Raw genomic sequence first — 57,671 nt, 5'->3', positions numbered from 1 at the left:
ACGGCCCTCGATTCGTAGCGTCTTGGGCATGGAACACGCGTTGGAGATCCAGGGGCTGACCAAGCGCTTCGGCGACAAGGTCGCCGTCGACGGCATCGGGCTCGCCGTGCCTCGCGGCTCGTTCTACGGGCTCGTCGGGCAGAACGGCGCCGGCAAGACCACCACGCTCGCCATGGCGGTCGGGCTGCTGCGCCCCGACGCCGGCAGCGCCCGCATCTTCGGCGCCGACGTGTGGGCCGAGCCCGCGAAGGCCAAGGCGCTCGTCGGGGTGCTGCCCGACGGGCTCGCGATGCCGGAGCGGCTGACCGGGCGTGAGGTGCTCACCTACCTCGGCCTGCTGCGCGGGCTGCCGCGCGACGTCGTGGCCGCACGGGCCGAGGAGCTGCTCGCCGTGCTCGAGCTCGACGACGCCGGAAGGACGCTCGTCATCGAGTACTCCACCGGCATGCGCAAGAAGATCGGGCTGGCCACCGCGCTGCTGCACGGGCCGCGGCTGCTCGTGCTCGACGAGCCGTTCGAGGCCGTCGACCCGGTCTCGGCCGCGGCGATCAAGACGATGCTGCGCGGCTTCGTCGCCGCCGGCGGGTCGATCGTGCTGTCCAGCCACGTGATGGCGCTGGTGGAGCAGCTGTGCGACCACGTGGCCGTGGTCGACCGGGGCAAGGTCGTGGCCGCCGGCCCGCTGGACGAGGTGCGCGGGGTGCGGTCGCTGGAGGAGACGTTCGTCGGACTGGTCGGCGGGGAGCGGACCAACAACCTCAAGGAGCTGTCGTGGCTGTCGCGATGACCATGGTTCGGATGAAGGTCGCGATGCTGCGCCACGCGTACCGCGGGCAGCGCGCGCAGACCACCGGCACCGGCGCGGCGATCGGCGCCGTGCTGGCCGCCGGCACCGTGTACCTGGCCTTCCTGGGGCCGGACCTGCTCGCCGCCGGCTACGCGGTCTGGCTGCTCGGCTGGGTGCTCGGCCCGGTCTTCACCGGCGGCGGCGACGAGACGCTGCGCCCGGAGTACTTCGCGCCCCTCGGCCTGCCGCCTCGGCGCCTGGCCGCCGGGCTGCTCACCGGCGCGTTCGTCGGCGTCGCACCCCTGGTCAGCCTCGGCGCCCTGATCGGGCTCGCGGTCGCCGGCGCGCGGCTCGGCGCCGTCAACGCGCTCGTCGCGGTGCCCGCCATCGGGCTGCAGCTGGCCGCGTTCGTGCTGCTGAGCAAGGTCGTCGTCGCGCTGGTCGGGCTCGCCCTGCGCACCCGGGCCGGCGCGATCGCGGCCGGGCTGCTCAACGGCGCCATCGTCGCCGGGCTCGGGCAGATCTGGGTGTTCATGGTCGCCTTCGGGCAGACCGGCACGCCCGCCGCCGTGTGGTACCTGCCGTCGGGGTGGGGCCTGCTCGCGGTGCGCGGCCAGTGGTGGGCGCTCGCGGCGCTGGCCGCGCTGGACCTGCTGCTCCTGGCCGCGTGGGCAGCGCTGCTGGGCCGCCGGGCCGGCGCGACCCGGGTGTCCGGCGGCGGGCGGCGGCCGATCACCGCCGGCACCGCAGCGGGCGCCGTCGTCGCCAAGGAGCTGCGCACCTGGTCGCGCGATCTGGTCCGCAATCACTACCTGGCCTTCGCGCTGTCGTACGGCGTCTGTTTCGCCGCCAGCCCGCTGCTCATCGGCTGGAACGGCATGCTGCCCTACGCCGGGCCGATCTTCGTGGTCATGGCCGCCGGCATGTCCAGCAACCTGTACGGCTCGGACGGCACCGCGCTGTGGCTCACCATGATGGCCGGCGCGAGCGACGTGCGCGGCCGGCAGCTGGCCTGGCTGTCCACGCAGGGCCTCGTCGCGGTCGCGCTCACGGTCGGGTTCACCGCCATCACGGGCGGGCCGTGGCCGCTGGTCCTCGCGCTGCTGGTGGCTCTGCTGGGCGGTGCTGCCGGTCTGGTACCGCTGGTGTCGGTCCTTGCGCTCGTCCCCGCCACCGACCCGCACCGCCGCGCCGGCAACCCGCTGCGCACCAGCGAGGACGACGGCGGCCTGACCGGGCTCGCGTACCTGATGTTCGTCCTCGTCATCCTCACCGGAGCCCCCGCGGGCCTGGTCGCGGTGTTCTTCGGCTGGGCCGGAGTGGCGGTCGGCGTCGTCACCGGCGTCCTGTGCTGGTGGGGCTTCGGCCTGCTCGCCGAGCGCCGGCTGGCCACGCACGCCCCGGAGCTGCTGGACACGATGCGCACCGGCCGCAAGCCCACGTCGCCGGCCAAGCGCTCCTTCCAGGACCTCAGCCGCACCAGGCGCAACATCGCCGGGTGGTGCTTCGGCTTCGGCGCCGTCCCGCTGATCCCGCAGGGCATCCTGGCGGCGGTGTTCGTCGCGAACGGCATGCTGCGCCACTCCTGGTTCCTGGCCACGTACATGCCGGCGGGCTGGCGCTATCCGGTCGCCGCCGGGTTCATCGCCGTCGGGCTGGCCATGTACGGATCCGCCCTCTGGATCGTCCGATCGGCGTCAAATAAGGCCACTACCTGACCGCATCCCTCCGTACCGTCAATTCTGTCAACGACACCAGGAGGGCTTCCCCAATGACCACGATCACCCGCGAGCGCGCCGACCTGCTCGAGTCGCTCGGCGCCGCCCGGTTCTTTCTGCGCCACACCGCCCAGGGCCTCACCGACGCGCAGGCCGCGCACCGCAGCACGGTGAGCGAGCTCTGCATCGGCGGGCTGATCAAGCACGTCACCGAGGTCGAGCGGCAGTGGGCCCGGTTCATCGTCGAGGGCCCCGCGGCAGTCGCCGTCGCCGACGACCCGGCCGCCTACGAGACCTACGCCAACGGCTTCCGCATGCTGCCCGGCGAGACCCTGGCCGGGCTGCTCGAGGAGCACGAGCGGGTGGCCAAGGAGACCGACGAGCTCGTGCGCACCGTGCCCGACCTCGACGCCGAGCACCCGCTGCCGCCGGCGCCGTGGTTCGCACCCGGCGCGCGCCGCAGCCACCGGCGGACGCTGCAGCACATCGTGGCCGAGACCGCGCAGCACGCCGGCCACGCCGACATCATCCGCGAGGCGATCGACGGCCAGAAGACGATGGGCTGATCCCCCCGGGGCTCAGCGGTGCAGCGTCGCGGTCGCGCTGTAGGTGGCGGCGTCCGGGCGGTAGGCCAGTTCCAGGCCGCCGTCCGGGCCCAGGTGCATGGTGAAGATGCCGGTCGGGGTGCACCGGCCCAGGGTGATGGCCTCCTGCGCGCGGATCACGTCGCCGTTGATCGACAGCACCGTGAGGGTGCCCTGGCAGCCGGGTTCGACGTAGCGCACCTGGCCGACCTTGGAGCCCGCGGTGATGTCGATCCGCATTTGGTACACCTTGTTGTTGTCCTGCACATATGACCCGGTCCACGTGCCGGCCCAGCTCGACGGGTAGGCCAGCTCGGCGACCGGCGGCGCGGCCGCGACCGGGGTGGTCACGGCGGCGGCCGGCGTGGTTGGCTGGGCCCCGCCGACGGTGGTGGGCGCCGTGTTCGCGCCGCTCCCGCCGCCCGCGTTGCTCGAGGTGTTCGCGGCCGGCTGCCAGGGGCGGGTGACGGCCAGGACGGCGCCCGCGGCGACCAGGGCGGCGACGATGGCGACCAGGACGATCGTGCTCGTCGGCGAGCGCCGCGCGGGCGCGAACTGGGCCGGGACCGGCGCGGGCGGCGGGGCGCCGTGCCAGGTCGGCGGCATCGGCACCGGTGGGGTCGTGGTGACGAAGGCGGGAGGCGCTGAGGTCGGCGGGGCCGAGACCGGCGCCGGCACCGGGGACGGTGCGCTCACGGGCGCGGCTGCGACCGGGGCGGGGGTGGCAGCCAGCCAGGCCGGCGATACCGGGGCCATAGGCGGTGCGCTGACCTGGGTGGGCGCGGCGTTGACGGGCGCGGGCGGGGTGCTGACCGCGGCGGTCGCGCCGAACGGGGTCACCGGGCCGGGCGTCGGGGTCGCCGGGGCTGCGGCGAGGGCGGTGGAGACGGGACGGTCGCAGAGTGCGCCCTCGGCCACCACCAGCTCCGGCTGGTCGATCACGGTCGGCGCGATGCGCAGGGTCCGGTGCAGCAGCGTCGCGGCCAGGGGGATCCGCGACGAGCCGCCGACCAGGAACACCCCGCCGACGCGCTCCGGCGGGATGCCCGCCTCCTGCAGCGTCGCCAGGGTCGTGGCCGCCGTGCGCTCGAGCTGCACCCGGGCCGCCTTCTCGAACTCCTCCCGCGTCAGGCGCACCTGCCGGTCCACGAGGGGGAGGTGGAGATCGCCGCTCGCGTACCGCGACAGCTGCTCCTTCACCGCCCGCGCCGACTGCCACAGGGTCTGCCGGGCCTGCTGGTCGGCCGGGGTCTGCGGCCAGTCGAGGCGGCGCCAGGCCTCGACCGCGGTCGCCGTCGCGGTGCGCGCGTGGTCGACGACGGCGGCGTCGAGGTCGAGCCCGCCCACGTCGGGCAGGCCCGCCGAGGCGACGACGTCGAACCCGCCGGGCGTCGGCAGCAGGATGCTCAGGTCGAAGGTGCCGGCGCCCAGGTCGTACACCACGATCGCCCGCCCCGCTGGGATGCGCTGGCCGAGCACGGTGGCGAAGTAGCGGGCCGCGGCGACGGGCTCGGGCACGAAGCGCACCGGGGCGATGCCGGCGGCCTGCGCGGCCGCGGACAGCACCTCGAGCCGGGGGCGGCCCCACGCGGCCGGGTGGGTGAGCACGACGTCGGTGACCCGCTGGCCGGCGACCCGGCCTGCCTCGGTGTGCACGCGGTGCAGGACGGCGGCGACCAGGTGCTCGATCGGGAACTCGCGCTCGCCGAGCCACACCGCCCGGTCGTCGATGCGCCGCTTCGGGTTGGCCTCGAAACCGGCGGGCGTGCCGATGGCGGAGCGGACCGCGTCGGCGCCGACCAGCAGGCCGGTGTCGGGGCCGGCGAAGACCGCGGAGGGCAGCAGCGGGGAGCCGTCGAAGAGCAGCGGCCGGACCGGCCCGTCGGGCCCGGCCAGCGCCGCGACCGTGTTCGACGTGCCGAAATCTATTCCTAGCCGATAGCCCCCACTCACATCGCGACCATACGGCCAGCGACCGGGCAGGTGGGATGCCCCGCTCGGACCGTACCGGCGAGCCGAACATCCACCCCGATCCGCTTGTCCGGCTGAAAGTTTCAGAGATATCCGTCGATGTGACCGTAACAATCCGTGGCGCGGTTGACGCAGTTTCGAAACCTCCCTAGGTTCCGCAGGAAAGCGCTTTCCTAGGAGTGGTACATGCAAACCAGAACTGCGCGGCGCGGGGTGCGACTGGCGCTCGCCGCCGCGTCCGGCATCGCCGCCGTCGGCGGGATGACGCTGGTCGTCACCACGGCGGCGTCGGCGGCCACCGTGGACACGAACGCCACCTACGTCATCGTCAACCACAACAGCGGCAAGGTCATCGACGTCTACAACTGGGCGACCAGCGACGGCGCGCCGATCAACCAGTGGACGCGCAACGACCTGGCGGTCCAGCAGTGGAAGTTCGTCGACGCCGGCGGCGGGTACTACAAGATCAAGTCCGTGATGAGCGGCAAGGTCCTGGAGCTGCCCAACGCCACCGACGGGGTGCAGCTGGTCCAGAACGCCGACAGCGGCGCCACCACCCAGCACTTCCGGCTGCAGGACTCGTCCGGCGGGTACGTGCGCTTCGTCAACCGGCACAGCAACAAGGTCCTCGACGTCTGGGAGTGGTCGACCGCCGACGGCGCGAAGATCGCCGGCTACACCGACCTCGACGGGGCCAACCAGCAGTGGCAGCTGGTCAAGCTCGGATCCGGCGGCGGGGGCAGCACCCCGACGTCCGGCGGCGGCAGCACCCCGACCGGCGCCTGGCCCTCCGCCAGCGGCTCGGCCTCGGTCAGCGCGACGATCAAGGTGAGCGGGACGCTCGACGGCGGCATGAAGCGCTACTGCTGCATCGGCGACGGCGGGCAGAGCGAGAGCCAGGACCCGATGTTCGAGCTCGCCGACGGCGCCACGCTCAAGAACGTCATCATCGGCTCGCCCGCCGGCGACGGCGTGCACTGCCTCGGCCGCTGCACCATCCAGAACGTCTGGTGGGAGGACGTGGGCGAGGACGCGGCCACGTTCCTGGGCACCAACGGCGACTCGTACGTCATCGGCGGCGGCGCCAAGTCCGCCTCCGACAAGGTGTTCCAGCACAACGGCAGCGGCACGGTGCACATCAGCAACTTCTACGCCAAGAGCATCGGCAAGCTGTACCGCGGCTGCGGCAACTGCACCAACCACTACGAGCGCCACGTGACCGTGGACAACGTGCTGCTCGACAGCACCAAGTACGTGGTCGGCATCAACACCAACTGGGGCGACACCGCCACGTTGACCCGGGTGGTCGTGCAGAACTCCTCCGGCATCCACATCTGCGCGGAGTACACGGGCGTGGCGAAGGGCAGCGAGCCGAAGTATCTCGGTGACGGGATGGGCGACGGCCACTGCAACTTCAAGTCGTCCGACATCACCTACAAGTGACCCGAACCTACAAGTGACCGGTCGCGGCCCGCGGGAGCCCCACACTCCCGCGGGCCGCGGCTCAGTCCAGCAACGCTGCGGGCAGCTCGATGCGGCCGGGCTCGACCAGCAGGGGCTGCACGGCGTGGTCCTCGTAGAAGCGCACGAAGCCGGCGAAGCCGATGGACTCGCCGTGGCGGGCGACCCGCCCGAGCAGCGCGCGGATCGCCGGGAACTCGTCGGGGTGGATCTCCTGGCGCAGGGTCAGCGCCCAGCCCGGCCGGCCGTCGCGCTCGACGAGCTCGGCGACCAGCGCGCCGGGCAGCTTCCGGCCGGCGCCGCGGTGCGCGAACAGCGGCTCCGGGTCGGTGTCCCACTCGCCGTCGGGGTCCTCGGGGTCGCCGAGCGGGAACGCGGGCCCCGGCGCGCCGCCGGTGAGCGGCAGTGCGTCGGGCTTCGGGCCCTGGCCGAGGTGCCAGCGCAGCTCGGCCAGCTCGTCGTCGGGGATCGCCGGGCTCAGCGCGAGCGTCACCAGCAGCTCGTACATGTCCGACATGGCCGACACTCTATCGCCCGTTCATGAACCTCAGGTCCCGGTCGTCGGCATAGTTGCGCGCCACCGCGGCCGCGCTCACGCCGTGCACGGTCTCGGCACGCGGGTCGGCGCCGGCCTCGCACAGCAGGCGCAGCAGCTCGGGGTCCGCGCCGTTCATGACGCCCACGTACAGCGGGGTCCGATCGACGTTGTCCCGCGCGTCGACGGGCACGCCGGCGGCCAGCAGCGCCGGCAGCACGCGCTCGTAGTCGAGCCACATCGCCATGTGCAGCAGCGACCAGCCGTTGCCGGCGCGCATCAGCGGGTCGATGGTGCCGTCGGCGAGGCCCGCCAGGAGGTACTCGGTGTCGCCGTGCTGCAGGCGGTGGATCACCGCGCGGCGGTGCTCGTGCAGGGCTCGGGGCAGGCGCCCGCGCCCGCGGTGCCAGAACTCCTCGATCGCGAAGCAGCCGCTGCTGGCGCCGCCGAGGGCGCGCAGGGCGGCCTCGCGGGTGTGCTCGACCTCGTCGTGGTCGTGCAGTTGCAGCGCGCCGCTCTGGATGGACATCCGATGCCACTCGCCGTGGCACTTGGCCCGGAAATATCCGATATTTCGGGGTGGCTCGGGCGGAGGCGCCCCGCGTGTTGGTGCGGCCTCCGGGAACAGTGCGGCGCGGATCAGCGGGTGCAGCTCCGACGGCGTCAGAAGGCCGGCCGTGAGCAGGGCGAGCTCGGGCGGTACCGAGGAAGTGGGGATGCGGACCGGCACCTCCAGCCACTCGCCCGGATCGAACGGTTCCGCGGTCACGGGTCCGTCGGCCGGCACGGTCAGCTTCAGGTTGGCGCCGAGGATCGTGGACACCTCGGTCACGCCGAACGCCGCCGCGGCCTCCCGGGCGAGGTCGGCGACGCCAACCGGGTTGGTCGGGGCGCCCTTACCCTGCAGGTTGCCCAGGGCGTCGGGGTTCAGCGCGATGCCGCACTCCCGCCAGGCGGACTCGAAGTCACCGGCGGACAACAGGGAGTACACCCGAGGCTGCATCCACATCGCGTGCAGCCGATCGGTCGCGCGGACGTCCCAGGTGTACCGCGGGGCGAGGTACCAGCGCTCGTACTCGAGGTCGGACAGGCCGACGACGCCCAGGCGCACCCGCTGCGCGCCGGTCGGCGAGCGAGGAAGGCGGACGCACAGGAGCGGTGCGGTGCCGGCGCCCGACCGCGGTGCGAGAACGGCGCTCACCCGGGCCTGCAGCGTCGTGCGGCCGCCCTGGTGGCGCGGCAGGTGCCACCACAGCAGGTCCAGACAGAGGTGGCGCAGGTCGTCCTCGAGCGCCGCGGCCGCCTCGGCGCCGAAACGCTCGCGCACCGCGGCCAGGTCGATGTCGACCGTCGCGGGCAGCAGGGCCGCGGCGGCGCGCCAGTCCCCGGCCGCGCGCAGGCCGGCCGCCCGTTCGACGAGCTCGGGGGAGGGCATCTCGGCGCGGACGCGCGGCCATTGCGGCCAGAGGGACGGTGGAAAGGGCAGGCCGGCCGGAATCGAACCGGCGTCCTCCATCTTCGCAAGGTGGCGTGACGACCTCTGCACTACGGCCTGCCGCGGACGAGGGTACCGGCGGGGCGCGCGCGCATGTGCAGAAGGTATCGACGCGCGGCAAATGCCGGCAACCGGGGGGTTCGCTTTACCGACAGTGCGTGACCGGGCGGCGGTGTAAGGTGGCCGGGTTCGCGATGGTCCGACTGAAGAGGAACCGATGGTCGACGTTGCGCTGCTGCTGGGCGGCCCGTCCGAGGAGCGCGGCATCTCGCTCAACTCCGCACGCTCGGTAGCGGACCACCTCGAGGGCGGCGTCGTCGACCTCAAGGAGATCATCTTCTTCGATCGGCAGGTGCGGCCCTACGCGATCCCGCGCGGGCTGCTCTACTGCAACACCCCGTCCGACTTCGACTTCAAGCTCGCGCACGAGGGCCGCCCGCTCACCGAGGCGGAGCTGCTGGACCGGCTGCGCGGCGTCGACCTGGTGTTCCCGGTCATGCACGGCGCCTTCGGCGAGGACGGGCAGGTCCAGGCGCTGCTCGAGCGGGCCGGCGTGCCCTACGTCGGCACCGGCGCCGAGGCGTGCGCGACGGCCTTCGACAAGTACCGCGCCAAGGAGGCGCTCGACGCGCACGGCATCGGCGCGGTGCCCTCGCTGCTCGTCGACGCCTCGATGTCCGACGTCGAGGCCGAGGAGCTCATCGCCGGCGCGTTCCCCGAGGCCGACAAGCTCGTGCTCAAGCCGGCCAAGGGCGGCTCCAGCATCGACGTGTTCGTCGCCCGCGACCGCGGCGCCGCCGCCGACATCCTGCGCGCGCTGCGCAAGCGCCACGACCGGATCGTCGTGCAGCCCCGCATGACCGGCGTCGAGGTCACCACGATCGTGCTCGAGGGACCGGACGGGCCGGTGGCGCTGATCCCGGTCGAGATCGAGCTGCACAACCGCGCCGGCGACGACGAGATCTTCGACTACCGCCGCAAGTACCTGGCCAGCAACGACTCGCACTACCACTGCCCGCCGCCGCGGGACGACGAGACGATCGCCGGCATCCAGCGCGCCTCCGAGGCCGTGTTCAAGGCCCTGGGCCTGCGCGACTTCGCCCGCATCGACGGCTGGCTGCAGCCCGACGGCACGGTGCTGGTCTCCGACGTCAACCCGATCAGCGGCATGGAGCAGAACAGCTTCCTGTTCATCCAGGCCGCACAGCTGGGCATGGCACACGCCGACGTGCTGCGCGAGGTGCTGCGCGCCGCCGCCCGCCGGTCCGGCCTCGAACTTCCCGCCGTGTTCAGCGGCAGCAGCGCTCAGACGGGACGGCCCGTCGCCGTCCTCTTCGGCGGCGCCACCGCCGAGCGGCAGGTCTCGGTGCTCAGCGGCACCAACGTGTGGCTGAAGCTGGCCCGCTCGGAGCGCTACGCGCCGATGCCCTACCTGCTCTCGCCCGACGGCACGGTCTGGCAGGTGTCGTACTCCACCGCGCTGCGCCACTCGGTCGAGGAGATCGTCTACGCCTGCCGCGACGGCCAGCGCCTCGAGGAGCGCCGCGCCCGGCTCGCCGAGCGCATCATCGAGCGCCTCGCCCTGCCCGCGGAGGCGCGCACCGCGAGCGTCGTCCCGCCGGTGCAGCTGAGCATGGACGAGTTCCTCGCCCGCCACGACCTGGTCTTCATCGCCCTGCACGGCGGCATCGGCGAGAACGGCACCCTGCAGGAGCTCTTCGACCGGCACGGCATCCGCTACAACGGCTCCGGGCCCGAGGCGTCGCGGCTGTGCGCGGACAAGTACGAGACCGGCCGGATCGTCGCCACCCTCGCCGGCGAGGGCATCCACACCGCGCGCCGGATCCGCGTCGACGTCCCCGAGACCGTCGACGAGGGCGCGGCCGGCGCGCTGTGGCAGGACATCATGGCCGAGTGCACCGGCACCCGCGTGGTCGTCAAGCCCCTCGACGACGGCTGCTCGGCCGGCATCGTCCCGCTGGGCAACGCGTCCGACCTGCGCCTGTATCTCGACCTCATCAACGCCGACGCGCGCCGCATCAAGGACGCCGGCTTCTCGCTGCTCGCACCCGAGCAGCTCATCGAGATGCCGACGACCCGCCCGCGCCACCTGCTCTTCGAGGACTACATCGACACCGACGACCTGCGCGTCGAGGACGGCCCCGGCGCCGCCGAGCTGGTCTGGGGCCGCGAGCGCGACACGGGCTGGATCGAGGTCACCGTCGGCGTCCTCGGCTCGAAGGGCGCGATGGCCGCGATGAACCCGAGCATCACGGTGGCCAGCGCCGGCATCCTCAGCCTCGAGGAGAAGTTCATGGGCGGCACCGGCATCAACATCACGCCGCCGCCCGGCCCGCCGCTCGGCCGCGTCGAGCCCGGCGCCGTCGAGGCCGTCCGTACCCGCATCGCCCGCACGGCGAATGCGCTGGGCATGGCCGGATACGGGCGAATTGATGCCTTCATGCACCGCAAAACGGGCGAGGTCATCATCATCGAGGCGAATTCCCTGCCCGGTTTGACGCCGGCAACGGTCTTCTATCACCAGGGCCTGGCCGAGGAGCCCCCGCTGCCGCCGCGCCAGATTCTGGAGCGCATTTTGGACCTCGCCGCGGATTCCTGACGCGCATTTCGTCCGTCGTCGGCCCGGGCGGTTCCACAACGCCCGCCGAATAGCCGATCCATACCGCCTCGGCAATCTTGATACTGGCCGCCGTGAGGCGAATGGGAACATGGCGCCGCTGGACCGCGGCCGCGACCGTGTGTGTAGTGACGACGACGCTGGGCGTTGCGGGCACGGGCACGTCCGCCGAGGCGTTCTCGTCGGTCATCGGCATCGACGAGCACGCCGCCATCGTCGACAAGGCGTTGTCCTGCAAGGGCAACGATGCGCCGCTCGTCGACCCGGCGTGCTTCGAGCCCGCGGCGCTGAGCCGGCTGAAGACCATGGTCGACCTGCCCGACTCGTTGAACGGCAATATCGCTGAGGATTACTCCGCGGCACACTGCGACAACGGCGACTACCTGCCGGACGAGTCCGCGGCCGCCCCGGAGACCTTCGAAAAGGTCCGGGCCGCCGTCGGTTCCCGGCCTTCCCCCGTGTATGTCCCATTTTGGCGGCGGCTCCTGCTCGAGGTCGACATTCACCTCCAGTACCCGCAGACGAAACAGCTGCCCGGTTCGTCGACGACGATTCCGTGGCGCGCGGGCTATCCGCAGACGCAGCAGGTGGCGAAAGCCGCCATTCAGGCCTGCATCGACCATCACCGCAAACGCGTCGAGGCGGCCGCGAAGGCCGCTCTGGCCGGGGTCGAGAACGGCGGCAACAATGGCGGCAACGGCTTGTGCGGTGACACCGTCGCCGCGCACCAGCCCGACCTGGCGACGCCGGGCGCGTACAGCATGAACTGCCTGGCGATGTCGCAGTTCGGTCGCAGCCTGCACACCGTGCAGGACTTCTACGCGCACTCGAACTGGGTCGACCCGCCGAAGGAGCCCGGCCAGCCGCTGCTGCTGATCCCCCCGGGGCTGAACCGGACCAAGACCACGTTGCTGTTCAACCTGTCCGGGCCCACGGAGGCGTTCCCGGCGGACCTGATCACGGGCTGCTACGCGTACGGGGCCGGCGATGACTGCACCGGGCGGGTCACGCACGGCAACAAGTACGCCCCGGACGCGCGGTCGCTGTCCAAGGACGACGCCCGCTACGACGCCTCCCACCTCGACTACGGCCGCCCGGCGCTGTTCAAGACCGCCTTCGACCTGGCGGTCACCGCGACCCAGGAGCAGTGGGCGCAGCTGAAGACCCGCATCCGGGCCACGGCCAAGTCGCCGGAGCGGGCGGCGCTGGCGATCTGCATCATGACCCACGACAGCCCGCGCGTCTGCAGCGCGCTCGCGGTGACGACCGCGAGCCTGCCCGACGCCACGGTCGGGCAGCCCTACAACCTCACGCTGGCGGCCACCGGCGGGATCAAGCCCTACGCGTGGACCGCCTCCGGGCTACCGGACGGCCTCGGCGTCAACCGCACCACCGGCGTCATCTCCGGCGTCCCGACCAGGGACACCGCGGCCACCGGCCCGGCGGGCGTGCTGATCACCGTGACCGACGACGCCGGCGTTCCCGCGAGCGTCATCCTGCCGCTGAACGTGAAGCCGAAGGCGACGCAGCCGCCGCCCGAGCCCGGCGCGATGGAGGTGCTGACCAACGGCGCCGGCTACGGTGCCGTGCCGGGCCCCGACGGGCGGGTGTGGCTCGTCGCCCGGGCGGCCGGGGTGGTCGGTGCGACCAAGGTCCAGGCGGTGAACCCGGCGACGCTGCAGATCCAGACGTACTCGCCGGCGACGACGTCGACCTTCCGCACCGCGCCGACGTTCGACGGGCAGGGCAACCTCTGGCTGGCCCAGGCCAACGGCAAGCTGGCCCGGTACAACCCGGTCAGCGGCGCGTTCACGGAGTTCGCGCTGCCGGCGGGGTGCGGCGCGGCGGCCGTCGCCGGCCTGCACACCGCCGGCGACGGCAACGTGTGGGTCAACTGTGCCGGCTCGACCACGCCGGTGGTGCGGGTCACCCCGGCCGGGGCGATGCTCCTCGTGCCGCCGCTGAGCACCGCCCCCGTGCTCGGCGAGCTCACCCCCGGCGCCGGCGGCTCCATGTGGGCGGTCGGGTACTCCGCCGGCTTCGCGGTCGGTCTGGTGCGCATCAGTTCCGGCGGCGGGGCGCCCGTCCTCTACCGCACCGCCAACGGCATCGGCACCTACGCCGTCGCCGGCAACGGCTCCCGGGTCGTCGAAGTCGGCTACTGCCCCCTCCGGCTCGACACGACCTGCCTGCAGGACGTCAGCGACGGCGGCGGCCGCACCCAGCTCAACACGCGCGAGAACGCGGCGCCGGACCTGCTGCGCATCTACCCGCCGGCCATCGCCGCCAACGGCGACGTGTGGGCGCTGGTCAACGGCTCGTCGGTCGGCCCGTACTACTACCAGTTCGGCGGCAGCGGCACCGTCCACCCGTTCAAGATGCCGGCCAACAGCCACGTCGGCTCGCTCATTCCCGGCCTGGACATCCCGCCGGTGATCACCGCCGACGGCGCGCTGTGGGTCGAGGAGACGAGCACCGGCATCCTGATGCGGGTGGTCGTGTAACGGCCTCAGAAGGCGTGGAGGACGTCGAAGTCCAAACCATCCGCGCGCGCCAGGTAGACCGGCTGGTCGACGTGGCGCGCGCGGAGCGTCAAGGGGCCCCGGCCGCCGGTGAACGTCGTGCCGTCGGCCCGGGCCTCGACGTCGGCGGGGTGCAGGGTGCCGGCCCGGCCGGCCAGCGCCGCCAGCAGGTGCACGCCGTCGTAGCTGGCCTCGGCGTGGCCGTTCACGACCGGGGCCTGCCAGCCGTAGCGGTGGGTGTAGCGCTCCACGAAGGCCAGGCCCGCGTCCGTGGTCACGGCGCCGAAGTAGCCCATCGCGGCGTACAGCTCGCCGGTCGCGTCGCCGTCCGTGGCGAGCAGGCCGTTCTCCTCCAGGGCGGCGCACAGGCGAGGGACGCGCGCCAGGCGGGACGCCGCGTAGGCGCGGTTGAACGCGGCGAGGTCGCTACCGACCAGCGTCAGCAGGACGGCGTCGACGCGGCGGCGGGCCAGCAGGTCCAGCAGCGGGGCCGGGTCCAGCGCGCCGAGCGGGACGTACCGCGCCGCGACCACCTGGGCGTGCGCGTCGCGCAGGTACGCCACCGCGGCGCGGTGCAGCATCCGCGGCCAGACGTAGTCGTTGCCGACCAGGGCCCAGCGGCGGGCCCGGCGGTGGCGGACCAGCCAGTCCACGGCCGGGCGCAGCTGGCGGGCGGGCGTCTCGCCGAGCAGGTACACGCCCGGGGCGCGCTCGCCGCCCTCGTACGGGGGCGTGAAGACGTACGGCACGCGGCCCCGCAATGCGCGGACCGCGGCGACGCGCACGTCGCTGGCGTGTGTGCCGACGACCGCGGACACCGCGCCGGCGCGGACCAGCTCGGACAGCTCGGCGGCGACGGTCCTGGGTGGGCGGCCGGCGTCCAGGAGTACCAACTCGATGGGAAGGCCGAGGAGGCCACCGGCCGCGTTGAGCTCGGCCACCGCCAGGCGGGCGCAGTTGAGCACGGCCGGGCCCATCATGCCCAGCGTGCCCGACGTCGGCACGGCCAGCGCCACGCGCACGGCGCGGCCCGGCTCGGGCGGCAGCAGCCGCGCCTCCAACGGGTCGCAGATCACCCGGACCTCATCCACGCGCCCGAGTATCTTTCCTATGCGGGCGGGCGAAAAGGGGGGCACAACGGTGGATGCGATCGGGCTGCGGGCCCACCTCGGATACGTGCTGAGCGAGGCCGAGCGCGCCGTGAACCGCGGGCTCTCGGCGGCGCTGCAGGCCGAGGGGGTCACCGTCGAGCAGTGGCGCATCCTGCAGGCGCTCTCCGACGGGCGCGGGCACTCGATGGGCGACCTCGCCGAGGCCGCGCTGATGCCGCACCCGACGCTCACGAAGGCCGTCGACCGGCTGGTCGACGGCGCGGTCGTCTACCGTCGTCAGGACCCGAGCGATCGGCGGCGGGTCGCGGTGTACCTCTCCGAGGCCGGCACCACGCTGCTGGCCCGCCTCGACCACGCCGCGACGGCGCACCACCGGGCCGTCGAGTCCCGGTTCGGCACCGCCCGCGCCGAGGCCCTCATGCGCGAGCTGACCGACCTGATCGAGACGGTGCGATGATGCTGATCGAGGTCAGTGCGGGAAGGCCCGGCGCGGACGCGGGGTGACCTCGTCGCGGAAGCGCTCGATGGCCGCCGACACCGCCAGCATGTCCTCGGTGGTGCGGATCCGGTCCAGGTACAGCGACCGGCGCGCCAGCCCGGGCAGGTCGAACGTGAAGTACATGGCCATCAACGGGTTGACGAACAGCTCCGTGTCGCCGGTGCGCTCGGTGAAGCGCACGTCGCCGGACTCGCCGGCCATCGCCGCGGCGATCTGCCCGTTGACGATGCTGACGTCGCCGGGCATCTCGGCCGCCGCGAACGCGACCGCGTCGCGGTAGAGGGCGGCCTCGCGGCTGCCGCCGGGCACTGAGAACGCGCCCAGGTAGGCCCCGTCGCGGTCCAGCGCGGCGATGTTCTCCAGCACCTGGACGTGGTTGACGCCGTGGTACGCGTCGATGCCGAAGCCGATGCTCGCCACCAGCCGTGTCGGCACCGGCGTGCCGAGCACCGCGGCCAGGCTCGTGGCGTCCTCGACCGGCGTGCCCAGCGCCGCCTCGTCGCCGCGCAGCAGGATGTCGGTGCCGCCGTCGACCAGCACGATCGCGTCGAGCCCGAGCCTGCGGGCCAGCGCCCGATAGGCCGACCGGAGCGGCCGCACGCCCGTGCGCGGGAACGCGTAGACGGTCGCCGGCCGGCCGTGGCGGGCCAGCCAGCGGGCCAGGGTGCGCTCCGGGCAGTACCGCTCGTAGGCCATCGTGTCCGGCCCGATCGCCGCCACGCCGGGCAGGACCCACGCGTCCGCGTCGAGGGCGTAGAGGTTGGCGATCGACAGATTTCCCAGGTGTACCTCAATGTCGTGGCTCTGCAGCCACAGCGCGAGCGGCAGCCCGGCGAAGACGTCGAAGCCGCCACCGGCGCCGGCGACGAGCACCCGGCGGGAGCCTTGCAACGCGGCGAAGAACGGCGACGGCCACACGCCAGGCATCGTGCCCGTCGCGTCCTCGTTACGCGACGGGTTAAGCGTTCCCGCGCCCGCGCCGACATGCCGCGTTGTCGATGCAAAGAAGTCGGGCAAGGCTGAAACGCGCGCGGGGCCGACGCCCGTCTAGTCCGCGCGACGATTGGAGTCCCGACCGGTGAACAGTGACGACGAGGCGGCGTTCCGTGAGTTCGTCACCGCGCAGATGGACCAGCTGCGCGGCCTGGCGTATCTCACCTGCGGCGACTGGCAGTTGGCCGAGGACGCGGTCTGCACGGTGCTGGCGAAGCTGTACGCGCGCTGGCGACGGGTCGATCGGCCCGACAGCTACGCCCGCACGATGGTCGTGCGGGCCGCGGTCGACGAGGTTCGCCGGCCCTGGTGGAAACGGGAGCGCGCCGCCGGCGACGCGCTGCCGGAGCCGCCGGCCAGCGACGGCACGCCGGCGGTGGTCGACCGGCTGACCGTCCTGCAGGCCCTGCGCACGCTGCCGGTGCAGCAGCGCGCGGTGCTGGTGCTGCGCTATCTCGAGGGGCGCAGTGTCCAGGAGACCGCCGAGGCGCTGCGGTGCCCGGAAGGGACCGTCAAGACACATACGGCGCGCGGCCTGGCCAGGCTGCGCGAGCGGCTCGATGTCGCCGAACCGTTGGGCATCGTCGCGGTACCCGGACATATCGAGAGGGCGTCATGAGCCGAAATATGCAGGATCTTCTTCAAGAGGCGCGGGCCGACGCGTTGGTCGAGGCGCCACCAATGCGGCGTGGGGTCGACCAGGTCGTCGCGGCCGGGCGGATGCGTCAGACCCGGAGCCGGCTGCTGCGCATCGGCGCCGGAGCCGGCACGGCGGTGGCGGTCGCCGCGGCGATCGCGCTGCCGCACGCGTTCGGCGGCACGAGCGCGCCGCCCCAGGCCGTCGGCGCGCCGGCGGCCACCACGGCGCCGGCCGGGCCGCTGACGTACCCGTCGGGTGCGTTCGCGTACGGCATCACGGGCTACAAGACCGGCCCGTTCACCGTCAGCTCGGCCATCCTCGTCACGCCCGGCTACCAGGAGTCGTACGTGCGCCGGGGCGACGAGATGGAGAACATGTACGACGGCACCAAGGAGGACCGGGTCGTCGCGTCGGTGCCCGGCTACAGCGCCCTGCTGACCGTGTACCGGCCCGGCGCGTTCCAGCCGACGCGGTTCAACGGCGCCGAGTCCGTGCGGGTCAACGGCCGGCCGGGGCTCTACGCGGCGGGCGTGCACTACCAGCCCGGCGACACCTCGCCGTCCAAGGGCGCGCTCGCCTGGCAGTACGCCGACGGCGCGTGGGCGACCGTGGCCTCGGTGACGCCGGACGGGTACAGCAAGGCCGAGTTCCTGCAGATCGCCTCCGGCCTGGCCGGTGGAGCGGCGACGACGCCGACGGTGCCGGTCAAGCTCGGGTGGACGCCGCCCGGTTACACGCTGACGTCGGTGGGCGCGACGGACGACTACCCCAACGGCGGGCCGTACATGGTGTCGAGCGTGCGGCTGATCAAGACGCGCCCGGCGTACACCGGCCTCACGGCGACGGTGGACGCCTCGGCGGCGGGCTCGCCGACCTTCCGCGTCGGCGTCTTCCCGGTCTCCTTCACCGACAGCACGCACCAGCGGCCGGGCCTGGCCGCGTACTGCAACTCCGGCAACGCCGACCTCTGCTACCGGATGACGCGCGACGGCAAGTACCTGATCGAGCTGTACAGCAGCGGCGGCCTCTCGACGGCGGAACTGCGCCGCGTGCTCGACGACGCCACGCTGGCCGACCCGGGCCAGCCGTCGACCTGGTTCCCCGTCACGCAGGCGGTCCCCGGCGCCAACGGCTGACCAGACCAACACCGGCCGGTGTCCCCTCGACGGGGCACCGGCCGGGCCTTCGGGTCCGGCCCGTCTGCCCAGGCGGAGCAGACGGGCCGGGATCACGACTCGGTCAGCCGAGCGTCCAGCTCTGGTTGGCGGTGCCGCCGCAGGTCCAGATCTGCAGCTGGTTGCCGTCGGCGGTGCTCCAGTCGGTGACGTCCAGGCACTTGCCGGAGCCGGAGTTGACCAGGCTGCCATTGGCGCCCAGTGTCCAGTTCTGGGCGTTGGTGCCGTTGCAGTCGTACAGCTGCACCTTGGTGCCGTTGGCGGTGCCGGCCGCGGTCACGTCCATGCACTTGCCGAGCGCGCGGAACGTGTTGCCGGTGTGCGTCCACTGCTGGGCGTTGGTGCCGTTGCAGGTGTACAGCTGCACGTGGGCGCCGTTGGTCGAGCTTGCGCCGGCGACGTCGACGCACTTGCCGCCGTAGCCGTGGATCGGCGTCGTGGAGCCCGCCGGCGGCGTGGTCGGGTTGGTCGGCGGAGGGCTGGTCGGCGGCGTGGTACCGCCGGTGATCGCCTTGAAGATGTTCGTGAACTGATAGTTGCTCTGCGGCGTGCCGCTGGAGCCCTGGTTGTCGCGGCCCAGCGCCCAGAACGTCAGGTGCTGGATGCCCTTGCTCGCGGCGAAGGCCTCGAGCTCCTGGGCGTCCTGGATGGTGAAGACCTCGGCGCTGGTGTCGTTCACGCCGATCATCGGGCAGTTGCCCTCCATCGCCCACAGCTGCGCGTCGGTCTTGTTGGTCCAGATCGAGGCGAGCTGGTTGTGCAGGCCGTTGGCCGCGCTGATCGCGGCCTGGCCCATGTCCATCGCCGGGCCGTAGTCCATGGTCATGATGTTGACCAGGTTGACGTTCAGGTTGTGGCTCTTGGCGTTCTGCAGCAGGGCGATGCCGTTGGACTCCAGGCCGCTCGGGCTGACCGGCAGCGTGTAGTCCACGGCCAGCGTCTTGCCCTGGGTGGCGTACTGCGCCTGCAGGTTGGCCAGCGCGGTGTTGCGCCGGTCGTTGGCGGCCGTGTTGTCGAGCGTCGAGCCCTCGATGTCGAGGTCGATGCGGGTCAGGTTGAACTGGTCGATGACCTTCTTGTACTGCGCCTGCATCGCCGCGACCGTGCTGCAGGAGGCGAGCTCGTCGCCGGCCGCGCCGCCGAAGGAGGCGATGACGTCGCCGCCGACCGCGCGCAGGCTGTTGATCGCGTTGTTCCAGCCGGCGTCGGTGACCGCGGTGTCGCCGTTGATGGTGGCGTTGCAGGTGCCCTGGCTGATGATGAAGGCCAGCGTGTAGTACTTGTTGCCGGTCGCGTTGTACGCGGCCATGAGGGTGGACGGGTTGTTCCACATCTCCGCGTACGGCGCGGCGTAGTGGGCCGGGAACCCGGGGCCGGGGTTGGCGGCGGCCGAGGCGGCGCCGATGTTGGCGAACATGACGCCGGCGGTGACCAGCGGCAGTGCGCCGAGCGCCGCGAGCAGCGGCAGTCTTCTTCGGGTGCGGGGACGGGGCATGCGGTTCCTCCGGATGAACAGGCGGACGATTAGGAGGGCAGCGTCCAGAGCTGGTTGGCGCCGCCGAAACAGGTCCAGATCTGCAGGCGGGTGCCGTCCGCGCTGCTGTTGCCGGTCGCGTCGAGACACTTGCCGGAGCCGGTGTTCACGAGCTTCCCGGCGCTGGCGGTCCACTGCTGCGCGGCCGTGCCGTTGCAGTCGTAGAGCTGGACCAGGGAGCCGTCGGCGGTGCCGGCGGCCGAGACGTCGAGGCACTTGCCGAGCGCGCGGACGCTGTTGTCGGCGTTGCCGACCGTCCACTGCTGCGCGCCGGTGCCGTTGCAGGTGTACAGCTGCACCGCGGTGCCGTTGGCCGAGCTCGCACCGGCGACGTCGACGCACTTGCCGCCGATGCCGGTGATGGCGCCCGTGCGCGTGCCGCCCCCGCCGGTCTGCGTGGCGGTCGGGGTCGGGTTGCCGGTCGCGGTGTTCCACGTGAACGTCGCGGAGGTCTTCGTCGGCAGGCTGTACACGAACGACTGGCCACCCCAGTTGACCTTCAGCGTCTGCGTCGAGCCGCTGGAGTTGAAGGCGATGAGGGCCTTCGAGCCGTCCGGGTTCTTGAACGCCACGTTCGGGATGGTGGAGTTCGCGCTCGAGTCGATGCGCACGGCGCCCGGGCGGACGAACTTCGTCAGGTGACCCATCGTGTAGTACTCGATGGTGTAGTCGACCTGGCCGCTGCGCGAGTCGCCGCGGTGCACCGTGATCAGGCCGGTGCAGGTGCCGCAGCCGCCGTTGTGCGGGCCCATGTTCTGGTCGACGGCGAGGCTCCACTTGGTCCAGGACCGGCCCCAGTTGCGGAAGTAGTCGATCAGGTCGTACATGTCCTCGACCTGCTGGTTGCTGACCCACGTGCCGCCGGAGTGCTCGGTGAAGTACATGTTCACGTTCGGGTACTGGTTGTGCACCGTGGTCATCTGCGTCGGGCTGCCGCCGTAGTCGTGCCAGGCGATGCCGCCGAAGTTCGGGTGGTTGCGGATCGCGGCGTCGTTGACCAGGGGCGCCACCCACGTGTCGTAGGTGTCGAAGTTCCAGTCGCCGATGAGCAGCTTGGTGCTCAGGCCCGCGCCCTGCAGCGCCGGCATGAGGTCGTTCTTGGCGAAGGACTGCAGGCCCGACACCGGCCACTGCATGGACGGGTAGCCGGCGCAGCAACCGGGCTCGTTCTGCTCGGTCACGTAGTTGATGTGCACGCCGTTGGACTCGTAGCCCTGGATGTACTTCACGAAGTACTGGGCGTAGGTCTTGTAGTACTGCGCCTGCAGGTAGCCCTGGCTGTAGGCGTTGTTGTCCTTCATCCACGGCGGCGCCGACCAGGGCGAGCCGATGACGATGGTGCTCGGGTTCAGGCCCTTGGCCTGCTTGGTGAGCGCCATGACGTCGGCGTCGCGCGACAGCGAGAAGTCGTTGAGGTCGCAGCACGTCGTGTCGTAGGAGTAGCTGTTCTGCGCCAGGTCCGACGAGCCGATGACGTTGCGCAGCGCGCTGACGCCGATGCCCGACGTCGGGCTGAACAGCTTCGTCATGACGTCGTTCTGCGTCGCGGTGCTCAGCGCGCCGCTGCCGCGGATGTCGAAGGCCGCGGTGTCGGTGAATGACGCGCCCGCGCCCTCGAACGGCTGGTACGTGACGCCGTCGTTGACGGTGATGGTCTGGTTCGCGCTGCCGCTGCTCGCCGTGAACACGACCGGGCTCTGCTGCTGCAGCCCGCGGGTGACGGTGCGGCCTCCGGCGTCCGACGTGGTCGTCAGCCAGACGTTGACGCTCTCGTTCGCCGCGTTGGCGAACTGCTGTGGCAGCACGGCGACCGCCGCGGCGGCCACCGCGACGGCGGCCAGGACCGCCGCCTGCCTGGCTCTGGGCTTGTTTTTGGGCGCACCGAATCTAGACACGGGGCATCGCCTTTCGGGGGAGGCGGTGTGACCGGGCGGAGGCTGGCGGGCCGTGCGTCGCGGTCAGGGGGCGGTGTTGGTGGTGAGCGTCGTGCATGGCGGGGTGTCACATAGAAAACACCCGATGCTGCGTCGTGTCAACGAAACACAGCAAAACATAATGAAACAAGTTACATCCCTTGTGTCATTTATACTGCGCTGCATCTCAATGCCCAGCTGCCAGCCATAAAGCATCCATAACCAGGAGATGGGACCCCGCCGGCCGTGCCGAGACGTGCGACGATCCGCGATCTTGCCGACGAGACCGGCGTCTCGGTCGCCACCGTGTCGCGCGTGCTCAACGGGCACGCGAACGTGTCCGCGCAGACCCGCGATCTGGTGCTGCGGGCCGCGAGCAAGCTGGGGCGGCACGGGCCGCGGTCGAGCTCCGGGTCCGCGGCCGGCGGCGACACGGTCTTCGTGCGCTGCCCCTATGTGCTGAGCGACTACTTCGGGCTGATCGTGTCGTCCATCGTGGAGACCGTCGAGCTGCACGGCATGAGCGTCATGCTCAACGCCGGCAAGAGTGCGGTCGGCCGCAGCCCGCTGCCGACGCTGCCCGAGCGGGCGGGTGTGCGCGGCGCGATCCTCATCCTGCCGCCAGAACCGGCCGAGGACCTGGCGGCGCTGCGCGACCGGCGATTCCCGTTCGTGGTGGTCGACCCGCGCACCGCGCCGCCGCGCGACGTCGTCGCGGTGTCCTCGGCGCACTTCGCGGGCGCGCGCAGCGTCTCGGCCCACGTGGTGGGGCTCGGGCACCGCCGGGTCGGCATCATCGGCGGCCCGCGCGAGTGGTCGGTCAACGACGGGCGGCTGGCCGGCTACATCGCGCCGCTCGTCGACGTCGGCGTCCTGCCGCCGGCCGAGCTGATGCGTTTCGTCACCGAGCCCAACGAGGAGCAGGGCCACGCCGCCGCCTGCGAGCTGCTGGACCTGCCCGAGCCGCCGACCGCGCTGCTCGCCTTCAACGACAAGATCGCCGTGGGCGCACTGCGGGCCGCCGCCGAGCGCGGGCTGCGGGTCCCCGACGACCTGTCGGTGGCCGGCTTCGACGACATCGAGGTCAGCCGGGCCACCCGCCCGATGCTGACCACCGTCCGCCAGCCCCTGGCCGAGCTCGGCCGCATGGCGGTCACCATGCTGCTGCGCATGATGGGCGGGCACGAGCTCGACGCCCTGCACGTCGAGCTGGCCACCGAGCTGGTTGTGCGCGACTCGACCGCGCCGCCGCGACCGTTGTAACAGTTACAGAGGCCCGTTACAGGCGGGGGTGTACAGATGTACACATCCAATGTACGTTTGTACACATGACCGGCCCTGAGAAGTCGATGCGGCAGCGCATGCTCGACGGCGAGCTCTACATCGCCGACGAGGAGATCGCGCGCGACTACGTGCGCGCCCAGGAGCTCACCCGCCGCATCAACGCACTGCCCGTCACCGAGGGCGAGACCAAGCGGAAGCTGCTCACCGAGCTGCTCGGCGGCCTCGGCGAGGAGACCGAGATCCGCACGCCGATCCAGTTCGACTACGGCTACCAGACCACGTTCGGCGCCCGCTCCTTCGCGAACTTCGGCCTCGTGTGCCTCGACGTGGCCCGCGTGACGATCGGCGACGACGTGCAGATCGCGAGCAACGTGCAGCTGCTCACCGCGTGGCACCCCGTCGACCCGCAGCAGCGGCGCGACAAGTGGGAGGCCGGCTCGCCCATCACCATCGGCGACAACGTCTGGCTCGGCGGCGGGGTCATCGTCTGCCCGGGCGTCACCATCGGCGACAACACGGTCGTCGGCGCGGGCGCGGTGGTCGTGAAGGACCTGCCGGCCAACGTGGTCGCCGTCGGCAACCCGGCCCGCATCGTGCGCGAGATCTGATGTCGACCCGCCGGCACGATCCCGATCGCAAGGATCGCATCGTCGACGCGGCCATCGGGGTCATCGCCGAGCACGGCGTCGCCGGCACCACGCACCGGCTCATCGCCGCCGCGGCGGACGTGCCGCTGGGCTCGCTGACGTACCACTTCAATGGCCTGGAAGACCTCCGCGCGCAGGCGTTCCGGCGCCACGCGGAGCGGATGTCGGTCATCTACGAGGCGCACTTCCGCGGCGTCGAGACCCGCGAGCAGCTCGTCGAGGCGGTCACCGACCTCATCGACGGCGACGCCGGCGCGAGCGGGCCCGACTGGGCGATCGCCTACGAGCTCTACCTGGCCGCCCTGCGCGAGCCGGCCCTGCGCGAGATCACCGAGACGTGGATGCGCACCAGCCGCGCCGTGCTCGAGCGCTATCTGGACCCGACCACGGCCCGGGGCGTCGACGCCCTGATCGAGGGCCTGGTCATGCACAAAACCCTGTCGACCAGCCCGGTGTCACGCCAGGACATCCGGGCGATCGTCGACCGAGCGATCGGACCCACCCCATGACGCACCCCGCGACCTATCCAACGAGCCTCGAAGCGCCTCCCCTCGACCTCCGCGCCGCCACGCGCGCCACCTACATCACGTTCATCACCGCCGGCGTGGCGATGTCGAGCTGGGCGAGCCGCATCCCGCAGATCCGCGACGCCCTGCACCTCAACCCGTCCCGGCTCGGCCTGGTGCTGCTGTCCATCGCCGCGGGCTCGCTCACCTCGCTGGTCGCCTCCGGCCACATCGTCGCCCGCTTCGGCTCCCGCCGGACGGTCGGCGCGATGGCCTTCCTGCTCATGATCGCGCTGAGTATCGCGGCGTCGGGCTACCACCTCGGCGTCGCGCCGGTCGTGGTGGGCCTGTACCTGTTCGGCTTCGGCGGCGGCGCGTGGGACGTCGCCATGAACGTCCAGGGCGCCGACGTCGAGCGGGGCCTGAACCGTTCGATCATGTCCCGCTTCCACGCCGGATTCAGCGTCGGTACCGTGGGTGGCGCCCTCGTCGGCGCGGGCGCGGTCGCCGCGCACGTCCCGGTCACGCTGCACCTGACCGTGGCCGCGGTCGCCGTCGGCGTGAGCACCATGTGGGCCGTGCGCGACTACCTGCCCGACGCCCCGCAGGAGCCGGCGCCGGCCGAAGGCGGCGGGCTGCGGCACACGCTGCGCTTCTGGCGCGAGCCGCGCACCCTGCTGATCGGCCTCTTCGTGCTGGCCTTCGCCTTCGCCGAGGGCACCGGCGTCGACTGGATCAACGTCGCCCTCATCGACGACTACGACGCGCCGGCCGCCGTCGGCACGCTCGGGTTCGCGCTCTTCCTGGCCGCGATGACCACGGGCCGCTGGTTCGGGCCCGGGCTGCTGGACCGCTACGGCCGCGTCCCGGTCAACCGCGCCATCGCCGTGCTCGGCATCGGCGGCCTGCTGCTGTTCATCTTCGGCGGCGTCACGCCGGTCGCCTTCGCCGGCGCGCTGCTGTGGGGCCTCGGCGCCTCGCTGGGCTTCCCGGTCGGCATGAGCGCCGCCTCGGACGACCCGAAGTACGCCGCTCCGCGCGTGAGCGTCGTGGCGTCGATCGGCTACTGCGCCTTCCTCGGCGGCCCGCCGCTGATCGGCTTCCTCGGCGACCACGTGACCGTGTCCCGCGCCCTGTTCGCCACCGTGGCCCTGCTGGGCATCGCGACCCTGATCGCCGGTTCGGTCCGCGAGCCTAAGCGGTCGCCGGCGCCGGATCCGGCTCCGGCTCCATGACGAACGGGCGGTTGCGCAGCGCCCAGTTCACCACCGGCGGCATCGCGGCGCCGGCCAGCGCGAACGCGGCGCCGAGCACGATCCAGCCCGGGCCGCCCCAGCCGACGGCGAGCGTCGTGGCCACGACCGGCGCGAGCATCTGGCCCAGCTGCATGCCGATGGCGTAGGCGCCCTGGTACTGCCCGTGCGCGTCCGGCGGGGCCAGGCCGTAGGAGATGCCCCAGCCGGAGGCGGCGTGCCACAGCTCGGCGCCGACGTGGGTGAGCGCGCCGGCGACGAGCAGCGCGATGGTCACCGCGTGGTGCGCCGGGCCGGACAGCGCATAGAGGGCGCACGCGGCGAAGAGGGCGAGCCCGGCCCGCCGGGCCGCCCGGGCGCCGCCGCGCGGCTCGTCGGTGCCGCGCGAGGCCCGCACCTGCAGCAGTACCACCGCCGTGGTGTTGGTCAGGAACAGCACCGCGATCAGCCAGCGCGGCGCGTCCGTGCGGTGCGCGATCCACAGCGGCAGCGCGACCTCGAAGATGCCGAAGTGCGTGGACAGCAGCCCGTCGAGGGCGACGAAGGCGAGGAACGGCCGGTCGCGCAGCGCGATGAGCCGCGGGCCGTCGTCCCGGCGGGCGGCGCGCGGCACCCGGTCGAGGCGGCTCAGCAGCGCCGCCGCGACCAGGTAGGTCACCGCGTCGCCGAACAGCAGCGCCAGGTAGGCGGGGCGGGTGTCGACCGCGAGGCCGATGCCGGCCAGCGCCGCGCCGGCGGCGATGCCGACGTTGGTGACCGAGCGCAGGTAGGCGCGGGTGTGCACGCGCTTGTCGGCCGGCACCGCACCGGCGATCACCGCGCCCTTCGCCGCCCGCTGCGCCGCGTCCGCGACTGCGAGAGGCACCCCGATGAGCAGGTAGCTCCACACGGACCCGACCAGCGCGAACGCCGCCGTGCCGATGGCCTGCGCGACGAGCCCGGCGACGAGGACGCCGCGGGCGCCGGCGCGGTCGGCGACGTAGCCCATCGGCGCGCTCGCCACCATGCACGCGAGCGCGGTGATGCTGAGCGCGACGCCGGTCTGGGCCACCGACAGCCCGGCGATGCGGGTCAGGAACAGCGCGCCCGCCGTCATCCACATCCCGGTGCCGAGCGTGTTGACGAGCTGTGCGGCCACGAGCAGCCGCATCGGTCCGGTCGGCAGTTGCATGCCGGCACCATAGCAAGACGTACGTACGGTTTGCTACCCCGAAGACGCCGAAGGCCCCGAAGACCCCGAAGCTCAATCGACGCTTAACAGATCGTTGGGTTTCGTTGGATCGCGTTGACGCCTGTGGCGCCCTGATCGATGCTGCCGTGAGAGCGCTCTCACGAAGGGGTTGTTACCGTGCGATTGAGGACGAAACTGCTCGGCGCCGCGGCGCTGCTCGCCGCCGCCGTGCCGGTCGCCATCGCCGCGATGCCGGCCGCGCAGGCGACCGGGCCGAACCTGCTGCCGTTCACCGTGACCAACACGACCGGCCGCGGCGACTCGGTGTACCTGTACGTGCTCGGCACCAACCTGAGCACCGGACGGCTCGGCTACGTGGACGCCGGCGGCGCGTTCACCGCCTGGTCGCCCGGCACCAACCCGCCGATGCCGGCGCCGGACGTGTCGATACCCGGCCCCGTGAACGGGGCCAGCAAGACCATCCAGCTGCCGCGGGGCCTGTCCGGGCGGGTGTACATGTCGCTGGGGGAGCGGCTCAGGTTCTTCCTGACCCCCGACGGGCTGGTCCAGCCGGCGCCGTGGGCGGCCGGCGACCCCAACCACGACATCCTGTTCGACTGGAGCGAGTTCACGTACAACGACGCCGGCCTGTGGCTCAACAGCTCCCAGGTCGACATGTTCGCCGTGCCGCACGCGGTGAGCGTCACCGGCGCGAACGGCGCCGTGCACACCACCGGCGCCCTGGTCGCGAACGGCCGGCAGAACGTCATCGACCAGGTCAGGGCGACCGCGGGCTGGGGCAACACCGTCGTCACCCGCGGCGACGGCACCGTGCTGCGGGTCCTCGCGCCCGGCAAGGCGGCCGACGCCGGGCTGTTCAGCGCGACGTACCTCGACCCGTACATCGCCAACGCCTGGAACGCGTACACGACCAGGACGCTGACCGTGCAGCCGTTCACCAACCAGCCGAACGTGCGGTACTTCGGCCGCACCAGCGGCACGGTCATGAACTTCACCGACGGCTCCGGCCGGCAGGTGGCGAGCTTCAACCGGCCGTCGACGGCCAACGTGTGGGGCTGCGACGGCGCCCTCGGCGCCCCCAACGACCAGGTCGTCGGGCCGATCGCCCGCACGCTGTGCGCCGCGCTGCACCGCAGCACGCTCGGCACGATCGACACCCAGCCCGGCGGTACCGCGGCCGACTTCTACAACAGCGCGCTGACCAACCACTACTCGAAGATCGTGCACGCGAACATGGCGGACGGGAAGGCGTACGGCTTCGCCTTCGACGACGTGCTGAACCAGGAGTCGCTGGTGCACGACGGCGACCCGCGCGCGGCCGGCATCACCCTGAGCCCGTTCGTGGGCGGCGGCACGACCAACCCGCCCCCGACGCAGAACACCGGCGCGAAGTCCATTGCGAGCAACTGGAACGGCAAGTGCATCGACGTGCCGAACTGGAACTTCGCCGACGGGCAGCGACTGATCGTGTGGAACTGCACGGGCGGTACCAACCAGAAATGGACCTTCGCCGACGGCACGCTGCGCACCGAGAACAACAAATGCATGGACGTGGCCTGGGGCTCCACCGCCAACGGCGCGGCGATTCAGATCGCCGACTGCAGCGGCAACGCGGCGCAGCAGTTCGTGCTCGGCGCCGCCGGCGACCTCGTCAACCCGCAGGCGAACAAGTGCGTCGACATCAAGGACTGGAACCCGGACAACGACGCGCTGCTGCAGCTGTGGGACTGCGCCGGCACGGCGAACCAGAAGTGGCACGCGGTCTAATAGGGGCGTGACCCACGTCGAGATCTACACGGACGGCGCCTGCAGCGGAAACCCGGGACCGGGTGGCTGGGGCGCCGTCCTGCGCTACGGCAGCGTCGAGAAGGAGATGTGCGGCGGCGAGGCCACGCCCACCACGAACAACCGCATGGAGCTCACCGCGCCGATCCGGGCGCTGGGCAGCCTCACCCGGCCGGTCGTCGTGCACCTCTACACCGACAGCTCCTACGTGCGCAACGGCATCACCGCCTGGGTGCCGCGATGGAAGCGCAACGGCTGGCAGACCACCGACCGCCAGCCGGTGAAGAACGTCGACCTGTGGCAGGAGCTCGACGCGCTCGTCGCGATCCACCAGGTCGAGTGGCACTGGGTGAAGGGCCACAACGGCCATCCCGAGAACGAGCGCGCCGACCGCCTCGCCGCCCGCGGGCTGCAGGAGGCGCGATCGGCACAGCGCCGGGCATGACATTTGTACCGGGCGATGCCTGAGATCTGATCCGCGTATCGCCCGCCGACCTGCGGTTGATTCAAGGGCATGATTCGCCGCATCGCTCCCGCCGCCGGGCTGTTCTTCCTGGCCCCGCTCGTCGCCGAGTTCCTGCTGGGCAACCTGCCCATCACGTTCCTGTTCGCCGTGGTCGCGCTCGCCCCGATGTACGGCGGCGGCGCCCTGCTCATCCGCGAACTGGTCCGCCGCCGCGGGCTCGGCTGGCCCAACATCCTCATCCTGGCCGTCGGCTACGGCGTGCTCGAGGAGGGCCTCACCACCCAGTCCCTGTTCAACCCGAACTACGCCGACCAGCACCTGCTGCAGGACGGCTTCATCCCGGCGCTGGGCATCTCGGTCCCGTGGACCCTGTTCGTGGTCGGCATCCACGTCTTCTGGAGCGTCTGCACGCCGATCATGATGATGGAGGTCATCTCCGGCGAGCGCCGCACGACCCCGTGGCTGGGCCGCACCGGCCTGATCGTCACGGCCGTGCTGTTCGCCATCGGCATCGCGGTGACCACGGCGATCAACATGTCCATGTGGCCGTACACCGCCACCGCCGGCCAGTTCACCGTCACCGGCGTCATCCTGGCCCTGCTCATCGCGGCCGGCCTGCTGCTGCGCGTCACCTTCCGGCCGCGCACCGGCGCCGCGCCGCGGGCCTGGATCGTCCTGGTCGCCACCCTCGTCGCCGGCGGGCTGTTCATGGGCCTGACCCTGCTCGGCCTGCCCACCTGGGTCGGCGTGGCCGCGTTCGTCGTGGACGTGGCCGCATACCTGGCGCTGATGGCCCGCTGGTCGGCCCGCGAGGGCTGGTCCGACGCACACCGGCTGGCGATCGGCGCCGGCGCGCTGCTCACGTACGCCTGGCACTCGTTCGTCGAGTCCCCGGTCGGCACGGCCGCGGTCGTCGTCGACCTGATCGGCAACGCGGTGTTCACGGCGGGCGCCGTGGTCCTGATCTGGTACGCCCACCGGCGCGTCGTTTCGCGGAAGTTGTCCGGAATCGCGAGTTCCTGAGGAGAATCTTGCGGGCTAATCGGCGCGCGGTTTCGCGAGATGGCCGGTGCGCGCTGCGAGGATGCTGCAGTGAATGCGCCGATGCGCGTGCGACAGGTCGTTCTCAAAGTCAACAGTCGATGTAACCTGTCGTGTTCCTACTGCTACGTATACAACAGCGTCGATACGGGCTGGCGCAGCCAGCCCCGGTCGATGGACGGCGCCACCGTCGCGCTCGCCGCGCGCCGGATCGCCGAGCACGCCGAGCGCCACGAGCTCGAGGCGATCGACGTGGTGCTGCACGGCGGCGAGCCGCTGCTCGCCGGACACGAGCGGATCGAGTCGGCCCTCCAGGCGATCCGGGCGGCGGCGCCGCCGGGCACCGCCGTCCGCTACTCGATGCAGACCAACGGCACGCTGCTGGACGAGGCGTTCCTGGAGATGTTCGTCCGCCACGACGTGCGGGTCGGCGTCAGCCTCGACGGCGACGCGATCGCGAACGACCGGCACCGGATCTACCCGAACGGCGCGGGCTCGTACGAGCGGGCCGCCGCCGGGATCGAGCTGATGCAGTCGGACCCGCGGTACCGCCGCCAGTTCGCCGGCCTGCTCACCGTCGTCGACGTCCGCAACGATCCGCTGGCCGTCTACCGCGGGCTGCTGGCGTTCCGGCCGCCGTCCATCGACCTCCTGCTGCCCCACGCCAACTGGGAGAGCCGGCCGCCGCACTTCGCGGGCCAGCTCTCCTACGCGGCGTGGCTCATCGCGATCTTCGACGAGTGGTACGCCTCCGAGACGCCGCCCCGGATGCGGCTGTTCCAGTCGATCATCCTGCGCTGGCTCGGCGGGGACAGCGACACCGAGGCCATCGGGGGCGACCTGCCGGGCATCGTCACGGTGGAGACCGACGGCTCGTACGAGCTCGCCGACTCGCTGAAGACCACCGTCGACGGCGGCGCTCGCACGGGGCTGACGCTCGAGGCCCAGAGCCTCGACGACGTGCTGGAACACGTGGCCCGGGCCGCGCCCGCGCAGCTGCCCACGGAATGCCGGTCCTGCCCGGTCGCGGACGTCTGCGGCGGCGGCCTGCGCGCCCATCGCTACCGGGCCGGATCGGGTTTCGACAACAGGTCCGTGTACTGCAGTGACCTGTTCCAGCTCATCACGCACGTCGAGCGGCCCGTCCTGGTGGAGGCGGAGCGCCGATGATGACGGCCGAGGGCTTCCTGCGGCTCGCCGCCGGCTACGGCGACCCGGACACGATCCGCGCCCTGTTCGAGGGCCAGCTCAGCCGGCACCGCCTGCTCGTCGCCGAGGTCATCGGCGGCGCGGACGCCGCGCAGCGCAGGGCGGCCGGCGTCGAGGCCGCGATCGAGCTGCTGCTCGAGCTGGACGAGAGCCACCCGGACGCCGTGCGCGAGGTGCTCGGGCGGCCGCACATCGCGGCGTGGGCGAGCGTGTGCCTGCGTCGCCGGACCGACCTCGGGCACCTGCGCGCCATCGCGGCCGCGGCGGCGTCGCTTGCCGGCGTGCCGCACCGGATCGACGCGCCGGCGTGGCGGCCGCAGCGCCGCGCGGCGCTGGAGCCCGGCTACGCACTCGTGATCGAGGATGAGGACCCGTACCGCGACTGCTACCAATGGGCGCCGGCACCACGGCTGAGCGACGCCGAGGCGGACGCGTTCGCGGCGAAGCTCGAGGCGGCGTGGCGGCTGCTGGTCACCGAGCATCCCGAGCACGCCGCGGCGATGCGGATCGGGCTGCGCTCGGTGGTACCCCTGCGCCGCCCGCCCGGCGGCGGTGGCATCAGCGCGGCGTCGCGGCTGGCCGCCGGCTCGGTCGCCGTGTCCATTCCGGAAACGGCACAGGAACTGGCGCTGTTGCTGCTGCACGAGTTCATGCACATGAAACTCGGTGCCCTTCTGGACATTGTCGACCTGTGCGAGGAAGGCTCGCCGGAGCGGTTGCACGCGCCGTGGCGACTCGACCCTCGACCCCCGGAGGCAATGCTCCAAGGTATTTATGCGCATCTTGGTGTCGCCGATTTCTGGAGAATGCGCCGGAAGGTCGGCGGAGGCCGTTTCGCGGAGATCGAGTTCGCGTATTGGCGGGAGCAGACCTGGCAGGCGCTGCGGACGCTCTCCGGCAGCGAACGGCTCACCGCGAATGGCCGGAGATTCGTCGAGGAAATGCGGTCCACCATGCTCGCCTGGCGCGACGAACCGGTGGACCCGGCCGTTGCCGACGCCTGCTTCGCCATGGTGGCGGCGCAGCGAGCCCGATGGCGGCTGGTGAACTACGCGCCGGCGCAGGACGAGGTCGAGCGCCTCGCCGCGGCCTGGCGGACCGGCGACGCGGTCCCGATCGCGGCCACCGGAGCGCTGCGGCCGCCCGGAGAGGCGCTCCCCGCCGGCCCGACGGCCCTCGTGCGGTCCATCCGCGCGGCCCTCGACGGCGAGCCGGGGCCGGGTGACGATCCCGCCGACGCGGCGCTCGCCGCGGGGGACCCGGCGCGCGCCGCTCGCGGCTATCTGGGCCGACTGGACTCGGGCGATTCGTCCGACGAGACCTGGGTAGGTCTCGTCGTCGCGGCCGAACTCGGAGGATTCGCGCCGGGCGCACCGGTTTGCAGTGACTTGTATGGAGCAAGAATGATGCCGCCGCAAGTTTTTCGCGACCGTCCCGAGCTCGTGCGGGCGGTGGTCGAAAGGCTGCGCCCGGCCAGTCCCGCGGCGCTGCTGCGAAATGCGGATCGAGCTGCGGAGATAGTTTCGCCCTTACGTTGAGCATTCATCATGTGGTTAGATCCTCGCCAGGCGGCCTGCAGTGCCCATCACAAACGACCGTTTCTGTCGTTGGGTTGAGCGCGATCGGTGCTGCTGAAGTGCCCCAGCGCGACCGGAGAACCATTCCCGGAAACGTGGGTTCTTCGGTGTGGCCTCACCGGCTCGACTACCGTGAAGTAATCTCCCGGTGGCTCTGTGTTGCGATGGGAACGGGTATGGATCTTGGGGGCGCCGCCGCCGCGTCACGCAACGCGGAGGCCGGGCTGGCCGCGCTGACGGCCACCGACCGCATTTCGCTCGCGCAGCTGGCCGACCCGGCCGTGCGGCGACCGGCGGCGTTCGCCATGACGGTCCAGCGGCTCGTCGAGCAGGCAACCGACGGGCACCAGCAAGTGAGCCGCTTCCAGTCCGCGCCGTGACCGCCCGCCCGCGGGCTCAGGTCGGCGGCGGGGAGATGTCGCAGTTGAGCCGGCCGCCGTCGCGGATGACGGCCGTGTTCGGGTGCGCCTCCCCCAGGATCCGCCGGCTCTCGGCCACCGTCTCCTCGTAGAGGGCCTGCGCCCCCGGGGTGTCACCGACCGTCCGGCGGCTCACGACGAGGTTCGCCGCGGCCGCCAGCGTGTCCGGGTTATCGGCGCCCAGCGAGGTGAGCAGGCCCCGCCACGTCTGCTCGTCGAGGCTCGCCGCCGCACCGTACTCGCCCGCCTCGTAGAGATCATTGGCGAGGTTGATCTGGCTCGACAGCGTGTAGGGGTGCAGCGGGCCCAGCGCGTCGCGGAAGCCGTCGCGGGCCTGCTCGGAGAGGGTGCGCGCGGCCTCGTGGTGCTCCGCGAGGCGGCTGAAGATCGACAGGTTGTTGAGGCCGGCCAGCAGGAACGGGTGGTTGGCGACGTAGATCCGCCGATAGCCGTCGATCACCGTGCCGGCGGTCCGCTCGGCGGTGAGGTGATCGCCGATCGCCGACTCCTCGCAGGCGCGGTTCATCAGGCACGCCAGCGCGTCCGGATGCTGCCGGCCGAAGAGGTCGACGTAGCGTTTCAGCGTGTCGATGGTCAATGCATTGGCCGCCTGGAACTCGCCCAGCTTGCGCAGCGTCACGGCGAGGTGTTTAGCCGTGCGCAAAGTCTCGGCGTGGCCCTCGCCGAGCACTTCCCGATGCAGTTGCAGCGTCGATTCGAGCAGTTTCCGCGACTCCTGGAATCGGCCGAGAGCGCGAAGGTCGTTGCCGTAGTTGCTCGCCGCGCCCAGCGTGTAGGGCGCCGATTCGCCGAACACCCGCCGCCGCGTCTGCAGCGTTTCGGAGTCGAGCGCCTCGGCGGCCCGGAAATCGCCGACCAGGCGCAGGGAAACGCCGAGATTGTTGGCGAGCATCAGCGTCCGGTCGTGCGTCGGGCCGAACGCCTCGCGCGCCCGCACGAGGTTCTGCTCGTCGAGCGAGCGGGCCTCGTCGTAGTGACCGAGGGCCCGGTGGTCGGCGCTCAGGCCGCCGGCGACCATGATGCTGTACGGGTGCTCCGGCCCGACCAGGCGGTGCAGTTGCTCCGCGGTCTCCCGGTCGATGTCGAAGGCCTCGTTGTAGTGCGCCTGCGAGCGCAGCGCGTTGCCGAGGTGGAAGCGCAGCAGCAGTGACGTCGCGTCGTGGCCGAGCCGCTCGCCCCAGAACCGCAGCGCCTCCTCCGCCAGGCCCTGGCTGCTGGCGAAGTCGCCCTGCCGCCACAGGTACCGCACCATGTCGATCACGAGCTGGCGCACCTCGGCGTTGTCGGAGCGCAGCGACTCGGTCCGCCGGATGTGCGGCCACAGCTTCGCGTACATCGGCCAGTTGACCAGCACGTCGGGGTCGCCCCGCCCGGCCGCGGCGAGGCTCTCCTGCACGTGCCGGCGGTTCTCCAGCTGCTGCCCCTCGTCCAGGTCGTCCTGCACGACCGCCTGGACCAGCCGGTGCATCTGGATGCTCGTCTGCGCCGGATCGACGCTCGCCAGCGCGTAGCGGCCGATCTCGCGGATCAGCTGCCCCTGCATGATCGGGTCGCGCAGGCTCGGGTCGAACGGCAGCAGCACACTGGTGAAGCGGGAGCTGTACAGCAGCGACGTCGGAATCGGCTCGGGCGCGAAGAAGGCGCAGAGCTCCAGCAGCTTGGCCGCCGCCGGCGTGTCCGAACGCAGCTTCGACAGCGACAGCAGCCACGTCGCCGCCGTGGTCTTGTTGTAGCCGCTGGGCGGGTTCTGGTCCATCATGCGCAGCAGCTGCGTGTCGAGCAGCTCGAGGTACTGCGACACCGGCATCCCGGTCGCCGTGAGCCACGCCGCCGCCTGCTCGACCGCGAGCGGCAGGTCGCCGAGGCGCTCGGCGACCAGCGCCGCCTCCGTGCGGTCGATCCCCGGCACCCGCCGGGTCAGGAACTGCACGCTCTCGTCGCGGGTGAAGACGTCGATCTCGATCGCCCGGGCCTCGCGGTTCCAGGCCTGGTTGCGCGAGGTGAGCAGGACGTGGCCGGCGCCCAGCGGGATGAACTCCCGCACCGCCTCCGGCTCGTCGACGTTGTCGAAGATCAGCAGCCAGCGGCTGGTCGGGCGGCCCTGGCGCAGCTCGTCGCAGACGATCCGCACGCTGTCGCTCATGTTCTCGCCGGAGGCCAGCCGCAGCTCCACGCCCAGCTCGGCCAGCGACGAGCGGATGAGCTGGGGCTGCTCGGCCGAGATCCACCAGACCAGGTCGTAGTCGGCCGCGAACCGGTACGCGAACTCCAGGGCGACCTGCGTCTTGCCGACGCCGCCGAGGCCGTGCAAGGCCTGCGGCACGACGACGGTGACGTTGGCCGACAGCCGGTCGCGCAGCTTCTCCAGCACCGAGCTGCGGCCGGTGAACGAGTCGTTGCGCTGCGGCACGTTCCAGTGCGGCGGCAGCGTCGCCGGGAAGCGCGGCCCCCGCCGGCCCGACTCCGGCGCCGGCCCGCGCGCCCGGGCCGCCCGCTCCAGCGCGGTCAGCAGCATCTCCCTTGCCTGCTCCTCCGTCGCCCGGGACAGGTCGAGCGGGACGCGGTCGGTGAAGGGCTCCGGCAGCCGGGTCGAGTCGAGCCGGACCGGCTGGGTCAGCGGCCGCCCGGCGATCTCCCGGGCGGTGACGAGTTGCCACACCTGCGCCGCCTGCGGCGAGGCCACGTACGCCTCGGACAGCAGCACCAGCACCTTGCTGACGGTGCCGAACGCCTTCTCCATCTCGCTCACGAAGTTGGCGCCGGTCGAGAAGTCCACGTCGTGCAGGACCACCTGCAGGCCGGCCTCGCCGAGCTCGGCGGCGATCCACTCCGCCCACATCCGGTCGACGGCGGCGTAGCTGATGGCGACGTCGTTGGAGATGTTGGGCCGCGGCCGCTCGAACTCGAGCAGCCAGCGCCGCCGCCGCTGCTCGTCCAGCGCCGGCAGCTCCTGCACCGCGCCCCCGGTCAGCACCCGGGTGAGCCGCTCGAAGGAGGCCAGCAGCGAGTTCTCGAGCATGGGCCGCTCGGCGAAGGAGGCCAGGATCTCCTCGTAGGCGAAGTAGGGCTTGTACGGGACCTCCACGTCGCCCCAGTACCGGCTGGCCCGCTCGCCGGTGAGGCCGCCCAGGTAGGGCGCGAACTCCTGACGGGCGTAGTCGCGCCCGGCCTCGAGCTTGATCTGCTCGGCGTCCTCGACCCGCATCGGCACCGGCAGGATGCGCACGGGCCGCCGCTCGCGCTGGTCGAGGATCGACTTCGTCACCGCGACCGCGCCGTCGACGCTCTGCGTGCTCAGCGTGAAGCAGTTGATCACGACGTCGGGCAGCTGGACGGTGCAGATGCCGGCCGCGTCGCTCAGGCCCGTGCGGCTGTCGATGAGCACGTAGTCGTAGTGGCGGCGCATGTCCTGGCCGAGCGCCTCGATGAAGTCCCCGCCGCCCAGCCGCTCGTAGAAGCTCGGCCAGTCGAAGGTGCTCACGTTGCGCGCGTACGAGCGGTCCTGCCGGCCCGACGGCAGCAGGTCGATCCCGCCGCCGCCCGCGAACTGCCAGTCCAGCGACGTGGCGTAGTCGAGCACCTGGGTGCGCCGGGCGAACCAGTCCTCGTCCTCGTGCGTCGGGTCCAGCGTCGTCGCGGCGAAGTCGCGCATCATCTCGAAGATGCCCGAGGAGGAGCGCAGGCGCTTGTCGAGCAGGAACGGGTGGAAGTACCGGTGCAGGCCGGGCGACTCGAGGTCCCAGTCCACGGCGAGGACCCGGTAGCCGTTGCTCGCGAGGATCCAGGCGACATTGGCCACGGCCATCGTGCGGCCGGTGCCGCCTTTGTACGAATAGAACGTCACGATCTGGCCCGTCATGGCGGCGGCCCCTTTCCGCTACGGGCCTTCGAGGATCGGCCGGGCGAAACCCTGCCGCGGCGGAAGGCGATAAACGGTGCCTCTGATGAACACGCGGTTGCGCGCGACTTCCAGGACCACCTGGAGATCCGCGCCGAATGCCTCGTAGGTCAGGATGCTGGAGCGAAACATGACGTCGTCGTGGCGCAGGGCGTTGTTGATGAACGTCTGGCGCACCCGGTCACTGAGCTCGCCGCTGTGCGCCTTCGTCTCGGCGTCTTCCGGATTGCGCGGAATCATCACCGCGGTCGTGGGCTCGTTGCGGCCGTCGTACTCGTGCAGGGCCGCGTGGTACCGGTGCAGTTTCGTGCTCCACACGTCGACCAGCAGCACGATGATCTGGTTGTACTGATTGGCGTGGCTGATCAGCTCGTTGAGCTGATCGATCGTGGCCACGCTCGAGCGGAAGCTCTTGCCGGCCGCCACGTTGCACGCGTATTCGGCGAGCGGGCGCGCGTGCGTCGGCAGGTACGGCGCCCAGTCCTGCGGCTCGCGGCCGTAGTAGCGGGTGTCGGTGCGGACGGTGGCCGCCTCCGGCCCGGCCGCGGCGGCGACCACGAAGTGCACGACCTGGCCGCCGGACATGCTCGACGGGCCGGTGACCGGACGGTGGTCCTCGGCGCCGGCGGGCCCGCGCCCGGGGTGGAAGGCGCTCGGGACCTCGTCGAAGAGCACCCGGCTGGGCGCGGCCAGGCGGGGCGCGGCGGCCGCCTTGACGATCCGGTTCGCCACCGCCGAGACGAAGTCGACGTACTCGTCGTGGTTGCGCTGCAGCCGCAGCAGGCGGCGCAGGCCGCTGCTGTTGTACACGTCGCCGAGGGCGTCGCTGGACCACTGGTACGGCGAGACGACGTCGGGCACGTCCAGCTGCGGCATCCAGATGAGCGGTATCAGCGGCGGTATCTGGTCCGACGGCCAGCCGTGATTTCGCGTGCGCCGCGCGAAGATCGTCCATTCTTTCCCGCACGGCTCGCTGAGGAAGTAGCCGGGGGAGTACAGCGGAATAAACGTCTTGCACTCCAGCAGCGCCTCGACCAGCTTCTCCGACCAGCGCTGGCCGGGATCGATGCTGTGGCTGTCGAAGAATCCGACCTCGACGTCGCGGCCGAGGCCGGTCAGGGCCCGTATCTCGCTGCACAGTTCCCGATAAAATTTGTGTACGTAGTGGTCGTCGTCGCCGCGGGCGTAGCTGAGGAAGAAGTACAACATGCATCCTCCGACGGGCCGGGGCAGGGGGCCGCTACCGCCGCGGCGAGTCGGCACGGTTGCGTTCAGTATATAGATCGAATTCGCTGCCGAGAATATCTGCCGCCAGCGGCGAAAAGTTGCAAGTTGCGCAGGCCGGTAAGAATCCGCCGCCCGCGCGCACTACCGCATGACGCAACAGTGCCGAGTGGACGGAAATGAATCATGCGACGAATCCTCGCGGGTCTGGCGGTGGCGGCGGCGACCGTGGCCGTGGCTGTGCCGGCCCATGCGGAACAACAGCCCGTGGCGCCCCGCGCGACCATGCTCGCGGACGGCGCACCCGTGGCCGGCGGCGCGCACCGGCCCTTCGAGACCCACCACGTGAGCCGGCGGCCCGCGGCGGCCCGCCTTGCGGCCGGGGAGACCCACACGGTCACCGTGGTGCACGTCGGCTTCGACGGGCAGCCGGCGCCGGTGCACAGCACCTCGCTGCTCGGGGCGGACCTGACCGAGTACGACGCGCTCGAACGGACGGGCACCGCCACCGTCGCCGTGCCGGCCGGGCGGTACGTGCTGTCCAGCGTGATCATGCCGGCCGACCCCGCCGACGCGCGGGCCGCGCTGCTCGTCGACCCGGTGCTCGACGTGGCCGGGGACGTGACCGTCGTGGTCGACGCCCGGGCCGCGCGGACCAGCTCGATCAGCGTGCCGGCGGCCGGGGTCGTGCCGGTGCTCGCGTCCGTCGGGCTCACCTACTCCACGGCGGCGGGCACCGCCGAGATCGGCATCAGCGGCGACTCGCTCGAGCGGATCTACACCGCACAGATCGGCGCCGACACCGGCGTCGACGGGATCGTGTCTTCAGTGAGCGGGGTGTGGTCGTCGGCGGACGCGACGACGACGTTCAACCTGCGGTACAACCGGATCGGCAGCCTGATGTCGGGCTATCGGCACGACGTGCGCCGGGGCGAGCTCACCGCCGTGCCGACGAGCTTCGCCGCCGGGAACGCGCCGGAGCTCACCGGCAACTGGTACGCCGTGAGCCGCCTGCCGGGCCAGGACGAGGTGCACGGCGCGGCCGTCGGGCTGCCGGTGCGGCTGCCCTCCACCGTGATGCGGTACTTCAACAACGACGGCGGCGTGCAGTGGCGCACCCGGATGTACGAGCTCACGCCGGAGTGCTTCGGCTGCAGCGTCACCACCGGCGCCTGGACGAGCTACCGGCCCGGCGCCACGGTGGCCGAGGGGTGGAACCGCGCGGTCTTCTCGCCCTCCGGCGGCGGGGTCACCCGCGACGGCGACACGATCAACGTGGACCTGCCGATGTACAGCGACGGCGCCGGCCGGACCGGCAACAGCGGCGACGCGGGCACGACGGTGCTCCAGCGCGACGGCGTCGAGGTCGGGCGCGAGGAGTGGGGCGGCGCCGGCGCGTTCACCGTGCCGGATGCGCGGCGCGGGCGGTACCGGCTGGCGGTCGAGAGCCGCCGCGGCGCGCCCTATGCACTGTCGACGAGCGTCGCCGCGGCCTGGGAGTGGACCGGCGACCCGGCGCTGATCGACGTCCGGTTCGCGCCGCGGCTCGGCGCGGACAACTCGGCGCCGGCCGGGCGCGACCTCGCCGTGCCCGTGACGGTGCTGACCCCGTCGCCCGGCCCGCGGGCGGTCACCGTCGACGTGTCCTACGACGACGGCGCGACCTGGACCCGGGCGCCCTACGCCGGCGGGCTGGCGCAGCTGCACCACCCGGCCGCCGCGGGCTTCGTCTCGCTGCGAGCGAACGTCCGCGACGTCGGCGGCAACACCGCGGCCGTCACCGTGATCCGCGCCTATCGGATCAGTGCTGCGTAGACCGGATCAGTGCTGGGTGAAGATGCGCTGAACCCGCGGGCCGACCTGGGTGAGCAGCTCGTGCGACACGGTGTCCATGGCCGCGGCGGCCTGCTCGATCGGGGTGGAGAAGCCGGCGTGCTGGCCGAAGATCAGCACGTCGTCGCCGACCTCGGCGTCGGGGTGGCCGGTGATGTCGATGGCCATCGAGTCCATCGAGATCGTGCCGGCGATCTGGCAGCGGTGGCCGTTGATCAGCACGTAGCCGACCTTGCGGAAGGCCCGCGGCACCGCGTCGTAGTAGCCCGCGGCGATGAGGGCGATGCGGGTGTCGGGCGACTGGGCGCGGAAGAGCCCCCCGTAGCCGACCCGCTCGCCCGGCGCCATGTTGTGGATCTCGACGATGCGGCTGACCAGGCCGACGCCGGGGGTGAGGGTGAGCAGGTCGGTGGTCGCGGTCGACACGTGCAGGCCGTAGAGGCCCAGGCCGATGCGGACCATGTCGTAGCGGGCCTCGGGAAAGCGGATGGTGGCGGCCGTGGCGCTGGTGTGGCGTACCACATCCTCGAAGCCCATCTCGGCGGCGGCCGCGCACACCGAGCCGAAGCGCTTGAGCTGCTCCCGCGTCAGGTCGTCCTCGGCCGGGTCGTCGGGGCAGCCCAGGTGGCTCATCAGGCCGGCCAGCCGCAGGTGCTCGTGCCCGCGCAGCTTGGCCAGCAGCTCGATCGCCGCCTCCGGGTACAGCCCGGAGCGGTGCATGCCGGAGTCGACCTCGACGTGCACGTCCAGGCGCCGGCCGCTGACGGCGGCGGCGCGGCAGGCGGCGTCGTACATCTCCACCGAGTACAGCGACGGGGTGAGCCGGTGGCGCACGAGCCGCTCCACGTCGCCGGGCACGGCGAGGAAGACGAGGACCGGCATCTGCACGCCGGCCCGGCGCAGCGCGATGCCCTCATCGGTCGTGGCGACCCCGAGCCAGTCCACGCCGGCCTCGCGCAACGTGTGCGCGACGGTGACCGGGTTGGTGCCGTATGCCTCGGCCTTGACCACGCCCATGAGCTTCGTGTGCGGGCCGACGAGCTTGCGAAACGCCGCGACGTTGCTCTTCACCGCGGCGAGGTCGACGTAGAGGCGGGTCGCGGCCGCGGTCTCCACCAGGTGCATCCAGGCGTCGGTGACCATCGTGTCGCGCGGCACGTGCACCAGGGCCACGTCGTCGGGGCGCAGTTCGGTGGCGACGAACGCGCGCACCCGGTCCTCGTCGGGGAAGCGGTGCATCGGCACGCCGGTGTCGCGCAGCGCCTCCTCGACCAGGTCGTGCGCGTCGGCGGTCAGGCCGCAGACCAGCTGCACGTTCTCGGCGCGCAGGCAGCGCGCCATCGCCGCGGCCGACTCGGCGGTGAGCCCGGCCAGCGGGTCGCCGATGATCATCAGGGTGCGCCCGTGCCCGCCCGTCAGCGAGCGGGCCGTGCGCAGCGCGCTGGACAGGGCCAGCGGGTCGGTGTTCGCGAGCTCGCCGACCACCGTCGCGCCGTCGGGGCGGCGCCACATCTGCATGCGCGTCGACGGCGGCGTGTACTCGGCGGCCGCGGCCAGCAGCTCCTCCGGGCCCAGCCCGAGCAGCGTCGCCGCGCCCATCGCGAGCTCGAGGTCGCGCAGCACCTCCGGCGACGGCGTCGCCACGAGCAGGTCCGCCTCGGCGCCGCCGGGCGCGAAGGCCCGGACCAGCGACGAGCGCTCCACGTGGCGCAGGCGGGTCAGCCGCGGCAGGGCGGTGTCGCCGGCCGGCAGCACGCGGGCCTTCGTGATCGATGCCGCCAGGTGGTGTACCGCGGGATCCGGCTCTCCCATGAGCACCCAGCCGTCGGCCGGGAGGCCCGCCGCCATGCCCAGCAGCTCGCGGGCGTGCTCCTCGCGGCCGTCGAAGTGCTGGGCGCTGCGGGTGCCTAGGTTGGTGAACACGACGGCGTCGGGCGCCACGATGCGGGCCAGCCGCGCCATCTCGCCCGGCTCGGTGGCGGCGGCCTCGATCACCGCGACCGGCACGTCGGCCGGGCACTGCAGCACCGACAGGGCCACGCCGAGCTGGCTGTTGTAGCTGCCCGGGCTGCCGTACGTGGTGCGGTGCCCGGCGAGCAGCCCGACCAGGGCGTCCTTGGTCAGGGTCTTGCCGTTGCTGCCGATGACCGCGACGAACGTCGTCGACGTGAGCTGGCGCCGCCACCACACCGCCATCTCCTGCAGCGCGGCGAGCGGGTCGGCGACGGCGATCAGCGGCCCGGCGTCGCGCGGCAGCTCGGCGAGGCAATCCTCGGCGACGACCGCGGCGATCGCGCCGTTGGCGAGCGCCCGGGCCACGAACTGGTGACCGTCGGTAGCGCCGCGGAGGGCGAAGAAAAGACTGTCGGCCTGCAACCGGTCCGAGTGGATGGCGACGCCGCCGACCTCGCGCTCTTCCCCCGGGAAGTGCACCGTGCCGCCGACGATCGACGCCGCCTCGGCGACCGAGACTGGGTCCATTCGCCGAATAGTAGCTGGAGGCCGCGGTGTCGCGGACAGTAAGATTGCCCGGTGTTGGAGATCATGGAGATCCTGCGCGGCGACGCGCACGCGACGCCGGAGCGTATTTCGACGCTCACCGGGATCCCGGTCGAGGCGGTCCGGGCGCAGGTCGCCGAGTGGGAGCAGCAGGGCGTCATCCGCCGCTACAAGGCCGTCGTCGATGCCGACCGGCTGCGCGAGATCACCGGCCAGCAGCTGATCACCGCCTTCATCGACGTCGCCGTCACGCCGGCCCGCGGCCTCGGCTTCGACGACGTGGCGCTGCGGATCTCCCGCTTTCCCGAGGTGCGCTCGGTGTACCTCGTCTCCGGCGCGCAGGACCTGCGCTGCGTGGTCACCGGCCGCAGCATGCACGACATCGCCGACTTCGTCGCCCAGAAGCTCTCCACGATCGAGCGCGTCACCGCGACCGCGACGCACTTCGTGATGAAGACCTACAAGGACGACGACGAGCTCTACGCGACCGCCGAGGTCGACCGACGCCTCCCGGTCACGCCGTGAAGCCCCTCAACCCGATCGTGGCGGCCTGCCCGCCCTCGGGCATCCGCCGCTTCTTCGACATCGCCGCCACCTTGGACAACGTCATCTCCCTCGGCGTGGGCGAGCCCGACTACGTCACGCCCTGGCACGTGCGCGAGGCCGGCATCTACGCCCTCGAGCAGGGCTACACGACCTACACCTCCAACGCCGGCCTCCTGGAGCTGCGCGAGGCGATCGTCAAGGACCTTTCCCGTCGGTACGCCGTGAGCTTCGACCCCGCCGCCGAGTGCCTGATCACCTCGGGCGTCTCGCAGGGCCTCGACCTGGCCATGCGCACCCTGCTCGCACCGGGCGACGAGGTGATCATCCCCGAGCCGTGCTACGTCGCCTACGGCCCATGTGTCACGTTCGCCGGCGGCACCCCCGTCTACGTCCCTTCGGACGAGCGCTTCCACATCCTGATCGACGAGATCGAGCGCGCGATCACCCCGCGCACGAAGGCCATCCTCGTCTCCTCCCCGTCCAACCCCACCGGCGCCATCCAGCCGCGGGAGGTCCTCGAGGCCCTGGTCGCTCTGGCGGTACGCCACGACCTCTACCTGGTCTCCGACGAGATCTACGAGCGCTTGAGCTACGACGCCCCGCACACCTGCGTGGCTTCTCTGGACGGCGCCCGCGACCGCACGGTCCTGCTGGGCGGCTTCTCGAAGGCCCACGCCATGACGGGCTGGCGGGTCGGCTACATCTGCGCCCCGGCTCCGATCCTGGAGCTGGCGGGCCGCATCCACCAGTACACGATGCTCTGCGCCCCACACGTCTCGCAGGCGGCCGCTCTGGAGGGCCTGCGCGCGGGCGAGCCGAGGGTCGCCGAGATGGTCGCGGGCTACGACCGCCGCCGCCGCCTCTTCGCGAAGGGCCTGAACGACATCGGCCTGACGTGCGACGAGCCGCAGGGCGCCTTCTACGCCTTCCCGTCAATCAGATCGACAGGCCTGAACTCCGAAACCTTCGCCGAGCGCCTTTTGGAGGCCGAGCGGGTGGCGGTAGTCCCCGGCAGCGTCTTCGGCCCATCGGGCGAGGGCCACATCCGCTGCAGCTATGCCACCGCGCTACCACTGCTGGACGAGGCCCTGGAGCGCATGGGCCGTTTCGTAGCTTCCCTACAGCACTGACCGCAACCCCCGCGCGAAACGCCCCTCAGAAGCCGCAGAGGAACAGCGCGCCGGCCGCGACCAGGCCGGCCTCGACCAGCAGGACGAATGCCCGGTCGCTGATCCGTCCGACGATCTTCTTGCCGGCCCAGGCGCCGGCCAGCGTGGCCGGGGTCAGCGCCGCGCCGAAGAGCAGTACCCGGCCGGTGAGCAGGTCGCCGGCGCCGTACGCGGCGATCTTCGACAGGTGCATCGTGACCGCGCCGGCGGCCTCCGTGCCGACGTATGCGCCGCGGGTCAGGCCGTAGGCCAGGAAGAACGGGGCGGTCAGCGGCCCGACCGAGCCGAGCAACGCGGAGCCGAGGCCGGAGGCCGCGCCCACGGCGGCGAAGGACCGGTCGGACGGCTTGCGCGGCCGGCGCTGCCATCGCCGCCACACCACCACTGCGATGAGGAACACGCCCAGCACGCGCTTGAGCGCGCCCAGCGGCACGGTGGCCAGCAGAAGACCGCCGGCCACCGCGAACGGGACCGCGCCGGCGGCGAACCAGCCGATCAGCGGCCAGTGCAGCTCCCTGCGGTTCAGCCACATCCGCGCGACGTTGCTGGACACCTGGGTCAACGTCAGCATGGGCACGGCGACCCGGAACCCGAACAGCGCGGTGAAGACCGGCAGCAGCAGGACCCCGCCGCCGAACCCGGCCACGGCCGAGAGCAGCGCCAGGCCGAAGGCGGCCACCGAAGCGACGGCCAGGGTCGACAGCTGATCGATGCTGATGCTCACTCCGGCCAGCCTGCCATGCCGGCGCCGAGGGGCGGGATGCCGTGCACCCCGCCCCTCGGGCGTTGCCGGTCAGCCGAACAGCAGTAGCTGCCAGAGGTCGAAGGACTGGACGCCGCGGCCGTGTGTGGCGGCGTACAGGCGCAGGCCGTGCAGGCCGGTGCGCAGCTCCATGGTGGTCGTGGTCGGGAGATTGCGGCCGAGGACCTTCCAGCCGGTCTGGCCCGGCGCCCGGTAGAGCACGCCGAGGTCTGTGCCGACGACCAGGCCGCCGCCCCAGATGACCTTGAGGGCGTTCGCCGGGATGTCGGGCAGGTTGGCGGAGATGTCGGTCCAGTGCGCCCCCGCGTCGCGGGATTCGAAGACGTGGCCGACGCCGGCGCCGGGGCCCTCGGTCCACTTGCGGGAGTAGCCGTTCATGGCCACGAACACGTGGTTGGGGTTGGCCGGGTCGACGTCGAAGCCGGAGACGTACCGGTTGGGGATGACCCCGTCGACCGGCAGGTCTAGCTGGTGCCAGCCGGTGCCGTCGGCCTTGCCCACCGCGATGCCGCGGGTGAAGCCCTGGTTGTTGCAGGGGCCGCACCAGCCGACGTAGACCATGCCGCCGGAGATCGACACGCCGGTGGCGACGTGGCCCGCGCCCAGGTCGAAGGCGTTGACCCAGTCGGCGCCGGACTGGATGGCGAAGCCCTTGTGCTGGATCCACACGTGCGTGCCGCCGGCGACCCAGGTGTTGCCGTCCTTCGGGTCGGCGGCGATCGGCGCGATGAACCGGGCGCCGGCCGAGCCGAGGGCGTTGTCGGGCGGTGCGATGTTGCGGCTGGAGGCCTTGCTCGGGTCGGTGATCCAGGAGCCGTCGTTGACCGCGCAGTTGTTGGTCACCGACAGGGCCAGGTAGACGTACTCGGCGGCTACGTTGCAGCCGTTGTCCGGGTCGACGATGGTGTCGCCGCCGTCGCCGCCGAAGTTGGAGCCCATCACGCGGTCGCCGGGGCGCAGGATCGACTCGCCGTTGTCCTGCAGGCCGCCGCTGATGGCGAGGCCCGCGTTGCGGCCCTGCTTGTCGGCGCCGACGCCGACCGAGTAGTACTGCAGCACGTCCATGCTGCCGTCGTTGAGCGACACCCAGTCGGTGGCGTGGCCGGACGCGTCGGCCTTGCCGTTGACCGGCCGGCGGTACACGCCGCCGTCGTCGCCGACGACCAGGTACGGCTTGCCGCCGTTGCTGCCGATCGCGGCCGCGTGCTGGTCGGGGTGTGTGGTCTGGTTGCAGTCGCCGGTCTGCTTGGACGGGTCGATGCTCCAGCAGGGGAAGTAGAAGTTCCAGTAGGGGCCGGGGGTGGTCCAGGTGGCGCCGGCGTCCTTGGTCTCGAAGACCTCCTCGAGCCCGATGTAGAGGTGCCTCGGGTCCTTCGGGTCGACCTGGAGGAACTGGTTGTACCAGGCCTGGATGCCGGGCATGTAGCCGGGCGAGGTGTTCGCCGAGCCGGACGCGGCCAGCTTGTGGTAGTCGGCGGCCAGCCGCCACGGGCCGAAGGGCGAACCGCTGTCGGAGACGAAGACGCCGTAGAGGTTGCTGTCGCCGTTGGTGGCCAGCATCTCCGGCGACTGCTCGATCGCGTAGTACTTCGACCCGTCGGCGGAGCGGGCGAAGGTGACCGCGCCGACGTTGTCGGGGTCGCTGGCGATGTCGCCGGTCAGCGTGATCTTCTGCCAGGCGCCGCCGACCTTGGTGTAGAAGCCGTTGTAGTCGTCGCCGCTGCGCCAGCCGATGGCCAGGATGACCTTTGACGGGTCGCGGGGGTCGATCGCGATGTCGTTGGCGATGTTCTTGTACGCCGCGTCGGCGTCATCGGCGTCCGCACCGCCCGGCAGGAACGTCGGGTTTGGCGCGAACTCGAGCGTCCACTTGCCGGACAGGTTCCGGGTCGAGTGCGACCACACGCCGCGGCTCGTCGCCGCCCACACCTTGTCGCCGCCGAAGCGCAGCGCCCGGATCGTGGTGTTCTCCAGTTCCGTGCCGCCGACCCGGTCCGACGTGCGGAACTCGCCGTGCCGCGGGTCTGCGAGCACGTACACGCCGGTGCCGACGAAGCTCGTCGCGCTGGTGTTCGCCTCGCCGGTGGCGAACCACAGCCGGCCGCGGTCGTCGAGGCGCAGGTCGCCGGTCGCCGGAGCGGGCAGCTTGTCGGAGATCGGCTGCCAGTGCCCGCCGCCGGTCGCCGACCGCCACACGCCGCCGTTGGCCGAGCCTGCGTACACGTAGCCGTGGTCGTCGGCGGCCATGCCGACCACCCGTCCCGTGACGTTGCCGGCCCCGCCGGACGAGTTGGAGTTGACGTCGCGGTACCGCGGATCGTCCGAGTTGTACGGCAGGCCGGTCTCGTCGACCCAGCGCCCGCCGGTATGCGGCAGCCCTTGCAGCTGCGCCCACGCGGCCGAGTAGGCGCCCGGCGCGACGATGCCGGGCGCGCTGCGGGCCTCGTTCCACTGGTCCGCCTGCTCCATGATATCGCTGGAGCCCTCTTCGTCGTCCTCGCCCGGCGCGGCGAGGCTGTGCACAGTGCCCGCGCCGGTGCGGTGCGCGGTGGCGGCGCGGTCGCCGGCGTGCGCGGGCCGGGGCGCCGGCGGCGCGGCGCCGGCGGGCAGCCCGCCGAGGATCAGAACCGTCGCCGACAAACCGGCGACGGTGAGCACACGTCGGTGTGTTCGGGGCCTCAATGCCCGCTCCCTCCGTGACGAGCGCCGGCCGGACAGACCGGCGCGTTCACGCCTGATCGTTCATGCACTCGCGGGCTGATCAAAGCAAGCTGATCAATATGGAAACGAGCAAGGGTGCAGGATAGGGTGCTCGTTGCTCGAAATACGGACACCATTACGTGTCACTGACGAGTTGTAGGAGCTGGATTAATACGCATTTGTGATGATCAAAGCCACTGGTTTGTTCGGCACGCTTTTCAAGCGCTCGGATTCGGGTCGAGACTGTCGGCGTCCTCCATTCCGCTGACGAAGGGAGACCCATGTCCAGAAGACGCGGCGTGGTCGCGGCGGCGGCGCTGGCCACCGTCCTCGGCTCGCTCACCGTGCCGGGCGGTGCATCGGCCGCACCGGCGGCCGCCACCAGGCACGTGCAGAAGGTCGGCACCGGCTCCTACAAGGTGACCGGCACCGGCACCGGCGAGCCCGCCTCGATCTCCACCGAGATTCCCCGCGACGCCGGCCCCGAGGCCAACGAGCTCACCAGATCCGCGTCGCGGCCGGCCGGCGGCGCGCACCGCAGCCTGGCGCCCGCCCGCGGCGCCGCACCCGCCGGGCCGTCTGTGGCCGGCGGCGTGATCCGCAACGGGCCGCAGCTGCTGCGCAGCTTCGACGGGATCAACCACCGCGACCAGCGCATCGCCAACAACGGCAACCAGTTCAGCCTCGAGCCGCCGGACCAGGGGCTCTGCGTGGGCAACGGCCACGTGGTGGAGGCCGTCAACGACGCGTTCCGCGTGTTCAACGCCGACGGCACCGGCCAGACCGGCGTGGTCGACCTCAACACCTTCTTCGGCTACCCGCCGGTGATCGACCGCACGGCCGGCGTGTTCGGGCCGAACATCACCGACCCGTCCTGCCTGTTCGACCCGACCACCCGCCAGTTCTTCCTCGTCGTGCTCACCCTCGAGCAGACCGAGGACGGCGAGCTGACCGGCGCCAACCACCTCGACATCGCGGTGGCCGCCGACCCGACCGGCAGCTGGAACATCTACCGCCTCGACGTCACCGACGACGGCAGCAACGGCACGCCCGTGCACCCGCACTGCCCGTGCATCGGCGACTACCCGCACATCGGCGTCGACGCCAACGGCTTCTACGTCACCACGAACGAGTACTCGTTCTTCGGCACGGAGTACAACAGCGCGCAGGTCTACGCGTTCTCCAAGCGCGCCCTCGCGCGCGGCGACGCCGACGTCCTCGTCACGCAGCTGGACACGACCGCCGCCGACCGCGGGCTCAACGGCTTCACCATCTGGCCGGCGCAGTCCCCGGCGACGTCGGACTACGAGCGCGGCGCGGGCGGCACGGAGTACTTCCTGTCCTCCAACGCCGCCGAGGAGGCCACGGGCAACGACGCCTACGTCTCCGACAGCATCGTCGCCTGGGCGCTGACCAACACCAGGTCCCTCGACAGCGCCTCGCCCCGCCTCGGCCTGAGCAACGACAGGGTCGGTGTCCGGCGGTACTCCCTGCCGCCCGCGGCGAACCAGAAGCCCGGCCCCGCGCCGCTGCTCGAGTGCGTCAACGACGACCCGTGCTCCACGTTCCTGCTCGGCGCGCCCGACCCGTTCAAGCCGGAGGCGCTCGCGGCGCTGGACAGCAACGACACCCGCATGCAGCAGGTGACCTACACCGGCGGCCGGCTGTACGGGGCCCTCGACACGGCGGTGACCGTCGGCGGCGCGGCGAAGGCCGGCATCGGCTGGTACATCGTGCGCCCCTCGCTGCACGGCAGCTCCGTGCGGGCCGACCTGGCCGCGCAGGGGCAGCTCGGGCTGGCCGGGAACAACCTGACCTACCCGGCCATCGGCGTCAACGCGGACGGCAAGGGCGTCATGGCGTTCACGCTGGTCGGCGACGGCTACTTCCCGTCGGCGGCCTACGCCGCCTTCGACGGGCGCAGCGGCGCCGGCTCGATCTTCCTGGCCAAGGCCGGCCTCGGACCGCAGGACGGCTTCACCGGCTACAAGGCCCTGGTCGGCGACCCGCCGCGGCCGCGCTGGGGCGACTACGGCGCCGCCGCGGTCGACGGCGCCAACATCTGGATCGCCAGCGAGTACATCGGCCAGACCTGCACCCTGGCCCAGTACGAGGCGACCCCGTTCGGCAGTTGCGGCGGCACCCGCACCGCACTGGCCAACTGGGGCACCCGGATCAGCCAGGTCAAGCCGTAAGGGGGCTCAGCGGAGCCAAAGGGGGTTCAGCGGAGACCGGTGTCCAGCCGCATCGTGACCGTCGCGTACTGCCCGGCGGTCACGGTCACCGCCAGGCTGCTCGGCCGCCGGGCCGGTCCGCCGGCGACGAGCACCGGGCGCAGCACGTAGGACCCGGCGGGCACGGCCACCCTGAAGTGGCCCTGCCCGTCGGTGTCGACCGTAGCGACGGTCCGTTCCGAGCTCAGCACGGAGAGCCGGGCCTGGACCGGCGTGACCGGGCAGGGCGGGTCGCCCCGATCCACCGGGCAGTTGACCATGACCGTCTGTCCGGCGATGCCAGTGTCGGCAACAGATGGCGAGGGGGAGGTCGAGGCGGTCGTTGACGTCGCCGCCGGTTGGCTCGCCTGGGGCTGGTTTGAGGCGCATGCGCTCGACGCGGCGGCGAGCAGGGCCGCGGTGAGCAGGACGCGAAGTCCGCGACGCATGACAGTTGGATGCTACCGCCGGGCCGGAGGTTCCATCGACGGGTCGCGGAATCTTTTCATTTTCAAGTAATGGGTCTACCGTGCTGCCATGGCGGGGACCGAGCAGATCGAAAGATTCGGATACACGCAGGAGCTGCGGCGCTCCCTCACGTTCACCGACCTGTTGGTGTACGGGCTGATCTTCATGGTGCCGATCGCGCCCTTCGGGATCTTCGGGGGCGTGTTTCAGGGCTCCGGCGGCATGGTGGCGCTGGCCTACGCCATCGGCATGGTGGCCATGGTGTTCACGGCGCTGTCCTACGCGCAGATGGTCAAGGCGTTCCCGATGGCCGGGTCCGTGTACAGCTACGCGGGCCGGGGCATCGCGGCGCCGGTCGGCTTCCTGGCCGGCTGGGTCATCCTGCTCGACTACGTCCTGGTGCCGGGGCTGCTGTACCTCATCGCCAGCGTCGCCATGAACTCCGTGGTCACGCAGATCCCGGTCTGGGCGTGGCTGGTCGCGTTCGTGGTGCTCAACACCGTCGTGAACCTGCTCGGCATCGAGCTCACGGCGCTGGTCAACAAGTTCATGCTGCTCGGCGAGCTGGTCGTGCTCGCGATCTTCCTCGTCATCGGGGTGGTCGCGCTCGCGCAGGGCAAGGGCCGCGGGTTCAGCTGGGAGCCGGTGTACAACTCCGGCACCTTCTCCTGGTCGCTGATCTTCGGGGCGGTGTCGATCGCCGTGCTGTCGTTCCTCGGCTTCGACGGGATCTCGATGCTCGCCGAGGAGCACAAGGGCGAGGCGCGCCAGATCGGGCGGTCCATGGTGGCGGCGCTGCTGCTGGCCGGCGTGCTGTTCATCGTGCAGACCTGGATCGCGGCGCTGCTCGTGCCCGACCCGGACAAGCTCATCGCGGACGGGGACCCCGGCGGCACCGCGTTCTACGACGCCTCGCGCGTCGGGGGCGGGGCCTGGCTCGCCACCCTGACCGCGGTCGCCACCGCCGTCGCGTGGGGGTTCGCCAACTCGCTCGTCGCGCAGGTGGCCACCTCGCGGCTGCTCTACGCGATGGCCCGCGACCGGCAGCTGCCGAAGTTCCTGGCGCGGATCTCGCCGCGGCACAAGGTGCCCACGAACGCGACGTTCGTGGTGGCGGCCGTGTCGCTCGGGCTCGGGCTGTACATGTGGTCGCGCGACGACGGCATCACCCTGCTGTCGACGCTGGTCAACTTCGGCGCGATGACCGCCTTCCTGGCGCTGCACGTCTCGGTGTTCTGGCACTATGTGGTGCGCGGGGGCAGCCGCGACTGGCTGCGCCACCTGATCTTCCCGCTGGCCGGGTTCCTCATCCTGTTGTACGTCGTGATCAATGCCAAGGTCGCCGCACAGATGCTCGGCTTCACGTGGCTCGGCATCGGCGTCGTGATCCTCGTGATCCTCTACGCCACGGGGCGCCGGCCCCAACTCTCGGGACAGACGGCCACGGCGGAGACGCCGACGGAGAAGGCGCAGGCGAATGACTGAGCTGCACGTGTACGAACCGAACGCGGACGACCTGGCGTACACCTTCGGCGGAAGACCGGCCGTGCGCACCGTGCGGCCGGGTGACGCGCTGCGCGTCTACACCGAGGACTGCTTCGGCGGCAAGGTCACCGGCTTCGGGACGCTGCCGACGCAGGTCTGCCAGTTCCCGTTCCTCAACCCGGTCACCGGGCCGTTCCACGTCGAGGGCGCCGAGCCCGGCGACACGCTCGCGCTGCACTTCGCGCGCATCGAGCCGGCCCGCGACTGGGCGGTGTCCAGCACCTTCCCGCACTTCGGCGCGCTCACCTCGACCTCGCACACGGCGACGCTGCAGCCGCCGCTGGAGGAGCGGGTGTGGGTGTACGAGCTGTCGCGCGAGAACGGGACGGTGCGCTACCGGGCGCGCAACAGCGACTTCGTCGTCGACCTGCCGATGGAGCCGATGCACGGCACGGTGGGCGTGGCGCCCGGCGCGTTCGAGGCGCGCATGACGATCACGCCCGACGCGCACGGCGGCAACATGGACACCCCCGAGCTGCGGGCCGGCGTGACCGTGTACTTCGGGGTCAACGTCGCCGGCGCGCTCTTCGCGCTCGGCGACGGCCACGCCCGGCAGGGCCACGGCGAGGTCAGCGGCGTCGCGGTCGAGGCGGCGATGCACACGACGCTCGTCGTCGAGCTGCTCAAGGGGGTACCGACGCCGTGGCCCCGGCTGGAGTCCGACGAGTTCCTCATGAGCACCGGCTCGGCGCGCCCGCTCGAGGACGCCTACCGCATCAGCCAGCACGACCTCGTCACGTGGGTCGCCGGGCTGACCGGGCTGGACGAGCTCGACGCGTACCAACTCGTGAGCCAGGCCGGCGAGGCGCCCGTGGGCAACGTCTGCGACACCAACTACACGATGGTCGCCAAGGTCGCCAAGCGTTACCTGCGCGGCGCCGAGGCGTACGAAGGCGTTCACCGCCGATTGCGCGAGATGGCGGCGGCGCTGTGAAGCAGCGCGTAAGAATGGGCGAATGAAGCTGGGTCTGCACTACTGGAACTTCGCCAAGCCCACCGCCGAGCCGACCGCGATCGCGCCGACCCTGCGCGAGACGGCCCTCATCGCCGAGCAGTCGGGGGTCGCCGCGTTCACGGTCATGGACCACTACTTCCAGATGGACGCGCAGGCGCCGGCCGACGAGCCGATGCTGGAGGGGTACACCGCACTCGGCTACGTCGCCGCGCTGACCGATCGGATGACGCTCGGGCTGCTGGTCACCGGCGTGATGTACCGCCACCCGGGCCTGCTCGCCAAGATCGTCACCACGCTGGACGTGCTCTCCGGCGGGCGGGCGCGGCTGGGCATCGGCGCGTCGTGGTACGAGCGCGAGCAGCGCGGCCTCGGCGTGCCGGTCGTGCCGGTCGCGGAGCGGTTCGAGCGGCTCGAGGAGACGCTGCAGATCTGCCTGCAGATGTGGAGCGGCACGGTCGGGGAGTACAACGGCACGCACTACCAACTGGCCGAGACGCTCAACTCGCCGGCGTCGATCAGCCGCCCGCACCCGATGATCATGGTCGGCGGCGGCGGGGAGAAGAAGACGCTGCGCCTGGTGGCCAAGTACGGCGACGCGTGCAACATCTTCGCCACCTCGCTCGAGGACGTGGCCAACAAGCTCAACGTGCTGCGCGAGCACTGCAAGACCGAGGGGCGCGACTACGACACGATCGTCAAGACTGCGGTCGTTGCGCGCCCGGTGCTGGCCGACGTCGACGGCTGGCTCGCCTACGTGGAGGCCCTCGCCGGGCTGGGCATCACCGAGGTGCAGACCATGCCCGACCGCAACCCCGTCGAGTACGCCACGGAGCTGGCCGAGAAGGTCCTGCCCCGCCTCGGCGCCATCTGACGGGCCGAGCACCTGTCTACGTCTCAGGGCCGGGTCGTCGAACGCCTTCAGGCGCTCGGCGGACATTCAGCGACGTCCGGTACCGTTCCCGCGGTGATCGTCGCGCCGGGTCGCCTGCTGCTGATCCGGGCCGGACTCATTGTCGGAGGCGCGGCCGTCCTCCTCGTGGAGCTGCTCTCGGCCGTCCACCTGCTGCACCGGCCGGTGATCATCGCCGTGTGGGTGCTGGGCATCGGCGCGACCGGCTACCTCGCCCGCCACCGCCTGCGCGCGATGGCGGGCCGGGTGCCCGAGTTCTGGCGCGACGCCGGGCGCGGCGAGCGGGTGATGGCCGTGGCCCTCGGCGCGCTGTTCCTCGTCGACCTCGTCGTCGCCCTGGTCGCGCCGCCGAACAACTTCGACTCGCAGACCTACCACCTGCCCAAGATCGAGCACTGGGTGGCGCAGGGCGACGTCGGCTTCTACCCGACGATCATCGACCGTCAGCTGGCCATGGCGCCGGGCGCGGAGTACATCCTGCTGCACCTGCGCCTGCTCACCGGCGGCGACGCCCTCTACAACCTCGTCCAGCTCGCCGCCGGCGTCGGCGGCGCGCTCATCGCCTCGCGGATCGCCGCCCAGCTCGGCGGCGCCCGTCGCGCCCAGCTGATCGCGGCGCTGATCTTCGCTACCACACCCATCGTCGTTCTGGAGGCCACGAGCACCCAGACCGACCTCGTGGTCGCGCTGTGGGTCGGCAGCGTCGCCACCCTCGTCCTCGACGAGCTGCGCCGGCGCACACCCTGGCACGCCGTCGTGCTGCTGGGCGTGGCGGCCGGACTGGTACTGCTGACAAAGGCCACCGGCCTGCTCGCCGCCGGCCCGCTGCTGGTGCTGTGGTTCGCGTCCCAGCTGCGCCAGCGCCCGACCGCGGTGCGCGCCCTGGCCGGTGCCGCCCTGATCGTCGGCCTGATGGCCCTGATCTCCGGCCCGTACCTCTGGCGCGTCGAGACCACCTACGACAACCCGCTCGGCCCCGGCCACCTGCGCGATTCGATCTCGATGCAGCGCCACGACCCGGGCTCGGTCCTCATCAACACGCTGCGCATCGCCGAGACCGCCCTGCAGACCCCGGCCGGCCCCGTCGGCTCCGGCGCGATCATCGGCCTGGCACACGCGATCGGCGTCGACCCGGACGCACGCGACATCACGTACTGGGGCGAGACCTACCCGTACGAGTCCTGGCCCCCCGACGAGGACCGCGTCTCGCTGCCGGTGCAGGGCGCCCTGATCCTCATCGGCGCCGCGGTCCTGCTGTGGCGCCGCTCGCCGGCGCGCCTCTACGCCGCGGTGTTCTGGATCGCCGTCCTCGCGTACGTCATCACGGTCAAGTGGCAGCCGTGGGGCAACCGCCTCGTCGTGTTCCTCATCCTGCTGGGCACGCCCCTCGCCGCCCTCTGGGCCGACTCGCTGCTCGCCGCCCGCCGCCGCGTCGTCCCCTGGCTGGCGATCGGCGCGTTGGCCGCCGGCACGGCCGCGGGCGGCGCCGCGGTGGCGGTCGGCTGGCCGCGCCGCCTGGTCGGCTCCGGCTCGGTGTTCACCACGTCGACGATGGACGAGCGCTTCATCCGCCGCCCGGAGTGGGGCGAGGACTACACGTGGGCTGCTTCGCGCGTGCGCGCCTCGGGCGCGCAGCGGGTCGGCCTGCTGCAGGGCTACAACACCTGGGAGTACCCGTGGTGGGTCCTGCTGAAGGGCGACGACCTGGTGTCGCTGCAGTCGCTCCAGCCCGACCTGCCGGCGCCCGGCATCGACACGGTCGACGCGGTGGTCTGCGTGGACCCGCCGAAGGGCTGCGCCTTCTACATCCCGCCGTCCTGGAACCCCGAGACCCACGGCACGGTCACGGTCGCCATCCGCCCCTGACCGGCCGGCTTTTCCGACAAGTCGTGGCGCGCCAGCGCCCGACTTGTCGGACTCCGGGCCGGGTCAGCTCACTGCGGGCGCGGGAGCTGGGGTCGCCTCGTCGGCGGGGGAGTCGCTGCGGCGCTGGAGCAGGGTCCAGGCCTCGCCGGCCGCCAGCAGGAGCCAGATCGCCCCGTTCGTGCCGCCGATCACCCAGTCCTCCGTCGCGATGGTCGGTACGACGGCGAGGGCGCCGATCGTGTACCACGCGGGAGGCAGCGAACCGTCCGGCCGGCGCCGGACCGCGTGCCACAGCAGCAGGGCGAGGCCGAGGATGAAGGATGCGGCGCCGAAGACGCCGCCGCGGCGGAAGGCGCCGACCGCGGCATTGTCGGTGTTGAGCTGGCGGCGCGGGCCCTCGACCGGGTTGCCGTCGTTGATGCGGGTGACCACGGCGCGCGAGGTGCGAGCGTCGCCGAAGGCCTTCTCGGCCCATCCCGCGTGCTTCCAGTCCACCCAGACCTGGCGCCACGTGTCGGTACGCCCACTCGTCACGTCGCCGCCCTGGTTGTCGAACCGGTCGCGCAGCAGGAACTTGTACCCGCCGCCGAGCGTGACCACGATCGCGAGCACGACGAACGGGGTCGCGACCGCCAGCCAGCCGTTGCGGGACGGGAGGCGCTCGATGTCGTCGTTGCGGCGAAGGAGAGCTAGCCCGAGGTGCACGACGGCGGCCGCGGCGGCGAAGACGAAGCCGGTGCGCGAGTCGCTGATCGAGAGCACGAGCGCGGCGAGCGCGCCGACGCCGAGGCGTTGCCAGACGGCGATCGTGCGGTCGAAGCCGATCCGGATGCCCGCCACGGCCATGAGGCCGGCGAGCGAGTTCGGGTGGTAGTACAGGCCGGGGCCGCCCCAGAAGCGGTTCACCATCAGCCGGGCGGAGGCGTTGTCCGGGATGGCGTGGACGTTGTCGAACAGGCTGCCGGAGCCGACGAGCAGCAGCGCGGCGATGCCGAGCAGGATCGCCGCCGCGATGCCGACGGACAGGTCGCGGCCCCGGCGCTTCGCGGTCGTGTTGAGCGCGATGAGGGCGAGGACGGCGAGCGTGAACACGCCGGCGTAGGCGACGCGCTGGCCGGCGACCTTCCAGTGCGCGACGAAGACCGCGCCGAGGATGCCGAAGAACCAGTACGCGAGGCCGAGCCACGCCGAGCCCAGGCGGGGCAGCGATCGCAGCGAGCGCATCCAGGGCCAGGCCCACACCGCGAAGACGACCACCTCGACGGCGAGTACCGCCCAGATGATCCCGGGTTTCTGGGTCGCGGTCCAGGTCAGGATGCCCGCGAGCACGAAGAGCCCGCCGAGGACGAGGCCCTGCAGCGTGATGCCCGGCAGGCTCAGCGCCAGCCCGACCACGGCCATGGCGATCAGTCCGGCCGCGAACGCCTCCGCCGATTCTCCGATCGAGTCCGTCCGGGTGTACTCCAGGACGCCCGCCAGCAGCGCGACCACGATCGCCGCGACGGCACCCGCCACGCGGGCCTTCGACCCGGTCATCCTTCGTTCGCCCGGGTGCGCCGCCGGCTCAGGAAAAAGTCGCGCACGACGCGCCGCGGTCCGGCCGGCACCAGCCAGACCTGCAGGAACGTCACGTAGTCGGTCACGCTCGGCTTGCCGTAGCGGCGCGCCTCGCGCAGTAGGTCGAAGAAGACCCGCGGGCTGCGGCTGGCGGCGGCCATCGAGCCGACGACGCTCATGGCCAGGGCCGCGTAAGCGCGCGGGGTGACCCGCGGGCGGGTCTCCTGCAGCCACTGCAGCGACTGCTTCCAAGGTGCGTCGAAGCTGATGCGGGGGCGGTTCTCGTCGGCGTACCAGATGACGAGCGGCTCCTCGGCGTAGATCAGGTCGACGCCGTTCTCCTGGAGGCTGCGCAGCGTCCAGTCCAGCTCCTGCAGCCGGCGCAGGCCGTCGGCGAACGGCACCTTCCGCAGCAGCGCGGTCGGCGCCATGATCGTCGAGGTCTGGATGAAGCCGTCGCCGTGGAACAGGCCGTGCCGCACGGCGAGGTACTCGCTGATCGGCTCGCCGGGTGCCGGCACGCGCCGCGGCATGACGAGCTCGGCGCG

At 71.8% G+C, this 57,671-nt stretch carries 43 protein-coding genes and 1 tRNA gene (1 of these 44 only partly in view); 27 read left to right on the top strand and 17 right to left on the bottom strand.

The window, feature by feature from the left end; all coding sequences use genetic code 11:
* Window positions 1-28 precede the first annotated feature (28 nt).
* Genes ABD901_RS40990 through ABD901_RS40980 form a run of 3 tightly spaced genes read left to right on the top strand, consistent with a single transcriptional unit; the run spans window position 29 to window position 3,071 of the window.
* Window positions 29-787 carry an ABC transporter ATP-binding protein gene (locus tag ABD901_RS40990; protein ID WP_345135973.1) on the top strand — a complete coding sequence of 253 codons (759 nt, stop codon included), beginning with the start codon at window positions 29-31 and terminating at the stop codon, window positions 785-787.
* Window positions 772-2,505 (top strand): hypothetical protein, encoded by a 1,734-nt coding sequence (locus tag ABD901_RS40985; protein WP_345135971.1) that lies wholly within the window; start codon window positions 772-774, stop codon window positions 2,503-2,505. The genes ABD901_RS40990 and ABD901_RS40985 overlap by 16 nt, the downstream gene beginning before the upstream one ends.
* Before the next feature lie 53 nt (window positions 2,506-2,558).
* Window positions 2,559-3,071: a DinB family protein gene (locus ABD901_RS40980; RefSeq protein ID WP_345135969.1), complete on the top strand. Its 513-nt coding sequence runs from the start codon at window positions 2,559-2,561 to the stop codon at window positions 3,069-3,071.
* A gap of 12 nt (window positions 3,072-3,083) precedes the next feature.
* Here the strand turns inward: ABD901_RS40980 and ABD901_RS40975 are convergent, their stop codons facing one another.
* Complete coding sequence (locus tag ABD901_RS40975) at window positions 3,084-5,042, bottom strand: Hsp70 family protein (protein ID WP_345135967.1); 1,959 nt, start codon at window positions 5,040-5,042, stop codon at window positions 3,084-3,086.
* A gap of 204 nt (window positions 5,043-5,246) precedes the next feature.
* Between ABD901_RS40975 and ABD901_RS40970 the strand changes: the two genes are divergently transcribed.
* Entirely contained in the window at window positions 5,247-6,503 is a 1,257-nt protein-coding gene (locus tag ABD901_RS40970; protein WP_345135965.1) for a pectate lyase, read from the top strand.
* Between the two features lie 61 nt (window positions 6,504-6,564).
* Here the strand turns inward: ABD901_RS40970 and ABD901_RS40965 are convergent, their stop codons facing one another.
* The 3 genes from ABD901_RS40965 to ABD901_RS40955 form a co-directional block, all read right to left on the bottom strand.
* Window positions 6,565-7,038, bottom strand: coding sequence for a hypothetical protein (locus ABD901_RS40965; protein ID WP_345135963.1), 474 nt, complete (start codon window positions 7,036-7,038; stop codon window positions 6,565-6,567).
* A 10-nt stretch (window positions 7,039-7,048) separates the two neighbouring features.
* Window positions 7,049-8,572: an ankyrin repeat domain-containing protein gene (locus ABD901_RS40960; protein ID WP_345135960.1), complete on the bottom strand. Its 1,524-nt coding sequence runs from the start codon at window positions 8,570-8,572 to the stop codon at window positions 7,049-7,051.
* A tRNA-Arg gene (locus tag ABD901_RS40955) sits at window positions 8,539-8,611 on the bottom strand. The genes ABD901_RS40960 and ABD901_RS40955 overlap by 34 nt, the downstream gene beginning before the upstream one ends.
* 157 nt (window positions 8,612-8,768) lie before the next feature.
* Here ABD901_RS40955 and ABD901_RS40950 point away from each other — a divergent pair.
* Entirely contained in the window at window positions 8,769-11,171 is a 2,403-nt protein-coding gene (locus ABD901_RS40950) for a D-alanine--D-alanine ligase family protein (protein ID WP_345135958.1), read from the top strand.
* 146 nt (window positions 11,172-11,317) lie between these two features.
* A complete protein-coding gene (locus tag ABD901_RS40945) occupies window positions 11,318-13,693 on the top strand; it encodes a Vgb family protein (RefSeq protein WP_345135956.1) in 2,376 nt (791 codons plus the stop codon).
* Window positions 13,694-13,698: 5 nt separating this feature from the next.
* On the opposite strand, the gene ABD901_RS40940 is transcribed toward ABD901_RS40945, so the two are convergent.
* Window positions 13,699-14,802: a substrate-binding domain-containing protein gene (locus ABD901_RS40940; RefSeq protein ID WP_345135954.1), complete on the bottom strand. Its 1,104-nt coding sequence runs from the start codon at window positions 14,800-14,802 to the stop codon at window positions 13,699-13,701.
* Window positions 14,803-14,851: 49 nt separating this feature from the next.
* Between ABD901_RS40940 and ABD901_RS40935 the strand changes: the two genes are divergently transcribed.
* Window positions 14,852-15,280: a MarR family winged helix-turn-helix transcriptional regulator gene (locus ABD901_RS40935; RefSeq protein WP_345135952.1), complete on the top strand. Its 429-nt coding sequence runs from the start codon at window positions 14,852-14,854 to the stop codon at window positions 15,278-15,280.
* A gap of 12 nt (window positions 15,281-15,292) precedes the next feature.
* On the opposite strand, the gene ABD901_RS40930 is transcribed toward ABD901_RS40935, so the two are convergent.
* Window positions 15,293-16,249: a DUF1152 domain-containing protein gene (locus ABD901_RS40930; RefSeq protein WP_380137172.1), complete on the bottom strand. Its 957-nt coding sequence runs from the start codon at window positions 16,247-16,249 to the stop codon at window positions 15,293-15,295.
* Between the two features lie 151 nt (window positions 16,250-16,400).
* Between ABD901_RS40930 and ABD901_RS40925 the strand changes: the two genes are divergently transcribed.
* Together ABD901_RS40925 and ABD901_RS40920 are read left to right on the top strand one after the other, a co-directional pair.
* Complete coding sequence (locus ABD901_RS40925) at window positions 16,401-16,934, top strand: SigE family RNA polymerase sigma factor (RefSeq protein ID WP_345135948.1); 534 nt, start codon at window positions 16,401-16,403, stop codon at window positions 16,932-16,934.
* Window positions 16,931-18,091: a hypothetical protein gene (locus ABD901_RS40920; protein ID WP_345135946.1), complete on the top strand. Its 1,161-nt coding sequence runs from the start codon at window positions 16,931-16,933 to the stop codon at window positions 18,089-18,091. Before ABD901_RS40925 ends, ABD901_RS40920 begins: the two co-directional genes overlap by 4 nt.
* 103 nt (window positions 18,092-18,194) lie before the next feature.
* Here ABD901_RS40920 and ABD901_RS40915 read toward each other — a convergent pair whose 3' ends face one another.
* Both ABD901_RS40915 and ABD901_RS40910 read right to left on the bottom strand, forming a co-directional pair.
* Window positions 18,195-19,625 (bottom strand): RICIN domain-containing protein, encoded by a 1,431-nt coding sequence (locus ABD901_RS40915; RefSeq protein WP_345135944.1) that lies wholly within the window; start codon window positions 19,623-19,625, stop codon window positions 18,195-18,197.
* 29 nt (window positions 19,626-19,654) lie between these two features.
* On the bottom strand, window positions 19,655-21,505 hold the full coding sequence (locus ABD901_RS40910; protein ID WP_425556789.1) for a ricin-type beta-trefoil lectin domain protein: 1,851 nt from the start codon (window positions 21,503-21,505) through the stop codon (window positions 19,655-19,657).
* A gap of 318 nt (window positions 21,506-21,823) precedes the next feature.
* Between ABD901_RS40910 and ABD901_RS40905 the strand changes: the two genes are divergently transcribed.
* The 4 genes from ABD901_RS40905 (at window position 21,824) to ABD901_RS40890 (ending at window position 25,249) form a co-directional block, all read left to right on the top strand.
* On the top strand, window positions 21,824-22,840 hold the full coding sequence (locus ABD901_RS40905; RefSeq protein WP_345135941.1) for a LacI family DNA-binding transcriptional regulator: 1,017 nt from the start codon (window positions 21,824-21,826) through the stop codon (window positions 22,838-22,840).
* A 65-nt stretch (window positions 22,841-22,905) separates the two neighbouring features.
* Window positions 22,906-23,469, top strand: coding sequence for a sugar O-acetyltransferase (locus ABD901_RS40900; RefSeq protein ID WP_345135939.1), 564 nt, complete (start codon window positions 22,906-22,908; stop codon window positions 23,467-23,469).
* Complete coding sequence (locus tag ABD901_RS40895; RefSeq protein ID WP_345135937.1) at window positions 23,469-24,017, top strand: TetR/AcrR family transcriptional regulator; 549 nt, start codon at window positions 23,469-23,471, stop codon at window positions 24,015-24,017. Before ABD901_RS40900 ends, ABD901_RS40895 begins: the two co-directional genes overlap by 1 nt.
* Complete coding sequence (locus tag ABD901_RS40890; RefSeq protein ID WP_345135935.1) at window positions 24,014-25,249, top strand: MFS transporter; 1,236 nt, start codon at window positions 24,014-24,016, stop codon at window positions 25,247-25,249. Before ABD901_RS40895 ends, ABD901_RS40890 begins: the two co-directional genes overlap by 4 nt.
* Here the strand turns inward: ABD901_RS40890 and ABD901_RS40885 are convergent.
* Entirely contained in the window at window positions 25,209-26,438 is a 1,230-nt protein-coding gene (locus ABD901_RS40885) for an MFS transporter (protein WP_345135934.1), read from the bottom strand. The two genes, ABD901_RS40890 and ABD901_RS40885, sit on opposite strands and share 41 nt — an antisense overlap.
* A 177-nt stretch (window positions 26,439-26,615) precedes the next feature.
* Between ABD901_RS40885 and ABD901_RS40880 the strand changes: the two genes are divergently transcribed.
* From ABD901_RS40880 to ABD901_RS40855, 6 genes are all read left to right on the top strand, one after another.
* The gene (locus ABD901_RS40880; RefSeq protein WP_345135931.1) at window positions 26,616-28,226 is read left to right on the top strand and encodes a glycoside hydrolase family 64 protein; all 1,611 of its coding nucleotides are present in this window, start codon (window positions 26,616-26,618) and stop codon (window positions 28,224-28,226) included.
* Window positions 28,227-28,233: 7 nt separating this feature from the next.
* Complete coding sequence (gene rnhA, locus ABD901_RS40875) at window positions 28,234-28,689, top strand: ribonuclease HI (protein ID WP_345135929.1); 456 nt, start codon at window positions 28,234-28,236, stop codon at window positions 28,687-28,689.
* Window positions 28,690-28,758: 69 nt separating this feature from the next.
* The gene (locus ABD901_RS40870) at window positions 28,759-29,733 is read left to right on the top strand and encodes a hypothetical protein (protein WP_345135927.1); all 975 of its coding nucleotides are present in this window, start codon (window positions 28,759-28,761) and stop codon (window positions 29,731-29,733) included.
* Between the two features lie 39 nt (window positions 29,734-29,772).
* Window positions 29,773-30,921 (top strand): FxsB family cyclophane-forming radical SAM/SPASM peptide maturase, encoded by a 1,149-nt coding sequence (locus ABD901_RS40865; RefSeq protein WP_345135925.1) that lies wholly within the window; start codon window positions 29,773-29,775, stop codon window positions 30,919-30,921.
* Window positions 30,918-32,498, top strand: coding sequence for an aKG-HExxH-type peptide beta-hydroxylase (locus ABD901_RS40860; protein ID WP_345135923.1), 1,581 nt, complete (start codon window positions 30,918-30,920; stop codon window positions 32,496-32,498). Before ABD901_RS40865 ends, ABD901_RS40860 begins: the two co-directional genes overlap by 4 nt.
* A gap of 215 nt (window positions 32,499-32,713) precedes the next feature.
* Window positions 32,714-32,917, top strand: a complete 204-nt coding sequence (locus ABD901_RS40855; protein ID WP_345135921.1) for a hypothetical protein — start codon at window positions 32,714-32,716, stop codon at window positions 32,915-32,917.
* Window positions 32,918-32,933: 16 nt separating this feature from the next.
* Here ABD901_RS40855 and fxsT read toward each other — a convergent pair whose 3' ends face one another.
* Together fxsT and ABD901_RS40845 are read right to left on the bottom strand one after the other, a co-directional pair.
* Complete coding sequence (gene fxsT / locus ABD901_RS40850; RefSeq protein ID WP_345135919.1) at window positions 32,934-36,836, bottom strand: FxSxx-COOH system tetratricopeptide repeat protein; 3,903 nt, start codon at window positions 36,834-36,836, stop codon at window positions 32,934-32,936.
* Window positions 36,837-36,854: 18 nt separating this feature from the next.
* Window positions 36,855-38,084, bottom strand: a complete 1,230-nt coding sequence (locus ABD901_RS40845; protein WP_345135917.1) for a TIR-like protein FxsC — start codon at window positions 38,082-38,084, stop codon at window positions 36,855-36,857.
* A 201-nt stretch (window positions 38,085-38,285) separates the two neighbouring features.
* On the opposite strand from ABD901_RS40845, the gene ABD901_RS40840 reads away from it, so the two are divergent.
* Window positions 38,286-39,914, top strand: coding sequence for a hypothetical protein (locus tag ABD901_RS40840; protein ID WP_345135915.1), 1,629 nt, complete (start codon window positions 38,286-38,288; stop codon window positions 39,912-39,914).
* A gap of 6 nt (window positions 39,915-39,920) precedes the next feature.
* Here the strand turns inward: ABD901_RS40840 and alr are convergent, their stop codons facing one another.
* Window positions 39,921-42,413, bottom strand: coding sequence for an alanine racemase (alr, locus tag ABD901_RS40835; protein WP_345135913.1), 2,493 nt, complete (start codon window positions 42,411-42,413; stop codon window positions 39,921-39,923).
* Window positions 42,414-42,464: 51 nt separating this feature from the next.
* On the opposite strand from alr, the gene ABD901_RS40830 reads away from it, so the two are divergent.
* Window positions 42,465-42,956: an Lrp/AsnC family transcriptional regulator gene (locus tag ABD901_RS40830; RefSeq protein WP_345135911.1), complete on the top strand. Its 492-nt coding sequence runs from the start codon at window positions 42,465-42,467 to the stop codon at window positions 42,954-42,956.
* Entirely contained in the window at window positions 42,953-44,107 is a 1,155-nt protein-coding gene (locus ABD901_RS40825; RefSeq protein WP_345135909.1) for an aminotransferase class I/II-fold pyridoxal phosphate-dependent enzyme, read from the top strand. The genes ABD901_RS40830 and ABD901_RS40825 overlap by 4 nt, the downstream gene beginning before the upstream one ends.
* A gap of 25 nt (window positions 44,108-44,132) precedes the next feature.
* Here the strand turns inward: ABD901_RS40825 and ABD901_RS40820 are convergent, their stop codons facing one another.
* On the bottom strand, window positions 44,133-44,870 hold the full coding sequence (locus ABD901_RS40820; RefSeq protein ID WP_345135907.1) for a sulfite exporter TauE/SafE family protein: 738 nt from the start codon (window positions 44,868-44,870) through the stop codon (window positions 44,133-44,135).
* A 69-nt stretch (window positions 44,871-44,939) separates the two neighbouring features.
* The gene (locus ABD901_RS40815; RefSeq protein ID WP_345135905.1) at window positions 44,940-47,549 is read right to left on the bottom strand and encodes a beta propeller repeat protein; all 2,610 of its coding nucleotides are present in this window, start codon (window positions 47,547-47,549) and stop codon (window positions 44,940-44,942) included.
* Window positions 47,550-47,890: 341 nt separating this feature from the next.
* On the opposite strand from ABD901_RS40815, the gene ABD901_RS40810 reads away from it, so the two are divergent.
* Window positions 47,891-49,804, top strand: coding sequence for a hypothetical protein (locus ABD901_RS40810; RefSeq protein WP_345135903.1), 1,914 nt, complete (start codon window positions 47,891-47,893; stop codon window positions 49,802-49,804).
* Window positions 49,805-49,830: 26 nt separating this feature from the next.
* Here the strand turns inward: ABD901_RS40810 and ABD901_RS40805 are convergent, their stop codons facing one another.
* A complete protein-coding gene (locus ABD901_RS40805) occupies window positions 49,831-50,271 on the bottom strand; it encodes a hypothetical protein (protein WP_345135901.1) in 441 nt (146 codons plus the stop codon).
* A gap of 88 nt (window positions 50,272-50,359) precedes the next feature.
* Between ABD901_RS40805 and ABD901_RS40800 the strand changes: the two genes are divergently transcribed.
* From ABD901_RS40800 to ABD901_RS40785, 4 genes are all read left to right on the top strand, one after another.
* Window positions 50,360-51,775 (top strand): APC family permease, encoded by a 1,416-nt coding sequence (locus ABD901_RS40800; protein WP_345135899.1) that lies wholly within the window; start codon window positions 50,360-50,362, stop codon window positions 51,773-51,775.
* A complete protein-coding gene (locus ABD901_RS40795) occupies window positions 51,768-52,769 on the top strand; it encodes an acetamidase/formamidase family protein (protein WP_345135897.1) in 1,002 nt (333 codons plus the stop codon). The genes ABD901_RS40800 and ABD901_RS40795 overlap by 8 nt, the downstream gene beginning before the upstream one ends.
* Before the next feature lie 22 nt (window positions 52,770-52,791).
* The gene (locus ABD901_RS40790) at window positions 52,792-53,661 is read left to right on the top strand and encodes an LLM class F420-dependent oxidoreductase (protein ID WP_345135895.1); all 870 of its coding nucleotides are present in this window, start codon (window positions 52,792-52,794) and stop codon (window positions 53,659-53,661) included.
* A gap of 93 nt (window positions 53,662-53,754) precedes the next feature.
* Window positions 53,755-55,566 (top strand): ArnT family glycosyltransferase, encoded by a 1,812-nt coding sequence (locus tag ABD901_RS40785; protein ID WP_345135892.1) that lies wholly within the window; start codon window positions 53,755-53,757, stop codon window positions 55,564-55,566.
* A gap of 63 nt (window positions 55,567-55,629) precedes the next feature.
* Here the strand turns inward: ABD901_RS40785 and ABD901_RS40780 are convergent, their stop codons facing one another.
* Window positions 55,630-57,102 carry a hypothetical protein gene (locus ABD901_RS40780; RefSeq protein ID WP_345135890.1) on the bottom strand — a complete coding sequence of 491 codons (1,473 nt, stop codon included), beginning with the start codon at window positions 57,100-57,102 and terminating at the stop codon, window positions 55,630-55,632.
* Window positions 57,099-57,671 carry the 3' portion of a glycosyltransferase family 2 protein gene (locus tag ABD901_RS40775; protein WP_345135888.1) on the bottom strand. Its footprint extends 378 nt past the window's final position, so 573 of the gene's 951 nt are visible here — the last part of the coding sequence; its start codon lies beyond the right edge, outside the window; the stop codon is at window positions 57,099-57,101. Before ABD901_RS40775 ends, ABD901_RS40780 begins: the two co-directional genes overlap by 4 nt.

Source organism: Dactylosporangium darangshiense (assembly GCF_039537565.1).
Classification (GTDB): Bacteria; Actinomycetota; Actinomycetes; order Mycobacteriales; family Micromonosporaceae; genus Dactylosporangium; species Dactylosporangium darangshiense.
This window is presented reverse-complemented; position numbering and strand designations above follow the sequence as displayed.

What these genes read in the sequence shown, in the direction of transcription:
- ABD901_RS40855 (WP_345135921.1), top strand. Translation starts at nt 32,714, where the DNA reads ATGGATCTTGGGGGCGCCGCCGCCGCGTCACGCAACGCGGAGGCCGGG.
- ABD901_RS40840 (WP_345135915.1), top strand. Translation starts at nt 38,286, where the DNA reads ATGCGACGAATCCTCGCGGGTCTGGCGGTGGCGGCGGCGACCGTGGCC.
- ABD901_RS40915 (WP_345135944.1), bottom strand. Translation starts at nt 19,625, where the DNA reads ATGCCCCGTCCCCGCACCCGAAGAAGACTGCCGCTGCTCGCGGCGCTC.
- ABD901_RS40885 (WP_345135934.1), bottom strand. Translation starts at nt 26,438, where the DNA reads ATGCAACTGCCGACCGGACCGATGCGGCTGCTCGTGGCCGCACAGCTC.
- ABD901_RS40930 (WP_380137172.1), bottom strand. Translation starts at nt 16,249, where the DNA reads ATGCCTGGCGTGTGGCCGTCGCCGTTCTTCGCCGCGTTGCAAGGCTCC.
- ABD901_RS40895 (WP_345135937.1), top strand. Translation starts at nt 23,469, where the DNA reads ATGTCGACCCGCCGGCACGATCCCGATCGCAAGGATCGCATCGTCGAC.
- ABD901_RS40950 (WP_345135958.1), top strand. Translation starts at nt 8,769, where the DNA reads ATGGTCGACGTTGCGCTGCTGCTGGGCGGCCCGTCCGAGGAGCGCGGC.
- ABD901_RS40865 (WP_345135925.1), top strand. Translation starts at nt 29,773, where the DNA reads ATGGCCGGTGCGCGCTGCGAGGATGCTGCAGTGAATGCGCCGATGCGC.
- ABD901_RS40890 (WP_345135935.1), top strand. Translation starts at nt 24,014, where the DNA reads ATGACGCACCCCGCGACCTATCCAACGAGCCTCGAAGCGCCTCCCCTC.
- ABD901_RS40965 (WP_345135963.1), bottom strand. Translation starts at nt 7,038, where the DNA reads ATGTCGGACATGTACGAGCTGCTGGTGACGCTCGCGCTGAGCCCGGCG.
- ABD901_RS40970 (WP_345135965.1), top strand. Translation starts at nt 5,247, where the DNA reads ATGCAAACCAGAACTGCGCGGCGCGGGGTGCGACTGGCGCTCGCCGCC.
- ABD901_RS40845 (WP_345135917.1), bottom strand. Translation starts at nt 38,084, where the DNA reads ATGTTGTACTTCTTCCTCAGCTACGCCCGCGGCGACGACGACCACTAC.
- fxsT (WP_345135919.1), bottom strand. Translation starts at nt 36,836, where the DNA reads ATGACGGGCCAGATCGTGACGTTCTATTCGTACAAAGGCGGCACCGGC.
- ABD901_RS40800 (WP_345135899.1), top strand. Translation starts at nt 50,360, where the DNA reads ATGGCGGGGACCGAGCAGATCGAAAGATTCGGATACACGCAGGAGCTG.
- ABD901_RS40860 (WP_345135923.1), top strand. Translation starts at nt 30,918, where the DNA reads ATGATGACGGCCGAGGGCTTCCTGCGGCTCGCCGCCGGCTACGGCGAC.
- ABD901_RS40805 (WP_345135901.1), bottom strand. Translation starts at nt 50,271, where the DNA reads ATGCGTCGCGGACTTCGCGTCCTGCTCACCGCGGCCCTGCTCGCCGCC.
- ABD901_RS40790 (WP_345135895.1), top strand. Translation starts at nt 52,792, where the DNA reads ATGAAGCTGGGTCTGCACTACTGGAACTTCGCCAAGCCCACCGCCGAG.
- ABD901_RS40920 (WP_345135946.1), top strand. Translation starts at nt 16,931, where the DNA reads ATGAGCCGAAATATGCAGGATCTTCTTCAAGAGGCGCGGGCCGACGCG.
- ABD901_RS40980 (WP_345135969.1), top strand. Translation starts at nt 2,559, where the DNA reads ATGACCACGATCACCCGCGAGCGCGCCGACCTGCTCGAGTCGCTCGGC.
- ABD901_RS40810 (WP_345135903.1), top strand. Translation starts at nt 47,891, where the DNA reads ATGTCCAGAAGACGCGGCGTGGTCGCGGCGGCGGCGCTGGCCACCGTC.
- alr (WP_345135913.1), bottom strand. Translation starts at nt 42,413, where the DNA reads ATGGACCCAGTCTCGGTCGCCGAGGCGGCGTCGATCGTCGGCGGCACG.
- ABD901_RS40990 (WP_345135973.1), top strand. Translation starts at nt 29, where the DNA reads ATGGAACACGCGTTGGAGATCCAGGGGCTGACCAAGCGCTTCGGCGAC.
- ABD901_RS40960 (WP_345135960.1), bottom strand. Translation starts at nt 8,572, where the DNA reads ATGGAGGACGCCGGTTCGATTCCGGCCGGCCTGCCCTTTCCACCGTCC.
- ABD901_RS40780 (WP_345135890.1), bottom strand. Translation starts at nt 57,102, where the DNA reads ATGACCGGGTCGAAGGCCCGCGTGGCGGGTGCCGTCGCGGCGATCGTG.
- ABD901_RS40795 (WP_345135897.1), top strand. Translation starts at nt 51,768, where the DNA reads ATGACTGAGCTGCACGTGTACGAACCGAACGCGGACGACCTGGCGTAC.
- ABD901_RS40900 (WP_345135939.1), top strand. Translation starts at nt 22,906, where the DNA reads ATGACCGGCCCTGAGAAGTCGATGCGGCAGCGCATGCTCGACGGCGAG.
- ABD901_RS40870 (WP_345135927.1), top strand. Translation starts at nt 28,759, where the DNA reads ATGATTCGCCGCATCGCTCCCGCCGCCGGGCTGTTCTTCCTGGCCCCG.